42 protein-coding genes and 3 pseudogenes are annotated in these 41618 nt (G+C 61.3%); 10 read left to right on the top strand and 35 right to left on the bottom strand.

Translation table 11 applies throughout. The annotated features are described in order from the left end of the window. Positions 1-329: 329 nt before the first annotated feature. The 12 genes from rlxS to RFM68_RS32095 form a co-directional block, all read right to left on the bottom strand. Complete coding sequence (rlxS, locus tag RFM68_RS32150) at positions 330-2297, bottom strand: relaxase/mobilization nuclease RlxS (protein WP_320236968.1); 1968 nt, start codon at positions 2295-2297, stop codon at positions 330-332. Between the two features lie 136 nt (positions 2298-2433). Next, the gene (locus RFM68_RS32145) at positions 2434-2577 is read right to left on the bottom strand and encodes a hypothetical protein (protein WP_320236967.1); all 144 of its coding nucleotides are present in this window, start codon (positions 2575-2577) and stop codon (positions 2434-2436) included. 122 nt (positions 2578-2699) lie between these two features. Beyond that, positions 2700-3029, bottom strand: a complete 330-nt coding sequence (locus tag RFM68_RS32140; protein ID WP_320236966.1) for a hypothetical protein — start codon at positions 3027-3029, stop codon at positions 2700-2702. Between the two features lie 415 nt (positions 3030-3444). Next, entirely contained in the window at positions 3445-4101 is a 657-nt protein-coding gene (locus RFM68_RS32135; RefSeq protein ID WP_430694996.1) for a lytic transglycosylase domain-containing protein, read from the bottom strand. A 17-nt stretch (positions 4102-4118) separates the two neighbouring features. Continuing rightward, the gene (locus tag RFM68_RS32130; RefSeq protein ID WP_320236965.1) at positions 4119-4667 is read right to left on the bottom strand and encodes a S26 family signal peptidase; all 549 of its coding nucleotides are present in this window, start codon (positions 4665-4667) and stop codon (positions 4119-4121) included. Continuing rightward, positions 4664-4909 carry a helix-turn-helix transcriptional regulator gene (locus tag RFM68_RS32125; RefSeq protein WP_320222788.1) on the bottom strand — a complete coding sequence of 82 codons (246 nt, stop codon included), beginning with the start codon at positions 4907-4909 and terminating at the stop codon, positions 4664-4666. Before RFM68_RS32125 ends, RFM68_RS32130 begins: the two co-directional genes overlap by 4 nt. A 160-nt stretch (positions 4910-5069) precedes the next feature. Next, positions 5070-5393, bottom strand: coding sequence for a DUF736 domain-containing protein (locus tag RFM68_RS32120; protein WP_320236964.1), 324 nt, complete (start codon positions 5391-5393; stop codon positions 5070-5072). Between the two features lie 535 nt (positions 5394-5928). After that, complete coding sequence (locus RFM68_RS32115) at positions 5929-7659, bottom strand: ParB/RepB/Spo0J family partition protein (protein ID WP_320236963.1); 1731 nt, start codon at positions 7657-7659, stop codon at positions 5929-5931. An 86-nt stretch (positions 7660-7745) separates the two neighbouring features. Continuing rightward, positions 7746-8153, bottom strand: a complete 408-nt coding sequence (locus tag RFM68_RS32110; RefSeq protein WP_320236962.1) for a DUF2958 domain-containing protein — start codon at positions 8151-8153, stop codon at positions 7746-7748. A gap of 66 nt (positions 8154-8219) precedes the next feature. Further along, positions 8220-8435 carry a hypothetical protein gene (locus tag RFM68_RS32105; RefSeq protein WP_320236961.1) on the bottom strand — a complete coding sequence of 72 codons (216 nt, stop codon included), beginning with the start codon at positions 8433-8435 and terminating at the stop codon, positions 8220-8222. After that, positions 8432-9394 carry an ArdC family protein gene (locus tag RFM68_RS32100; RefSeq protein ID WP_320236960.1) on the bottom strand — a complete coding sequence of 321 codons (963 nt, stop codon included), beginning with the start codon at positions 9392-9394 and terminating at the stop codon, positions 8432-8434. The genes RFM68_RS32105 and RFM68_RS32100 overlap by 4 nt, the downstream gene beginning before the upstream one ends. A 396-nt stretch (positions 9395-9790) precedes the next feature. Beyond that, positions 9791-10003 carry a helix-turn-helix transcriptional regulator gene (locus tag RFM68_RS32095; RefSeq protein WP_320222794.1) on the bottom strand — a complete coding sequence of 71 codons (213 nt, stop codon included), beginning with the start codon at positions 10001-10003 and terminating at the stop codon, positions 9791-9793. A 122-nt stretch (positions 10004-10125) separates the two neighbouring features. Between RFM68_RS32095 and RFM68_RS32090 the strand changes: the two genes are divergently transcribed. Continuing rightward, positions 10126-10392: a DNA -binding domain-containing protein gene (locus RFM68_RS32090; RefSeq protein ID WP_071073338.1), complete on the top strand. Its 267-nt coding sequence runs from the start codon at positions 10126-10128 to the stop codon at positions 10390-10392. Positions 10393-10416: 24 nt separating this feature from the next. Here the strand turns inward: RFM68_RS32090 and RFM68_RS32085 are convergent, their stop codons facing one another. The 7 genes and pseudogenes from RFM68_RS32085 to RFM68_RS32055 all read right to left on the bottom strand — a co-directional run bounded on the left by RFM68_RS32085 (position 10417) and on the right by RFM68_RS32055 (position 15563). Next, positions 10417-10929 carry a DNA -binding domain-containing protein gene (locus tag RFM68_RS32085; protein WP_320236959.1) on the bottom strand — a complete coding sequence of 171 codons (513 nt, stop codon included), beginning with the start codon at positions 10927-10929 and terminating at the stop codon, positions 10417-10419. Between the two features lie 40 nt (positions 10930-10969). Next, positions 10970-11221: a transcriptional regulator domain-containing protein gene (locus RFM68_RS32080; RefSeq protein ID WP_320236958.1), complete on the bottom strand. Its 252-nt coding sequence runs from the start codon at positions 11219-11221 to the stop codon at positions 10970-10972. Beyond that, a pseudogene (locus RFM68_RS32075) lies at positions 11221-11884 on the bottom strand (acyl-homoserine-lactone synthase). Before RFM68_RS32075 ends, RFM68_RS32080 begins: the two are co-directional and overlap by 1 nt. Before the next feature lie 87 nt (positions 11885-11971). Beyond that, entirely contained in the window at positions 11972-12697 is a 726-nt protein-coding gene (locus RFM68_RS32070; protein ID WP_320236957.1) for a LuxR family transcriptional regulator, read from the bottom strand. Positions 12698-13008: 311 nt separating this feature from the next. Continuing rightward, positions 13009-13257 (bottom strand): hypothetical protein, encoded by a 249-nt coding sequence (locus RFM68_RS32065; RefSeq protein WP_320216573.1) that lies wholly within the window; start codon positions 13255-13257, stop codon positions 13009-13011. Between the two features lie 359 nt (positions 13258-13616). Next, positions 13617-14537: a phosphonopyruvate hydrolase gene (locus RFM68_RS32060; RefSeq protein WP_320236956.1), complete on the bottom strand. Its 921-nt coding sequence runs from the start codon at positions 14535-14537 to the stop codon at positions 13617-13619. 117 nt (positions 14538-14654) lie between these two features. Then, positions 14655-15563 (bottom strand): LysR family transcriptional regulator, encoded by a 909-nt coding sequence (locus tag RFM68_RS32055; protein WP_320236955.1) that lies wholly within the window; start codon positions 15561-15563, stop codon positions 14655-14657. Between the two features lie 394 nt (positions 15564-15957). Here RFM68_RS32055 and RFM68_RS32050 point away from each other — a divergent pair, with 394 nt between their 5' ends. The 5 genes from RFM68_RS32050 to RFM68_RS32030 all read left to right on the top strand — a co-directional run bounded on the left by RFM68_RS32050 (position 15958) and on the right by RFM68_RS32030 (position 21043). Then, positions 15958-17133 carry an ABC transporter ATP-binding protein gene (locus RFM68_RS32050; RefSeq protein ID WP_320236954.1) on the top strand — a complete coding sequence of 392 codons (1176 nt, stop codon included), beginning with the start codon at positions 15958-15960 and terminating at the stop codon, positions 17131-17133. A 110-nt stretch (positions 17134-17243) separates the two neighbouring features. Beyond that, complete coding sequence (locus tag RFM68_RS32045) at positions 17244-18101, top strand: carbohydrate ABC transporter permease (protein ID WP_320236969.1); 858 nt, start codon at positions 17244-17246, stop codon at positions 18099-18101. After that, on the top strand, positions 18098-18934 hold the full coding sequence (locus tag RFM68_RS32040; RefSeq protein ID WP_320236953.1) for a carbohydrate ABC transporter permease: 837 nt from the start codon (positions 18098-18100) through the stop codon (positions 18932-18934). Before RFM68_RS32045 ends, RFM68_RS32040 begins: the two co-directional genes overlap by 4 nt. A 32-nt stretch (positions 18935-18966) precedes the next feature. Further along, a complete protein-coding gene (locus RFM68_RS32035; protein WP_320236952.1) occupies positions 18967-20235 on the top strand; it encodes an extracellular solute-binding protein in 1269 nt (422 codons plus the stop codon). Between the two features lie 43 nt (positions 20236-20278). Continuing rightward, a complete protein-coding gene (locus RFM68_RS32030) occupies positions 20279-21043 on the top strand; it encodes an HpcH/HpaI aldolase family protein (RefSeq protein WP_320236951.1) in 765 nt (254 codons plus the stop codon). A gap of 93 nt (positions 21044-21136) precedes the next feature. Here the strand turns inward: RFM68_RS32030 and RFM68_RS32025 are convergent, their stop codons facing one another. The 6 genes and pseudogenes from RFM68_RS32025 to aepX form a co-directional block, all read right to left on the bottom strand. Beyond that, positions 21137-21958, bottom strand: a complete 822-nt coding sequence (locus RFM68_RS32025) for a class I SAM-dependent methyltransferase (protein ID WP_320236950.1) — start codon at positions 21956-21958, stop codon at positions 21137-21139. Positions 21959-22000: 42 nt separating this feature from the next. Beyond that, positions 22001-23125 (bottom strand): aminotransferase-like domain-containing protein, encoded by a 1125-nt coding sequence (locus RFM68_RS32020; RefSeq protein WP_320236949.1) that lies wholly within the window; start codon positions 23123-23125, stop codon positions 22001-22003. 283 nt (positions 23126-23408) lie between these two features. Beyond that, positions 23409-24017 (bottom strand): CDP-alcohol phosphatidyltransferase family protein, encoded by a 609-nt coding sequence (locus RFM68_RS32015; RefSeq protein ID WP_320236948.1) that lies wholly within the window; start codon positions 24015-24017, stop codon positions 23409-23411. A 30-nt stretch (positions 24018-24047) separates the two neighbouring features. Continuing rightward, the gene (locus tag RFM68_RS32010; RefSeq protein WP_320236947.1) at positions 24048-24839 is read right to left on the bottom strand and encodes a phosphocholine cytidylyltransferase family protein; all 792 of its coding nucleotides are present in this window, start codon (positions 24837-24839) and stop codon (positions 24048-24050) included. 24 nt (positions 24840-24863) lie between these two features. After that, a pseudogene (locus tag RFM68_RS32005) lies at positions 24864-26047 on the bottom strand (aminotransferase class I/II-fold pyridoxal phosphate-dependent enzyme). 38 nt (positions 26048-26085) lie between these two features. Further along, positions 26086-27024, bottom strand: coding sequence for a phosphoenolpyruvate mutase (gene aepX, locus RFM68_RS32000; RefSeq protein WP_320236946.1), 939 nt, complete (start codon positions 27022-27024; stop codon positions 26086-26088). Positions 27025-27507: 483 nt separating this feature from the next. Here aepX and RFM68_RS31995 point away from each other — a divergent pair, with 483 nt between their 5' ends. Beyond that, entirely contained in the window at positions 27508-28464 is a 957-nt protein-coding gene (locus RFM68_RS31995; protein ID WP_320236945.1) for an IS481 family transposase, read from the top strand. A gap of 139 nt (positions 28465-28603) precedes the next feature. On the opposite strand, the gene RFM68_RS31990 is transcribed toward RFM68_RS31995, so the two are convergent. Then, positions 28604-28816, bottom strand: a complete 213-nt coding sequence (locus RFM68_RS31990) for a helix-turn-helix domain-containing protein (protein ID WP_320217193.1) — start codon at positions 28814-28816, stop codon at positions 28604-28606. Positions 28817-28956: 140 nt separating this feature from the next. Between RFM68_RS31990 and RFM68_RS31985 the strand changes: the two genes are divergently transcribed. After that, positions 28957-29196 carry a DNA -binding domain-containing protein gene (locus RFM68_RS31985; protein ID WP_040972983.1) on the top strand — a complete coding sequence of 80 codons (240 nt, stop codon included), beginning with the start codon at positions 28957-28959 and terminating at the stop codon, positions 29194-29196. Between the two features lie 342 nt (positions 29197-29538). Here RFM68_RS31985 and ubiM read toward each other — a convergent pair whose 3' ends face one another. The 9 genes from ubiM to ccoN form a co-directional block, all read right to left on the bottom strand. Then, entirely contained in the window at positions 29539-30720 is a 1182-nt protein-coding gene (gene ubiM / locus RFM68_RS31980; RefSeq protein WP_320236944.1) for a 5-demethoxyubiquinol-8 5-hydroxylase UbiM, read from the bottom strand. A 724-nt stretch (positions 30721-31444) separates the two neighbouring features. After that, entirely contained in the window at positions 31445-31600 is a 156-nt protein-coding gene (ccoS, locus tag RFM68_RS31975) for a cbb3-type cytochrome oxidase assembly protein CcoS (RefSeq protein WP_320217189.1), read from the bottom strand. After that, complete coding sequence (locus RFM68_RS31970; protein ID WP_320236943.1) at positions 31597-33870, bottom strand: cation-translocating P-type ATPase; 2274 nt, start codon at positions 33868-33870, stop codon at positions 31597-31599. Before RFM68_RS31970 ends, ccoS begins: the two co-directional genes overlap by 4 nt. Continuing rightward, a complete protein-coding gene (locus RFM68_RS31965; protein ID WP_407046158.1) occupies positions 33867-34319 on the bottom strand; it encodes a FixH family protein in 453 nt (150 codons plus the stop codon). The genes RFM68_RS31970 and RFM68_RS31965 overlap by 4 nt, the downstream gene beginning before the upstream one ends. 41 nt (positions 34320-34360) lie before the next feature. Next, positions 34361-35920, bottom strand: a complete 1560-nt coding sequence (gene ccoG, locus RFM68_RS31960) for a cytochrome c oxidase accessory protein CcoG (protein ID WP_320236942.1) — start codon at positions 35918-35920, stop codon at positions 34361-34363. Positions 35921-36120: 200 nt separating this feature from the next. Continuing rightward, complete coding sequence (gene ccoP, locus RFM68_RS31955) at positions 36121-36984, bottom strand: cytochrome-c oxidase, cbb3-type subunit III (protein ID WP_320236941.1); 864 nt, start codon at positions 36982-36984, stop codon at positions 36121-36123. Between the two features lie 2 nt (positions 36985-36986). Continuing rightward, positions 36987-37136, bottom strand: coding sequence for a cbb3-type cytochrome oxidase subunit 3 (locus RFM68_RS31950; protein WP_320236940.1), 150 nt, complete (start codon positions 37134-37136; stop codon positions 36987-36989). A 13-nt stretch (positions 37137-37149) separates the two neighbouring features. Then, a complete protein-coding gene (gene ccoO, locus RFM68_RS31945) occupies positions 37150-37881 on the bottom strand; it encodes a cytochrome-c oxidase, cbb3-type subunit II (protein WP_320236939.1) in 732 nt (243 codons plus the stop codon). Then, positions 37872-39503: a cytochrome-c oxidase, cbb3-type subunit I gene (gene ccoN, locus RFM68_RS31940; protein ID WP_320236938.1), complete on the bottom strand. Its 1632-nt coding sequence runs from the start codon at positions 39501-39503 to the stop codon at positions 37872-37874. The genes ccoO and ccoN overlap by 10 nt, the downstream gene beginning before the upstream one ends. Before the next feature lie 1055 nt (positions 39504-40558). Between ccoN and RFM68_RS33735 the strand changes: the two genes are divergently transcribed. Further along, positions 40559-40825, top strand: a complete 267-nt coding sequence (locus RFM68_RS33735; protein ID WP_430678082.1) for an Lrp/AsnC ligand binding domain-containing protein — start codon at positions 40559-40561, stop codon at positions 40823-40825. Positions 40826-41177: 352 nt separating this feature from the next. Beyond that, positions 41178-41491 (top strand): annotated as a pseudogene (locus tag RFM68_RS31935) (MFS transporter); the annotation flags it as partial. Positions 41492-41618: the final 127 nt, after the last annotated feature.

The raw sequence follows: 41618 nt of genomic DNA, 5'->3' as shown, positions 1-41618 counted from the left end.
GAAGCCAGCGCGGCGCCGGCCTGGAAGGCGGCGTCACAGTCGCTGGGCGCGCCGGCGTTGGCGAGCGCCCAGGCCGGCACGGCGGGCGGCGCAGCGGGGCTGGCGGTCGCGGGGTCGAGGCGAATCATGCTTTGGAGGGTAAGCGGCCGTGCGCTTTTGGCGATAATTTTCGGCCTAAAACGCGCAGCTTGTCGGCGCGACAAAACGAATGATAATTGCCTTATCAGTCATTTACCTCATCATATGGTCTATTAGATTGGTCGGCTAACTTGTAGCCATTAACTGCAACCTCTTAGACCAAACGCCGACGGCGGCTCCGTGCAACCAGGTCACGAAACACTCGGTCCGCTCCTTTGCCGACCGATGATCCATGAAATCCCCTCCCCACCCACGACTCCGGAGACCTCCTTCCCAATGTGGCGATCCAGCACCGGTCGCCATGGCGCAAGCGTGAACTCACGCGATTTCTCGATGACTGCATATTTCCCGCTGGCGAACTCGACCGATCGGACCATCTTGCCTTCCAGTCGATCTCCAGGCTTCGCTTCGAAATAGGAGAGCCCGAGCTCACTCGAAAGCTGACCAGCAACACGGTTTAGTTCACGCTGCCGCAGGATCGAAATCATGTTGGTGCGATACACGATCCGGTCCTGCTGTTCCTGCGCGAGGCCTTGAGCAATCAGCCACTGCCGCCGCCGGACCTGCGCCTCCCGTACCTCAGAGCCGAAGCCGGAGTTGCGTAAGCCTTCCGGCCGATCGGAAACCAGTTCCCGGTCGATCCAAGTGGCACCGTCGAAGCTGACTTGCTTCTCCAGCGGCAGCGATGAGAGTTTGTCGACCAGGACTGGCTCCGCTCTCGCGCGATGGCGCTCGTATTCCGCAATACGGTCGAGATGATCCGACGCAATGATCCAAGTGCCGTCCGGCTTGCGCTCGACGCCCGCGGCAGCTCGGCGGATCGCCTCCAGCCGCCGCACATGCGTTTCCGCAAATCGCTCTGTGGCCGACGGATCGTGCTTTAAGTGAATGTCGACGCTGTATCGTCCGTCATGGGCGGCAGCGATCCCGGCAATGGTCCGGTCAACTTGCCTGGGCTCCGTGCTTCGCGGCGTGACCCGCACGATGCAGCCCTCCGGTGTAGGCTCCGTCGCCTCGCCTTTGCCGATATCGATGTAATGGCTTTTGCCGTCCAAGCCATCGACGATAAGGTAATGGCGGTCGTTAATCTCGTCTGCCAGCCCACGAGCAACAACGCGGCCGACGACAGGCTCGGCATTCTGTCCCGCATCGTAGACAACATAATCGGCGGCACTGCGCGCGATTCCCTTGCTGTTTAGTTCGAGATGCATGGTCTTGATGATATCGCCGCGCTCGCCCAACCGACGCAGCGTTGCTTCGAGCCCATCATCAAGGCGCCAGCGGGCTGTGCCGACCTCCGCTGCAAGATCCATCCGCTCGAGCTTGCACAGGCGACCCTGATGCAATGTCTGGCGGAACGCGTCGCGGCCGAGCGGAGAAACAATTCCGTACTCGTCGCGCATTCGTAGCAGCTGGCGGTCGATGCTGGTGAAGCGTTCTTGCTCCATCTCCTGGCGCAGGCGCTGCTCGATCTCGCGGTCGGTGCGCGGGCCGAGGTCGAGGCTGACCAACTCGGCGGCCCGCTCGCGCAGCCCAGAGGAGATGTACTCCCGCGCGATGACGAGATTCTCGCCCCGATCATCCTTGCCACGGACGATGATATGCGTATGCGGGTGGCCGGTGTTGAAATGATCGACGGCAATCCAGTCGAGTTTCGTGCCGAGGTCTTCTTCCATCTGCACCATGAGGCGCCGTGTTAGCGGCTTGAGGTCCTCGTACTCGATGCCGTCTTCGGCTGCGACGATGAAGCGGAACTGATGCCGGTCGCCGTCCGCCCGATCGATGAAGGCCTTGCCGTCGACCTGATCGCTATCAGCTCCGTAGAGCTCGCCAGGCTCGTTTTCCCGGGTGACGCCGCCGCGATGAAGATAGCGGAGGTGCACACGCGCACCGTCAACGCCCTTGCCGGCCAGCCTGACGACGCGGGCTTTAACAATGACCCGCCGCTGTCGGAAAGCGGCGTAGCGATCGCGTGATTTCAGCAGCGCGGCGGCCGCTCCGCCGCGTCCTGACCGGCTTCCGGTGAAGCGGCCGCCGCGATGGGGTTTGCCGCCGGCCCTGTTGATCGCCGCCCGGACCTGGCCTGCGAAGCGTTTGCCTGCCTTCGAGCCGCGCGACCCAATCTTGCCGAGCTTCGGCCTGAATTCGTCATCCTGCATGGCAGCCTCCGGCTAACTTCGAGCAAAATCAGAGACTTGCGGATACCTGCCTCCTGGCGCCGCAGGCAGCCTCCTGGGAAAACGATGTGCAGACAAAGACTTGACCGCCTCGTGGAGGCGGTACCTTTATCTTGCCTTACACATTAGACACCCCATCAACCTGCAATAATTCATCAACATCAATTGCTAATTCCAGCTCCATCGCGGTGAAGACGGCATGATTCATTTCAATCGTACATAAGCCAAGCTCACGGGCGGATTGTTGCCTCCGGCGGTCCATGCGCTACTTCGAGCTCGGCGCCTAACGGCGGGCAACGCGCCGCCGAGATGCGGCCGCGCGATCGGAATTCCGCGGTGGCGACATAGGACGAGAGGCGGCGGATGCCGCCTCTCGTCTCGACTTTAGTCGCGGTCCCGATCCTTAAGCTCCCGGATCACCGCCTTGACCTCATAGTCGCCGATCTTGGTGCGGCGTTGCGCGACCAGGATGCTGACGGCCGTCTCGTTCGCCTCGATCGCCCGGATCGCGTCCTCCATGTCGGCATATGGCCGGAGGTTTTCGATGGGGATGACGTCGCCGTTCTCGTCATAGCCGCCGTGGAGATACATCGGCGCCCGATTCAGGCGCGAAAGCGCCCACTCGGCCTCATGGATGAGCAGGAAGCCCAGCTTGCGCTGCCGCCAATATTCTGCACTGCCGCCGTCGATGCTGACGATTTTGCGATGTGTCATGGAAATCTCCTTTCGTTCTCTGACGGAAGGAGCCCGCACCGGCGCATCGAGGGGTCAAGGATCGCTTTAGCGACCGCAACGCGGCGTGCGGGGGAGCCGATTTTGTCGGCGGGCGCTTCAGCGTCCGGCGGCAAAATTGGGGGGACCGCTCGTCCTTGACGCCGCAGAGGCGGTGCCACAATGGGCAGTCAGAGAAAGATAACCCACGGCCCCGACCGGGGCCGTGTCCGTATCCGGCGACCAGCCGGTCCTGCGCCCTCCCACCACGTCAACGGCTGCGATCCCGCACTGGCGGCGCAGCGCCGCAGACGATCGTCACGCGGATGCACCCAAACCGTGCAACGGCTGGTGCCCATCTGGCGCTAGCTCAAGGGAGGGCAATAGCGTGCCCCCGCCCCGCCGCAGCACCTTGCGCTCATCTGCCGTCCGGCCGCGCTGACCCACCTGGCTGAGGCCCGAGCGGCACGAGAATTCCGCCACTCGAACCGCCCGCCGAAACGCCATCCCTCAGGAAAAACAATTCGCGCCCCAAGGAGATTTTCGGCGCTTTTGGCGGTCGAGATTTGCCCTTGAACCGATCCATGTCGGCCGCCGAAACACCCGCCGCCTTAAGCTGTTCGAGATACAAGACTGTCTCTCTCGGCAGCGGCTTGCCGCGTTCCAGATGCGCCTCATATCGATCGGGCCCGGCGTTGTAGGCTGCGAACAGCCCAGGGAAGCCGAAGCGATCATACATGGCGCGCAGATAGGCTGTACCGGCCAGAATATTGTCGCGCGGATCGTGCGGATCGGCTCCGAGATCATGCTCGACGTGCAGTTCCTCATAGGTGTCGGGCATCACCTGCATCAGCCCAATCGCACCGGCTCGTGAAGTGATCGGCCGACCGTTGAGCATGGTCTGCCCACGGCTTTCGGCATCCATGACGGCATAAATCCAGGACTGTGGAACACTGAAGCGCTGGCTTGCCTCGGCAACGAACTCTTGCCATCTTGCCAGCTGCGGACCTTGGGAGATGACGGCCGGCTGTGCGCCGGTCGCGGCGGAACAGGCGCATGGTGCAATCGAGACCATGCCCAAAATCAGGAGGGTCACTCGGTCCATAGCGGCACGAGCCTCCCAACGATATTGGCGGCCGGCACCGGCCCGAAATACCGGCTGTCGAAGGAGCCGGGAGCCTCGCCATTGATCAGGAAAACTTCGTCGCCGGTCAGTGCCCGGCATTCGTTCCACCAAGGCAAGGTTCGGCCTTGCGTGTCGACCGGAACGCGGCGTGCCACGATCTCGCCGCCGATGATGATGGCGTCATTGAAGGCGCAGACATGCTCGTGCGGCAGTGCGGCGATACGCTTCACCAGCGGCACGTTGCGAGGCAGATAGCCGCGTTGGTCGGCGAGGTGAGCGGCCATTTTGGGCAAGCGGACAAGCACGAAATCGCCGGCGCGAGCGGCACCAAGGCCAAGGCCATAGAGCCCGATTGGCGCGCTGGCCGAGGCATTCCAGACCAGTACGGGCGTCGGCTTGACGAAAGCGGTGAAGCCCATCAGGCCAAGGCCGATGCATGCCGCGGCAAGCATCTTGCGCGCGCGAACGCGCCGCAACCGGCTGCCGATCAGATGAAGAGAAGGCCGCGCGATCATGGCTGGCCTGCGCGATTGTCATCGGCGTCAAAGCCCTTCGGCTGGCCTTTCGACCAGGCGTCGAGCTCGTCGATGTGGTAGCGGACGAAGCGGCCGTGCTTGCGAAATTGCGGGCCGCCGCCCTTGAGCCGCATCTTTTCCAAAGTCCGCTGAGAGAGCCCGACATAGAAAGCGGCCTGCGCGGTGTTGAGGAACGGACTGCCCTTCTTGGCGCGGGCGGCGCGTTCGTTTTCGTCGTCCATGATGATCCTCGTTTCGTCGGCTGAAGACGGTGGGGAGGATCGGCAAGGAAAAGCGCTTGCGGGACGGGCGAAGAGTCAACGGCGAGTTTTCGCCGCCCCTGCGGGCTGGCTAAGTTCGGCTCAAAGAGCCCCCGCGCCGGTGGCGCGGGGGCCTGTTGCGTCAGTCGGCCGGGTTCCAGATGATGGCGAAGGTGTCGTCGTCATCCTGGCCGGCGGCGCGGCCGAGATTGGCGTAGAGTTTTCTCGGGCCGAACTCCGGCGCTGCGATCGACAGGCTCACATAGTCCTTGCCGGATGCCTCGCCGATCCTGGTCCAGCCGGCACCGACCTCCACGCCTTGCGTGAGCACCCTAAAGTCGGGATGGGTGTCGGCGCTCTTTGACTGGTTGGGCACGATGGCGATGTCGGCGCGGACGCTGAGCGTCTTGAGCTGGCCTTTGTAGCCGCCATTGTCCTGCTTGGTAACGTATCCGATCGCGGTCATTTGAAAGTCTCCTTTTGCTCTCGCCGGGGACCATTCCCCTGCGATGGCGGACCGTGATGGGCGCGTCCGGGCCGGCTGAACCCGGAGGGCCGCAGCGGCAGCGGAGGACCCGAGCGGCAGCTTTTTTGAAGCGAAGCGGGCGCGAGGAGCCGCCGCAGGCGGCGGGGAAAAAAGCTGCTGGCCGAGGGTTTCGGGCGGGCCGGATCCGCCCATAGGTCATCAAGCCAGCGGCAGGGGAATGGTGCTCGCACGAGCAAAAGGAGACGTCGCGAAGACGCGGTCGCGGTAGCCAGGCAGAACGTTGGCCGAGGACAGGTTTGCGGACGCTCCAGCGCCGTGCCAGCGCTATCGTGCCAGGCACAAAGCGCCAGATTGCCACCACCGGGCCGGGTGTTTTGGAAATCCGTCGGCCGGTGCGCGCGGCTGAAACCGGACCGGCGCTGCGGTCTACAGGAGACTTTGCCGAGCGATAAATGCTGCCCGGTTGGCGCACGAGCGGCGACGCCAGAAAACGTCGCCGCCCGCCATGCGAGGATCATCCTGACACGAACAGCGTCTGGACCTTCGCCCACTGATCGGCGGTGCGCAAACCGCCACGGTTCGTGTAGCTCGACACCGGGAATGCCATCCAGCGCGGCAGCCAGCCGTCGACTTTTTGCCTGCCGTTCTCGCCGCAAAGGAAGTCGCGAATGATCTTCTTTTGCGTCTTCAGCTTCTGCGAAGAATTGCCATCGGCGACGAGCCTGCCGCCGACATCGGCGAGGATTTCGGTGGCGACTTGCCTGTCGCGCAACAGCTCGAAGAAGGCATCGTCGGCCTGCCAATGGCCGCGCATGTCGAGGCCAAGATGATTGCCGAGCGCTTCGACAATCGCGCTGCCCGTGCAAAGCGTCTCGGCCATGACCAGCGCCAGAACGCGCAGGACATCGTCGTCTGTCAGTGCCAGCAGACGGGCAAAGACGCTGGCCAGCGCGAAGTCGTCGCCATTGCCACCGGTCACCGGACCATCCTCATCGACAGAACCGAGCAGGCTCAGAACCTCGCGCTGCTTGTCGGCAAACGCCGCTTGCGACTTGCAAGCGGCGATGCTGGCGGCCACCGTTTCGTTGGCCGCGCGCTGCGGCTCGGGACGTACCGTCCACAGGCTCGAGCCGACAACGGCATGCGCCACCATCAGGCGCAGTGCTGCGCCCGGATGATCGAGCAGACTGGCGCGCACGGCGGCGTGACGATGGAGATCGACATAGTTCTGCATCGGGCCACTCAGCTCGGGCCGCGACGGTTTTGCGGACTGTTCGACTTCCTCGCCAAACTCGCCTTCTGCGCGAGCGCGGCGGGCTTCCTTGCGCGACAGGTAGCCCTCATGACATTCCACCTCGCCGCGCTGCGAGACGGTGATGATCACCTTACCGCCCTTCTTCTTCGGCGTCTTTTCGTAGTCCCACGAATGGAAATACTGGCCAGATTCGAGCGCGACCACGTCGATCCAACCGGCTTCCAGATAGGCCTCGCGCCTGGCGGCAATGCCCTCGTTCTGCTTTTGCCAGAACAGGTCGGCATCGGCGAAATAGCTGTCCTCGCCGAACAGGTCGGAGACGATCAGGCCCCGATAGTCCTCGATTGGAAACAGCGCCACCTTGGTCGAAATCGACTGGCCGCCGAACAGCCATTGCTTCAATTGCCAGCCGCGCGGGGCTCGGCTGTCGGGATCGCAAAAGAGCGCCAGCCAGTCCTTCTGCTGCGCCTTGGAAGCCATGGTGAGATGCCGCACCGTTTCGGTGTCGATCTCCTCGCGGCGATAGGCTTCGCGTATCTTCGGCAACAGGTCGCCGAGCGCCAGAATGCGCTTCACCTGAGGCTCGGTGAGGCCGAAGGTGGCGGCAATGTCGGCGATGCCCCTCCCCTCCTTGATCAGGCGCGTAAAGGTCTCCCACTGCGAGACTTCATCAGGGTCGAGGCGGGCGATGTTCTCGATGAGCGAAGCCTCCAGCGCATCGGCGTCGTCGCCTTCTTCCATGATGGCGCAGGGCAGCGGTTCGGACTCGCCGCGCTCGTCGGCGACCGTTTTGGCTGCGAAATAGCGCCGCCGCCCGGCGACGATTTCGAAGCTGTCCGGCGCGCCATTGGGCCGGATCAGAAGCGGCACGAGCACGCCGCGCGCCCTGACCGACGGCAGGATGTCGGATATGTCTGGCGGGCGCTTTGAATGACGCATGTTGATGGCGGAAACGCTCAACTGGTCGATGGAAATATGGGCAAGTTGCATGGGTCTTTCTCCTTTGTCTGGGCTTTTAAAAGCCCCACCGCGAGGCCGCAGGCCGAGCGGCGGGATGTTTGCGCCTGGGGGCGCGGTCATTCCGCCCGGTCTGGCGGAAGCTCGGGAGTGGGGATTTCGAGAGCGGCGGCGGCCTGCCGCAAAAGCCGCTCGGCCTCGGTAATGTGGCCGGCAATCCGGGCGGCTTCTCCGTAGACCGAGAGCGGAAACCGCGCACGAAAACAGAGATCGCGCTCGATGCCGAGGCCAAGCGGTCCCTTGACGGCTTGCAGTTCAGCGAGGCTGACGCCGCCGAGTTCCGGGAAGCCGAAGCCGAGATCGCAAAGGCCGAACAGCGTGTCGCCGTCGGCGTCGAGTTCGCTCAGAAGCCAAGTCGCGGCGCCGACCGGATTGAACAGTTTGACGACCGGGACATGGTCGGTTTCGATTTCGGCGGCACCATTGGCGCAAAGGCGGGCGCGCAATTCGTCGGTGATCAGGATCATGGCAAAGCTTCCTTGTCAGAACAGGTCGAACTGGGTCAGGACAGGTCGAGCTGGTTTCGTTTGGCTTCATCGAAGAGGCCGAAATCGAGCGTATTCCTGCGCCGCGCGCGGGCGCATCGGCGCGTCCATCAAAAGGGCAAGCCGGTCGCGGGTGGTGACCCACCTTCGCGAAGCCCGCTTCGGCGGGCGAGGAAGGTCGGCCGGACGGACATCGGGAACGAGCATCTGCTCGCCTTGCGGCGTCGGCTCGCTCTGCAGCGCAACGGGATCGGGAGCGCTCATGCCGCGATCCCTCCCCGCATCTTGGTTTCGGCATCCGTCTGGAAGGCCAGCAGGAAATCGGCGGCTTTCGAGGCAAGGCTGGCAGCGCGGAAAATGGCGCGGTTGTCCTCGCGCAGCACCGCGAGCCATGAGGCGATATAGTCGGCGTGACGCACGGTCGGCTCGATGCCGAGGCTCGAGCAGGTAAAGGCAGCCGTGATCTCTGCGACCAGTTCCTCGCGGGCATAGGGCTTGGTGCCGAACGAGCCGGAGAGGTCACGGGCAAGCCGCGTTGGGTGCCCGGTCCAATGGCCAAGCTCGTGGAAGCAGGTTCGGTAATAGTTGATCTGCTCGAAGAACGCCGGTTGCGGCGGCAGTTGAACAAAATCGGCAGACGGCATGTAAAAGGCGCGGTCGCCGCCGATGCGGATATCGGCACCGGTTTTGCGAACAAGCGCCTCGGCATGCGGGACGATGTGGCGTTCGGGCAGCGGCTCGGGCTCGCTGTAAAGCGCGTCGGGCAGGCCCTCGCACTGCGCGACATTGAAGACGGTGAAGCGCTTGAGAAACGGCACCGCCTGCGGCTCGGTATCTTCCGCCTTGGCGCGTTCCTTCTCGTTTTTCGGGACGAAGCGGTCGGCATGCACGATGGTCGTGCCGTGCTCGCCTTTGCGGACATTGCCGCCGAGGGAAAGCGCCTGCCGGAAGGTGAGCCAGTTCTGGCCGGCATAGCCGTGTTCGATGACCGCGCCCCACAGGATCAGGATGTTGATGCCGGAATAGCCGCGCCCCGTGGCGGCATTCTTCGGCAGGCCAAGGCTGGCCTTGGCGCTGCCCCAAGGCTTCACCCAAGGCACGCAACCCCGCTCCAGATCGGCGATGATGCGGTCTGTGATCTCGGAATAAAGGCTGGCCTTAAGCGGCTCGCTCCTTTTGCCGCCAACTTCTCCGCTAGCGCTATGTTTGCCGGTCTTGCGCATAATTAAATCTCCGCTCGCCAATCTCTCCGCGCTCTTCCCCGCAAAGCGGGGTGGGCGGCGAAAACGACCGGAAAGGCCCGCCGTCAGAGGTGGCCTGCATCCGAAGGACCGGAACGCAAGTGGAGGACCCGGAGCGCGAGCGAAGGGTTGCGGGCCGCCGCGGCGGGCCTAGAAGGGAGAGCCGCCCACACCGCGCCGCCGGGAAGGCCAAATCAAAAAACAACGCCGCCCCTGGGGCGGCGACCGGCACAGCCCGCAAGGGCTGCCCGCGCCAGGGGGCGAAGCCGAATGGCCGAGACCGCCTGAGCGACGCGAAGACAAGCGGGCTCGGTTCACGAGCACCCGATGCGCGCCTTGAGGCGCGCAGGTGCCCAGCAATTTGCACGCCAAGATCGATTATTTGTCGGGACGAACCAGATCCATGTGGCTGACGCCAAGCGCCAATGCCAGTTCATAGATGGTGACGATCGTCGGATTGCGGCGGCCCTTCTCCAGACCGCTGATATACTGCTGGCTGAAGCCGGAAACTTCGGCGAGCTGTTCCTGCGTCAGACCTTTCTTCAGCCTGATCCTTATCACATTCCGACCGACCAACTGACGCATGTCCATGCGTGAGAAGTCAGCGGATCAGGCTCCTTGAGTTTATCAACTATAATATGTATTCCACACCAAGCGTCTCAATCCACTCGCGGACGGGTTTTGCGAGACCGCTCTTGGAGATGGAATCAGCGATGTTGCAGCCTCACTCGACCGTGCCGGTAGCGGATGAAGCGCCATGGTCGGACAGCCTCACGGCTTACGACAAGGAGCACTTCACCATCTATATGCGCTTGCTGGATGCCGCCGCCGATGACGCCAGCTACGAGGAGATGGCCGATCTGATCCTCGGCATCGATCCGGAGCGCGAACCAGAACGCGCCCGCAATGCGGCCCGCAGCCATCTCGACCGGGCGAACTGGATGGTGACGACGGGCTACAGGGAGCTGTTCACCAGCTGACGCATTTATGCGGCGCGAGACACGTCAGGAAAGAAAGTCGAGATAGCCGCCATTCATGAGCACGCGAGCCCGTGCCACGGCACGTCGGATGCGATCGCGCAGATGGTCGCCAGGATCCGTCCAGTCGGCCCGCACACGCGTCTGACCGATCAGCGCTTCGGCGATGTCTCGGTACGAGGCGCCCGCAACTGAGCCGTCAAGAGCCCGCAGGACAAAGCGCAGGCGACGACCGCGCGCTTCCGGCACAAACAGTCTTTTCGGCAAGCGTCCCCCTGCAACGAGACTATTGAGGCATTTGAGCGCCCAGAGGCGTTGCCGCCACTCACCGGCCGGCCAGACCGCATCGGCGCGCAGCCGAACGGGGCCGAGGATACTCGGCCCCGAAACGGCGAGCTGAAGCTGCCGGCCGGCGCTGTGCAGCAGGAGATGCTGGGTGCCGTCAACCAGCCTGAGCACACTCGCACGGCAGGGCAGACTCGCCGGTTCGAACGCCGGCATCGGCGGCGAGGAGGACACCTGTTCGGCGACGACCGGCAAGACCTGAGGGCATCGGCTCGGACACCAGAACGTGGCTGCGTCATGGTGCATCGAGGACGCGAAACAAAAGCCCCCAGCGCGACAGGTCGGCGGAGGAGAAAATGACGTCGAGCGACGGCCGCTGATCGACGGACCTCGCCCGTTCCAATGCGTGGGACAGATCATGCCGGAAGGCTGGATTGCGCCGCAGGAATTCCCAGGCCCAGCCGCGCCGCGTCAGCTCGAGGGTGTAGTCATAGGACCGCTCATCGCGCCAGTCCGGCCGATCGGCTTCAGGTTCTGGCAGGCTCATCAGGTATCTCCGCCCGAAGCATGAAGCGAAGCCAGCATGCGGCCTCGTGGATTGACGGGCGCCCACAGCACCGGACCGGCAAGACCGCCATTGCGGCGAACGGCATCGAGGCGCTCGCTTGAGACCTCGAGGTAGCCGGCCAGGGCTTTGGTGGGGCCGATCGCGCGCGGCTCGCCGAGCCGCTCGAGCGGCCGCCCGGCGCAGGATGCGCTCCATGCGCAGGTCGGTGACGGTGACGATGCGGCTCAGACCTCGCCACAGGCCGAACTCGATCATGCCTGCGAAGAGCGCGTAGGTGCCGCCAGCGATGCCGCCTGCCCCCTTGGCGGCCGACGGCGGCAGGTCGAGCGCGAAACGACTGCTTTCCCAGATCCTTGGATCCTGCGGCGCCGGCTGCCCGTCCAGTAGGGCCGGAAAGATATCGCCAAGCATGGTCGGCCCGGTCGAGGCAAGCAGCCGGACGCAGCCGTCGACGCTGCCAATTGAGCCGCGCAGCAGCAGATAGTGGGGTTTCAGCGCGTCGAAGCGATCGATCTCGTAGCCGCCGCTGGTGTCGACGTCCCAGTCCAGCCGCTGCTTGAAGACACGGTGGCGCAGACGGTGCATTTCGTGGAGCTCGTCGGCGAAGTCGCCGTACCATTCGGGAGCAATAAGCTGCAGCATGATTATCGGCCTCCTGGCGGGATTGACCCTGCCATTGGAGGCCAGGCGTCAGGCCGAAGCAGCCTGTACAGCGGTACAGGTGCCTGGTCAGCCGAGACCCGTTCTGGCGGCTGAGAATTGCGCCACGGCCTGCATGCGGGTGCGCAGCCCAAGCTTCTTTCTGGCGTTCTCCAGGTGAAAGGAGGCGGTGCGGCGCCTGATGCCAACAATCGAGGCGATGTCGCGTGCGGATTTGCCCTGCGCGGCCCATTCCAGGCATTCATATTCGCGCGGCGTCAGCTGCACGCCGTTGACCACCCGATCGGCCGAGAGCTTGCGGCGGACGCAGATATGAAAGCAGGTTGCCATGAAGCGAAATGCCTCTTGGTAGCGCTCGCTCACCCGCAGGAGGGCCGGACTGAGCCCGTCGGCGGCAAAGCTCATGGCGGCGACGTTGCCCCGCTTGTCGAGGATCGGGATGGTCAAACCGCAGCGGATGCCGAATGCGGCCGCCTCGTCGAAGAGCTTCTGCTCGAAATCCGACAGGCCGGTTCGGCTGTAGTGGAGCCCCCACAGAAACGGGCATTGGCCGCCCTGCGCCCGCGCGATCACCGGATCGATGGCATGATAATGGTTGCTCAGGTAATGAGCGGTCCAGCGTGGCGGATAGTTCGAAATCAGCCTTGGCTTTCCCGGCGCCCGTGGCGGCAGGCACAGATAGGCGAATTTGACGAGATCGAATGCCGCGGCAGCACGCGCCATTGCGTCGCGGAAATCCGTCTCATCGACGCTTTCCGAAAGCTGCTCCAGGAAGGTCTCGAAGACAAATTGCATGCCTACTCGTCCCCAGACCCTTCAGCCGCGTCATTCGGAGTCGCGGAAGCCGGCGGGCAGCTTGCCAAGGTGACATGGCCAAGTTCGCCGGCACGGAGCGTTACGCGATCGCCGGTTCGTCACCTTCCGCTGGCATTCCAACGATGGCAGAATGCCGATTCGAACCTCTTCAGCATCCAATTCGAACCGACGAGCGGCGACACCGGATCCGCGGCACGCGCCATTCAACGTGCAGCCGCGACAGATTTTCAGCCGTTTCGCCATCCGGCTGATAGTGCTTGCGCCACGCGACAGGCTTGCTTGGCCGATGCTCACGCCGAGGCTTCGCCAAGCATCTTGAGCATTGCCAGCCGAACCTTGACGAGCTTGCGCACCGGCGCGTGATAATTTTGAGGAGCAGCGTCCACCACAAACACCAAGGTCATCAGATCCAGCAAGAATTGGTGGATCGCGTCGGCAGTCACGACCGCCTCGAACTGACGCAGCATCGAGCGTGCCTCATTGACCGTTTCCGCGCCCGGGGCATCGATCAACGCTTCAAGCCTTTCGAAAATTTCCAATTCGGCGAAACCTCCATTGCATCATTTGCCGTAGGGCACCATGCGAGGCATACCTCGCGCGAAAAGTAGCTGGCCAAGCGGCGCCTGCTCGCACGATGGTGGCGTCGAACCATGCAGCAGCCTGAGCTCCGTGGATGGAAAAACAACAAAACTCGGCCGCACGCCATAGCATCGAAAAAACCTTGCCACGAGAGACACGCGAGCGCCTGAGGCCCAGTGCCCGCATTGCGAACTGAAAACCGAAATGAGCTCGGCCCCTCGAACCCGACACCGAAGAAACGGACGAACTTGGCTGCATCAGGAGGTCATCCTCAGACCTATTTTCGATGGTCCGGGTTTTGAAAGTAGCCCTGGTGACGTCACCACAGAAACCGATTCTCGTTCGCTTTGACGGCGTCCATTTTCTGCAGTCGGAAGATTTCCTCCACGGGCACGATTTCGGGGTCGATGCGGTGAATACCGCCGTCGGCGCGGATGCGGGCAAAGACGTCCTTCATGGCGGTGACCGCTGCCCGAATGGCATGATTGCCATAGATCACCATCGCAATCTTGCCGAGCGCGCGGATGCGCGACTCGTTCATTTCCGGGTAGGCCGTCGGCACGATGACTATCGGAACTTCGCCGCGCCATGCTCGTACAAAACTTTCCACCTCGTCGGGCGTCTTCCGCTTGGAGTGGATCAAGATCATGTCCGCGCCAGCTTCTTCATACGCCCTGGCCCGCTTCAGGGCCTCGGCTTCACCCAGTCCGGCGATCAGCGCTTCGGTGCGCGCAATGACGAGGAAGTCCGCGTCTGCGCGCGTGGCAACGGCCGCCCGAATTTTTCCCGCGAATTCCTCGGTCCGGATGAGTTCCTGGCGACCATCTGCCAGGAGGCTCGTCACCTTTGGAAAAGCCTTGTCTTCAATGACGACCGCGGCGGCGCCCGCACGCTCGTATTGCTCGATGGCGTAGATCACGTTGATGGCGTTGCCGAAGCCGGTGTCGATATCAGCTATGATCGGCAGCGATGATTGCTCGGCCATCGAACGGACCATGTCGAGGTGCCGCGTCATGGAGACAAGGCTTACATCGGGCAGTCCATAAAGAGCGGAAAGTTCGAAACCGGAGGCCCAGATGCCATCGAAGCCTGCCTCCTCGGCCAGGATTGCCGACAAGGGACTGTGCGCCGCCATGACGTGGGCCAGACGGCCGGCGCAGATATGGGCTCGCAGCGATGCCCTGCTCGTCAGCGTGGAGGCTCCGGAGATGTGCTTGGGGCTTTGACCAGTTTGCAGCATCTTGCGCGCCTCTGGAATCGACGAATGATCGAATTACTGCCACCTGTATTCAGCGACGTCGTTGGCAATCAAACGGATTGATCGATTTTTGAGACCTTTCCATAGCCGAATGCGATATTAACGAGCCTCCGAAATCGCCGCCTTCTTACACAGTCGAGCCAACCACCGGCAAAAGGCGCGAGCGAGTTCGGGATTGTCAGAGCGATCGACCGCATAGGCCCGGTATTGCATCCCGCTTGGCGTAAGCGATCCCGGCACCACATTCAAAGCGCCAGTACGCACCAGGTCACTGACGATGATCTCGGGCGCTACAAGAAGGCTTTTTCCTGTCATGACGGCAGGCAGCGCAAGGTAATTGTGATCGTATCGCGCGCCCGACTTGATATCCCTTGATGTCAGATTCATCCCTCTCAGCCAGGTGGGAAGTATGTCGGGACGAGATGTGACGTTGATTATCGGCATCGAGCGAACGACCGAAAGACTTTTGCCCGCTATGTGATTTGGAGAGCCCACACACACGAGCTGCTCGTTGTAGATTTCCCAATGATCGGCAGGTTCGACGACCGAAAGGTCGCGTGTAATCAAAATGTCGAAATCGTCGGTGGATGCCGGCAGCGAAAGCGAACTGATCACGTCAACCATCACGCCGCCCATTTCGGTGGAGAATGCCTGAAGATTTGGGATCAAGAATGAATAGGCAAAAGTCGAAAGTGATGTGCGCACGACAATCCGGTTGGCGTTCGGCCGCGTCCGCCGCCGCATCCTTTGAGCGGTGAAGCACACTGTATCGAGCGGCTCCGAGACAGTGTTGGCGAATAATCTTCCAAACTCGGTCAGTTCGCTTCGCCTGCCCCGCCGTTCCATCAGGTCTGTCCCGAGATATCGTTCCAGAACGGCTAGGTAGCGGCTGACTGAGCTCTGCGTCGTCCCTAATGCGTTGGCTGCCCGCGTCAGGCTTCCCTCGCGCACGATCGTTACGAAAGCCCGGATTGCGTTCAAAGGCACTGCTTCGTCTTCGCTCGTCATCGGTAGCTCCAGAAAAATAGTTGGAGGGCTGATCCCTTACGGCAATTCATCTCCAAACTGGGACCATCCATCACATTATTCGATATTTGTCACCGGACTGTCGTGTCCCGGCGGTACCGCGTAGCCATCAGTTCCGGCCCCAGGATGGGTGCATGACATTTCCACTCAATAGCGTTGGGTTCCTTACTTATTGCTTTGTGCAACATGAGCCGACAGCTCGCATTGCATGTCGCCGTCAAATCTGGCGCAGGTTACCCGATCGTCTTGCGTTGGGCACGTCTGACAGCTGGTCTGTCAGACCGCTGGAGCGCTGCGTCCTTTGCCATCAGCGGTGCGCGTCGACGAGGTCAGTTGGGCGTGTCGTCGCTTGCGTGAGGAATGAGGAGGCCGCCGCGTGAGTGGGATTACCATAACAAATATCCGCAAGTCGTTCGGGGCCACAAGGGTGCTGCATGACGTTTCGCTCTCGATTGCGGATGGCGAGTTCCTGACCCTGCTCGGCCCGTCGGGATGCGGAAAATCGACATTGTTGCGCATACTGGCCGGGCTCGAGGTCCAGGACACAGGCAGCATCGAGATTGGCGGTCGTGTGGTGGATGGAGTACGCCCGAAGCGTCGCGACGTGGCGATGGTGTTCCAATCCTATGCGCTTTACCCGCATATGAGTGTCGCCGCAAACATCGCCCTGCCGTTGCGAATGCGACGATTGAGCCGCGCGCAGCGCCTGCCGCTCATCGGCCGATGGCTACCAGGCTCCGGGCCGGTGACAAGCGGGATCGAGATGGAGGTTTCTCGCACCGCCGAGGCGCTGGGAATTGCGCATCTGCTCAATCGCAAACCGGGACAGCTGTCCGGCGGACAACGTCAGCGGGTGGCGGTCGGTCGTGCCATGGTGCGCCATCCTGCCGTGTTTTTGATGGACGAGCCGCTCAGCAATCTCGACGCCAAGCTGAGGGTCCAAATGCGTGCCGAGATCAAGGACCTGCACAGGCGCCTTGGGGTGACATTTGTCTATGTGACGCACGACCAGGCGGAAGCGATGACGCTGTCCGATCGTGTCGTTGTGATGCGCGATGGCGAGATGTTGCAAGTTGCCCCGCCCCAGGAGATCTATGCCGACCCGAACGACATACGCGTGGCTGAGTTCCTCGGATCGCCAAAGATCAACATGGTGGACGCAACAATGCGCGAACCTGGCTTGGTCGATTTTGCAGGCTCCACCCTTTCGGTTGATTGCGAGATAGCGCCGGGGTCCAGATTCACTGTCGGCATCCGCCCAGAGGCTTTCCAGTTTGCTGAACATTCCGGCCCAGGCGTGATCACCGGTTCGGTACGCATGGTCGAGCATATGGGCTCCGATTTGTTCGTTTATTTCGATCCGTGCGGCCTCCAGCAACCGTTGATAGCCAGGCTTTCCGCCGAGCGCGCACCCCATATTGTCGCCGGACAGACGCTGCATGTCTCGGTCAGATCGGACCAGCTGCTGGTCTTCAATCGCGACGGTCGTCGGGTTCGTGCGCGAGACGTCTCGAGCGCCCACCCGTCCACGCCAGTCAGGGAATGGGCCTGATGAGCGCAAGCCTAAATGCTGTCAGTCGGCTTGCCCAGCCTGCGGAAGGGGTCGCGGGGAAGCTATCGTCGCGCGTCTCGCTGCCACGAAGACACTGGTTGCATGAGGCAATGTGGGGTTGGGCACTGATTGCGCCCGCTCTCATCTTTCTCGTCGTTCTGTTCTTCCTGCCGGTTATCGGCGTCTTTGTCATAGCGTTCACCGACTGGCAGTTCGGCGCCAGCTCGCTTTCCTTCGTCGGCCTGGCAAACTTCCGCGAAGTCATCTTTGACGAGGGTTTTCGAGCGTCGCTGATCAATACTGTCGTCTATGTAGTGATGGTTGTTCCGGGAACCGTCCTTGCGGGACTTTTGATCGCGCTGCTCATAGAGAGCAGCCATTCGTGCCGCGCTCTTTATCGAGCAGTTCATTTCTTGCCCTTCATGGCCACGGCAACTGCAATGGCGATCTCGTGGGAGGCCTTGCTCCATCCCACCATCGGCCTGGTCAACCACAGCTTCGCGGCCCTCGGTTTACCTGTCGCCAACTGGCTGCGCGACGAAACGACGGCCCTGCCTGTTCTCGCCGTTATCGGCATCTGGCAGAATCTCGGTTACGCCATGGTGCTCTTCATGGCGGGGCTGAAGTCGATCCCACTCGATTTATACGACGCCGCTGATGTTGACGGGGCCGATCACTGGCTCGATCGCCTGCGAACCGTCACCATTCCAATGCTTGGACCGGTGTCCATGTTCGTCGTCATCGTTGTGGCGCTTAGAGCTTTCGAAACCTTCGACACGATCCAGATCCTGACCCAAGGCGGCCCGGGCCACTCCTCGGAAATGCTGCTTTTCACGATCTACCGGGAAAGTTTTGAATATTTGCGCGCGGGCTATGGCGCCGCGGTCACCATCGTCTTTCTCGCAATCGTCGTGGCGCTGACCCTGCTCCAGGCGCGTAGCATGGACAAACGGGTACACTATCAATGAGCGCGATCCGCCTTTCTCCTGCGGCAGCCATCCTGCGCCATGGCGTGCTGGTCCTCACGTCCGCATTCATTCTCGTACCCTTCGTTTGGATGGTCAGTCTGTCGCTCAAATCGCCTGGTGAGATTTTTCGGGCGACCTTCTCGGTCCTTCCGGCACAATTTTATGGTGTCGACAATTACGCCAAAGCGATCACTTCGGTGCCTCTGCCGCGGTACATGGGCAACGGCCTCCTTGTCTGCGCTCTGATCCTGGCAGCACAAATTCTCGTGTGCGCGCCGGCGGCTTACGCTCTGGCCAAGCTCAAGTTCTGGGGTCGCGATTTCATTTTCGCCATGGTTCTCGTCGGGCTGCTTCTGCCGCACCAGGTGCTGTCCCTTCCCTTGTTCATCCTCTGCTACAAGCTCGACATCCTGAACACGTACTTGGCCCTGGTTATTCCATACGTCGTCTCACCGTTCGGTATTTTTCTCTTCCGCCAATTCTTCAAGACGATCCCGAACGACATTGTCCACGCGGCTCGGCTTGATGGCCTGTGCGAACTTGCCATCGTGTGGAAAATCATGGTGCCGATGGCGCTGCCTGCCGTCATCGCGTTTTCCATCTTCTCGGTTGTCGCCCACTGGAACGATCTTTTCTGGCCGCTGATTGCGGTGCGCGACGGCAACCTGATGCCTGCGCCGCTCGGGATCATGGCTTTCAAGAACGAAGAGGCCGGGAATGACTACGGCCCATTGATGGCCGCATCGACACTGGTCGTCGCCCCTTTGCTCATCGCATTCCTGGCCGCGCAGAAGTGGTTCGTGGAGGGAATGACTGGTGGGTCGGTGAAATGAACGCAGCTCACAAATACAATGAGGATCAACCAATGTTCGAAATCACGCGGCGCCATTTTCTCGCCGGTTCATCATCCATCTTCCTTACCACGGGGTCTGTCGCGCGCGCGGCGCCCCCGGATGCGCTGCGCGTAGTCGCGCTCCCCTCCATATTCGCCGACATGTATTCCGCGCTGGGAGCTGCCTATCAGGCGGGACATAACGTTGCGTTGAACATAGACACCTCGATTCGAGAGGATGAGACCGCCATCACCACCGTGCTGCGCTCGGCAATGGTTGGGGAACTGCCGGACGTCCTGTTCATCAGCCCGAACTGTCTTCGTGTATTCGCCGACAGAAAGCTTGCGCAAAGCCTGGATGATTACCAGCGCAACGAAGCCGGTTGGGGACAAAGTTTCTCACCGGCCGTGACACGAATCGGCCGCTTTGGAGCAAGCATGCATGGCCTTGGCTTTGCGGTCTCGATGCCGGTGATCCTCTATAACCTCGACCTCTTGAAGCGAATTGGCGTCAGCGAGCCGCCGGACTCCTGGGAAGCAATCACGGCGCTGGGCCGCAAACTCGATGCCATGGGCAAAGGCCAGGTCGTGGGCGCGTTTATGGAGTACGATAACGGAGGCAACTGGACGTTCCATAGCCTCTTGAATGGGTTTGGCGGCCGCATCTTGGCCGATGACGAACGCAACGTCGGATTTGTCGGGCCGGAAGGGCTCGCCGCTCTTGGAATTTTGCGGGATTTCGGCGCATGCGGACAAGCGCGAGCGGACATGTCACGCGATCAGGCGCGACAGGCATTTTCCGCGGGTCAGATCGGCATCCTGTGCACTTCAAGCAGCAGTTACGCGGCTATCGCCAAACGCGCCGAAGGACAGTTTCAAATTGCGATGCGGCCGTTCCCGGTTGCCAATGAAGCCGGTCACCTGCCCGCCGCCGGGCCCATCAGCATCATGTTCTCCAAGGATCCGGAGCAGCGACAAAAGGCATGGGAGTTCATGAAGTTCGCTTCAGGTGTCGCGGGGCAGACAATCGTGGCGACGCGCACGGCTTATCTCCCGGCCAACGATCTCGCGCTCGGCACCGAAGCGCTCCGGGAATATTATGGATCGCGTCCCAACCTCCAGGCGCTGATCCCGGCGTTGTCGGTGATGGGACCATGGGAAGCGTTCCCGGGCGAGAACTCAGTCAAGATCACCACCGTGATAAAGAACCACTTGGCGTCGGTGGTTTTGCTGAAAGTCGCACCCAAGGAGGCACTGGAGCAGATGGGACGTGACGTCTCCGATCTGCTGCCGTTGCATTGACCGACCCTGACCCCAACCCCTCCTCAATCAAAGGTGTTATCAAATGGCATCATTCCTAAAGCGTGACTTGTCGGCCTCTCGCGCGCTAAAAGAAAAACTCCGCTCCGGGGGCATCGGCACCCTGGTACACTCCAGTCATCCCTCGCCCAGCCTAGTGGAAAAATTGGCTGAATGCGGGTTCGATGCCGTCCTCATCGACTGTGAACACGGTTCGGCCGGTCCGGAACGGGTGGAAGAGATGGCGCGCGCTTCGAGTCTGTCGGGAATCGTTTCGATCCTGCGGCCGGAAGATCCCTCGCCATGGATGGTGACCAAGTATCTCGAATGCGGCGTCGATGGTCTGATGATCCCGCTGGTGTCGGACGCGAAAGTAGCGCAGAGCATTGTGGACCGGTTCAGGTTCTCCGCGCCATTCGATCACCAGGACCGGTTGCTTATCCTGATGATCGAGACCATCGAGGCAGTCAACAACTTGCCGCAAATCATGGCCGTCGAAGGCGTCGACGCCTATCTGGTTGCCCCTGGGGACCTGGCCCTCACGATCGGCGCTCAGCCCATCACCTACGAATGGCAGCAAGGCAACAAGCCGCAAGCCGTTGCCGAAGTCGTCGATCGTGCGATTAAAACGATAGTGGACGCAGGCAAGATCTGCGGCACGCTCGTCAACCACAGCGACGTGGGGTCCTTCGTCGATAAGGGCGTTCGGCTCGTTTATGATCATGCGAACCATATGTTGAGCTATGGTGCTCGTGAGTTCCATGGTCGTTTGAAGCAGCCACCATATAAACTGGAAGCGGTTTGTGCATAATGTCAGCCGTTCAGCATGTCGCGCCAAGCCGCGGCGCGACATGCTGAACGAGGCTGAGATGATCCGCGCCCCATACGGGCGAGACACTGCTCGTTATGGCCGCGCTGCCAAGAGCAAAGAAGCGACGCCGCGCTCGATGAACGTCCCGGTGGGCGACATCGCCGAGAGTCGGGACCGCAAGCCATCCTCGAATACCGGCCGTCGGTCGCCGAGCACCCCGGGGCAAGCCTTGGATGTGGACAAGATATAGCCGACGAGCGAATCCAGATCCCAATGATGTTCGTAAGGAAAGCTTTTGTCCTGAATGTCGCTGAAGGCGGAACGGGCAAGGATGACATCATTCGCGACCTTCAAGGCAGGTCGGATACCTTCGCTGCCCGCCGGAAAGAAACCGCCCCAGAAAGCCTCGGTATAGGCGAGTTGTTCCAACCACCAATCATCGGGTGAACAGTTCGAACGGTGCCTGGAAATGACAGCGATAGCACAGTCGTGCGCCGCCACCTTCTCAAGGTACTTCACGACCCGCTCCCGATCCATCCAATGGAACGCGCCCGCTATCGTGACCAGTGAAAACGGGCCGATGTCCAAGCCAAGCTCCTCGGATTTTCCGGTCACGAAGGAGACGTTGCGAGCGCCGGACCTGGCGGCGTATTGGCGTGCCTCATCGATCATACCTTGATCGGGGTCCACGGCGATGACTTCATCGGCAAATCGAGCAAGCGGAACACTGATCTGGCCCGTTCCACAGCCAAGATCGAGCAAGACGGCCGGCTCCCGGCCAGAAAGGTAATTTTGTGTCAAGAAATCGAACATCGCGGCCGGATAGTCTGCTTGGTAGCGCGCAAAATAGTAAGCGGCTCCTGCAAACAGATCCGCAGGCGCGGTGGTCATTATTCGACGGTCTGTTGTGCTCATTTCCCGTATTCCTTGTCTTGATGGATGCACTGTTTAACGTCTTCATGGTGGGTCGTGTGAGAGATGGGCGGAAAGGATTTCCGCAACGATCGACAAACCGGCATGAAGCTGCGCGTGATCCTGGGGACCCGTAATTGCCACGCGGATCGCGTTGGGAGGTGGCTGATCGTCCACCGAGAAAACCCTGGCAGATCTAATCTGGACGCCAGCCGCCAGAGCGGCTTCGACGACTGCGTCACAGCTCGCATTGGGAGGCAGTTCTATCCACAAGTGCAAAGCCCCCGGCACGGTTTTGGCGCCGAATCGGCCAAGATGCTGCAGGGCCAATTGTTGCCTTGCCGTGACTTCGACACGCGCGGTGTCGACGATTTGCCCAGCGTTGCCCCCTTCGACCCAGTGCGCAACGAGCTCGCAGGACAAAGAGTTGGCAAACATCGACGACGACCTTAGATGCGGCCTGAAGACATCTGCCGCCGCGAGGCCCTCGGGTATCGCCAGATAGGCCAATCTAAGGCCCATCGCGAAGCACTTGGAAACGCTCATGATGTACCAGGTGGTATCCGGGGCGTGGGCGTACAGTGATGGTGGTGCTTCCGGATGGAGACGGCCGAGCACATCGTCTTCTATGATCGCAACGTTGTGCGCCCGTGCCACGCGGACAATTTCGGCTCGCCGACTTGCTGACATGACTGCCGTGGTGGGATTCTGGACCGTCGGGGTGCAGTAGAGAAGTTTGGGACTGGCTTGCCGACATACAGCCTCGAGCGCGGCCGGCTCGACCCCTTCCGCGTCCATTTCGACACCGATTACGATAAGGCCGAGCGACAAGGCTATCGGACGTATCAGGAGATAAGCCAGCTTTTCGGCCACAATGACGTCACCCGGTTTGCACAAGTGCCGCATTATGACGACGAGCGCGTTTTGGGTGCCGTTGGTCACCAGGATGCGATCCGCGGGGACGATCTCACCGACGCGCGGCTTTATCCATATGGAGCCGATCTCGCGATCCCGTTCCTCTCCACCGGGCCGATTTTTGCGGATCCGCCAGTGGAGCTGCGATTGCGAGGCCAGTTCGACGAGGGATCGAGACAAAGCCTCTCCCATAAAAGATGGGCACGGCGGCAGCGCGGTCGAAAGATCGATTGCGCTGGTTCGCGGACGGCTCATGAGGCGCTCCTGGTTTTCGTGGGTGCCGACAAGGGGCAAGAAGCTTGAAGTCGTGGCTGTCGTCGTTTGCGAACGTAGCGGCGAGCGACCTCGGGAACGACAGAGCCAAACGCGAAGCTGCATGATGCAACATTGGCGATGGACGAATGAGGAGATAAAGCGCGATGTGACATGCCTTATCGATTGTTCAGCCCTGCGCCGGCCTTCCGCAATGGCTGAGCACGGTCGCCCGGACACAAAGGGTACGTCGGCCTGCCGTGCTCGCGGCACTTTCCCGCCGGCCTCAAGACGCGCCCCGAAATGCGAGCGCCGCGGATGCAACGACGCAAAACGCCGTCACGACCAAATACATGAAGCCCGCGGTTTTAGGCACACGGACCGGCGAGACGTGGAGAATGGCGAGCAGGATGAGGATGAATGCGAACAGCTTCGCGAAAATACTTTCGGGGAGAGTGGGACGAAGCAAGAACACAATCGCCGTCACCGGCATGACCCAGCTGGTCGGCACTCCGACGAACCGCCCTGTCGGAGACCCGACCACGTTGAAGAAACTCAGCCGCAAGGCGCTGGCGACGACGAGAACGGCTCCAGAAACAACGCACAGTGGCGATCCGTGCCCGACGACGATCAGGGTCACGGCTGGAAAAATTCCAGCGCTGACGAGATCGGCGAGTGAGTCCAAATTCTTGCCGACCTCTCCCGTTTGCGCCGAACGGCTGCCTCGCATTCGCCGCGCGACGACACCGTCGAAATGATCAGCCAAGAGCGCCCACAAAACGATTGCCACGCCGATCTCCGGAAATCCGGCGATCGAGAAATCGATGCCGATCGAGGAGAGTGCGAGGCCCATGGCGGTCATTGCATTTGCCGGATCGACAAGCAGGCGGATCATCGGGACCTCCCTGGCTGATTATCGCAGGCGCTACGCCCGGGCGGGGTGGATCGGCTTCGCACCATCAGCAAAGATGCTGTGCGCGCTTTGCAGATCCTCGGCACTGTCGATCTCGCACCACTTCACGCCATCGCAACGGGCCGCGGCTAGTTGGAGCCCGCGCCTTTCCACCAGATAGGCAAGAAGTTCCTCTATGTGAGCCTGAGTAGCACCTGAGCCGATGACCTCGTCGAGCGCGGGAACGATGAGGCCTCTAAGGGTAGACGCGGCCAAACGCAGTAGATTCATTGTCTTGAAGAGCTTGGGCCCGCTTTCGGCAAGATCTGCCGCGGTCTGCTTTGTGCGGAAAGTCGAGATCAATCCGCTCGCCGAAATGACCGCCGCCGACCCTTGCATCGTAGCGTCGAACGTTACAACGGCGGCAACGTCGGCGGCATCGGCAATGTTAAGACAGTGGAGTGCTTCCTGTTCAAAGAAGACGTCGCCTTCGAGAAGATAGCAATCCCCCGAAAGCAGCATATCGCGGGCTAGCCAAAGCGAATAGGCGCTGCCGGTGCGCTCGAAAACCGTTGACTCCACATACGTGATCTCGATGCCGTGGAAGCGGTTGCCGCATGCGTATTGAATAGCGTCTTTGCGGTAGCCGACGACGACTATGACCTCTTCCACGCCGATTGCTGCGAGGTTTCGCAGCGCATTGTGCAGGATCGATGTGCCGTTGACTTCGATCAGGGGCTTCGGCCGCAGATCGGTCAGCGGGCGCAGACGTGAGCCCATTCCGGCGGCGAGAATGACGGCTTTCTTGGGCGCGGCGACAGGCATGTCGATCCCCTTTTCTTCGTGGTGTCATTTCCAGCTGTTGAGGACATCAACCAGCCGGGTTAGCCCGGTTTGGAGTTGTTCGGGAGGAATTCCATAGGACAGGCGGAGACCGAGGGGGTCGCCGAAGGCGGTGCCCGATACAGCTGCGACGCCGGCGTCGGCAAGGAGCGCGGTCACAACGTCATCGGCGCTCGCCTGACCATTCTTGAATGCGGGTCGCAACTTGGAAAGATCTAGATAGAAATAAATGCCGCCCTGCGCCCGAGGCGCGGGGATCCGCCTCAATGAGAAGAGGATGCCGAGACCGATCTGTCTGGAACTTGCCAGCTGCAAGCCCAGCTTGCTCTCATGGCGGCCGTCTCCCCGCTCAAGGTGAGCCAGCACCGCATGTTGGGCGATCACATTGGGATTTGAGGTGGTATGGGACTGCAAGGCCCTGACGGCATCAACAACTTCCTTTGGAGCCGCCAGATAGCCGATCCGCCAGCCCGTCAGGGCCAGCGACTTGCTGAATCCGTTGACGATAATTGTTCGAGACCTGACTTCGGGCACAACCGAGACGATCGGGTGATGGGCATGATGGCCGTAGACGAAGTTGGCATAGCATTCATCGAAAATGACCCACAGGTCGCGGTTGATCGCCAGATGGGCGATCGCCGTCAGCGTATCAAAATCGTAGACCGCACCCGACGGGTTGGCGGGCGTATTGACGACGATCGCACGGGTCTTTTCGGTCAAGGCCGCAGCGATGTCCTGGATCCGAGGGCGTAGGCGTTGGAACGCGTATCGACGAAAACCGGCTTGGCACCTGCAATTACGACCTGGGCCGAGAACGTCGTCCAGTAGGGACAAGGGATAATCACCTCATCGCCTGGATTCAGCAGCACCATGGTCGCATTGAAGAGCGCTTGCTTGGCGCCTGTCGTTGCCGCGATCTCGTCGGCTCTCCAGGTCTGGCCCGTATCGAAGGAGACCTTCCGCGCCAGCGCCTCGCGCAATTCCATCATGCCGAGCGTATCGGTGTAACGATTGACGCCGTTGTTGATAGCATTGATCGCGCCTTCGCGAATGGTCGGAGCGAGCTCGCTCCAGATCTCGCCAGCGGTCAGGTCGATCACCTCTTGGCGGCTGTGGGCTGCCTGTCTTGCGGCGGCCCGCGCCGCGGCGGTTCCAGATGAACCGAACGAGCTTGTGCGTCGAGCAAGCATCGGCGCCTCCTTGCCTTGATTTGGGAAGTCAGGCCCGTTTATCGGGCACCGCTCGCTATTTGCGGCAGATATTTTTGTTCGGCCGCGGAGAGCTCTTGATATTTCAGCAGATCAAAGAGGTCTTCGAGCGTCGCAACGTCGCGCTCGATCCCGGCGGTGCTCTCTTCGCGGATGATGCGGTCGCAAACCTGGCGCATGGCCGAGATCGCAGCACGCATATTATGGTTCGCCCAAATCACGGTTGAGATTTGTGCGGCTCTGTATTGCGCGACCGGCGCGCTGTAATATTTGGTCGGGACGATCACTACCGGAAGACGGTTCCTCCAGGCGCGGCTAAAGGCGAGAATTTCCGCTGCATCTGGTTTGCGCGAATGGATCAAGATCGCGTCGGCACCGGCGTCAGCATAAGCATGTGCCCGCGTCAGCGCCTCATCCTGACCATGCCCCGCGATGAGTGCCTCGATCCGCGCGACCACAACAAATTCCGGATCCGGCACGTGGTCCCGAATAGCCTGCAGACGTCCGCAGAACTCACCGATCTCAGCGAGTGAGTGCCGGTCTGCGACAAACGAGTTCTTTTTTGGGAAGCTCTTATCCTCGACGCAGACACCGGCCGCCCCGCGTTGGTGCAGCTTGCGGGCGAACAGACGCGCGTTGTTGAAATTCCCGAATCCGCTGTCGCCGTCGACAAGAACAGGTATTTGCGTGGCCTCGACGATTCTGTGCACAGCATCGACGATCTCAGTCCACGACGCTTCGTTCGCATCGCGATAGCCCAGGCAGGACGAGATCGACAGTCCTGAGGCCCACAGACCTCGAAAGCCGGCGGCCTCCGCGACCGACGCCGACAGGGCGTCGTGGGCTTCCATAAGGAAAGCGATTTCATTCGAACATACCAGAGTCCGCAACGCCGATGCGGTGGATGCTTGGCGAGTTGCATTGTTAGAGTTCGCGGTTATGGTCACATCTCCTATCATAGTTATGAATCCGGTTGCCGACCTGAGATCAATAACGTAGCCGACCCAATATGTCTTACAATCTTCCCCCAGATCACCAAAGCATCACCGAAACCAAATCGAAGCATATCTATAACACTTTACACAATAGAACTAACAATAAAAGCTAGTTTTGTGAAACTTTCGTTACAACATTGTTTAACGATTGCGGAACTTCGAAGCGACTATTAAACAATCGGCCACAATCATTCCTGGCTGTCGACCTCTCAACGATAGCTCTTTTGCTGTCACGCCGGAAAACGGCTGACGCAGCCATCGGGCCGAGCGCATCGCCGAGCAGGTTCGATTTCCCGAGCGTCCGGTGAGCGCCGTCTGCGCGCAGCCGCCGCTCAGTTCAAGGGGTTGGACGCCGCCATCTAGATGTGAGCTTTCAGGAGGTTGTCCATTCGGCCCGGGCCGGGAAAGCTGAGGTTGTCGAAGCTTCAGTGATTTCCGGAGGGCCGAATGAACATCCACAAGAATGCCCGTTTGACGCCGTTGCGTCGAGAGGAGATGGCGCTCGCCGTTGTTGAAGGCGGCCTTTCCAAAGCCGCTGCGGCGCGGATCTATGGTGTGACGGCGAAGGTCGTGGCGCGCTGGGTCGAGCGTTTCCGATGCGAAGGACGCGCCGGTATGGCGGATCGTTCGTCGCGACCGAAAAGCAGCCCGGCACAGACCCCGGCAACGGTTGCCGACGAGATCGCGGCGCTGCGCCGCCGGCGGCTGACGGGCCAGCACATCGCCAGGCAGACGGGGGTGTCGACGGCGACGGTAAGCCGCGTGCTCAAGCGGGCCGGTCTTTCGCGGCTGAAGGATATCGAACCGGCCCAGCCGGTGCGCCGCTACGAGCGCGAGAAGCCCGGCGAGATGATCCACATCGACATCAAGAAACTCGGGCGCTTCGAGCGCGTCGGCCACCGCATCACCGGTGATCGCGTCGGCCAGTCCAACAGCCGCGGTGTCGGCTGGGAGTTCGTTCATGTCTGCATCGACGACGCCTCGCGCGTCGCCTTCTCGCAGGTCTTGCCGGACGAGAGGAAGGAGAGCGCTATCGCCTTCCTGAAGGCGGCAGTCGCCTACTACGCCAGCTTGGGTATCGTGATCGAGCGCGTCATGACCGACAACGGGTCCTGCTACAGGTCGAAAGCCTTCGCCAAGGCTTGCCGCAAGCTTGGCCTCAAGCACATCCGCACCAAACCCTACACGCCCAAGACCAACGGCAAGGCCGAGCGCTTCATCCAGACGGCGCTCAGGGAATGGGCCTATGCCGTCGCATATCCGACTTCCGACCATCGCGCCGCCGAGCTGCCTGTCTGGCTTCATCGCTACAATTGGCACAGGCCGCACGGCAGCCTAAAGTCGCAAACACCAATCAGCAGACTCGGCCTGTCCGGGGACAACCTGTTGAGGCTCCACATCTAGAGCGCGTCGCGCTGAAACGGATTCAGGCGACGCGCTTTTGGGTCTTTATTTTGATGCATGTCGTTGTCCCAGAACCGCTGCACACTTCTGGGCGACATGCATTAACGAGTCATGCCGACGGGGAATATGGATTGCTTGATCACCGGGGCGGCTTGATCAATTCGCAAGGATCAACATTAAGAGCTTTTGCGAGCCGACCCAGGACACTTACGCTCGCGGAGACGCGGCCGCGCTCGATTGAGCCCACATAACGCATGCTGAGCTGCGCGAGAGCCGCCAAGTCCTCCTGCGTCAGGTCCTGATGATGGCGCACGCGACGCATGTTGATCGCCATCACCTCTTTGAGGTCCATGGCGATATACGGACCAGAACCGGAACTATCGTTCTAGGAACGATCGTTCCTATTCGTTATAGTGAGCCGCTCAAAACACATCTGGGATCGTGGAAGACGCACCCGGAAGCCGAACTCGCACAAAGCACTTGGACATCGAAATGCAAGACGAAGTTCCCTGGTCGGATAGCCTCACGGCCTACGACAAAGAGCATTTTACGACCTATATGCGGTTCCTGGACGCCGCCGCCGACAGTGCCAGTTACGAGGAAATGGCGCAGCTGATCCTCGGCATCGATCCCGAACGCGAACCCGAACGGGCCCGCAATGCGGCCCGCAGCCATCTCGATCGGGCGAACTGGATGGTGACGACAGGCTACAGGGAATTGTTCGCCGGCTGACTGGCGTTCCGACAAGAAGAAAGACGGCAGCCCGACACCGGGGGGGCAGTGCCAGTGGCGAGATATGGACCGGGGCGCTTCGCCTCATCCTGCGGGCGGGAGCATTTGTGCCAGCATACGGCGATGCGGGCTGAGGCAAGATCCGGCGGAGGCTCCGTTTCCTCAGCCAACGCGACCCCGGGGCCGACGAAAATGTCACCCGGGAACTCGGGGACGAAGGACCTCCAGCCGGAAGTCCCTGCCGAATTGCGCGCCAGGGACAGCAACTTGCTCAGGGGGAATTTCGCAGCGCACCTGGCAATCCATCCGCCGCAATAGCCCGAAAATCTACTGGCAGCTTTTTCATCGCCCAAGCATGTTCGCAATGCCGTGCCGGACGAACGGAAGATATTGACCCAAGCGAAGCCCAACATGTCTTGCAAATCGGGCCACCCGGTGCTCGTTTGAGTAGATCCCGACCAGTATATTGGTAGCGTGATACAGAGGTGCCGCCCTCAAGCGCAGGCGGCTCTCGTATCTGCGCAACATGTCGGGGTCGGCAATGTCGTGACCATTGCGAATAGCCGTCAGTATTCCGTGGGCGAGTTGCTGTTGGCCGCCGAGGCCGATGTTGAAGCCATGGGCGGTCACCGGGTGCATGCCGACAGCAGCGTCGCCGACGAGTGCGGCGCTTGGAGCCCAGAAGCTGTGCGCCCAGGTCGTGACCAACGGATAGATATGGCGTTTGCTTGCAAGGGTCATTTTTCCGAGGCGCCCTCGACACCGGTCCGTCAATTCGATCAGGAACAGATCGTCGTCTAAAGCAAGAAGTCTATTGGCCTCGTTTGCACGCAATGTGAGAAGCAATGACGACTCGCCTTCCATCAGCGGCAAGATCGCTATGGTCTGATGGTGATCGAACCATTCGATTGCGAGCTGATGGTGGGCGCGCTCGTGCCTGACCCGGCAAATCACCATCGAGCTGCCAAGCCGATTGATGTCGGCGGCGATGCCGAGCAGGTCACGCGTGCGCGACAGACGCGAATCTGCTGCAACGAAAAGCCGAGCGGTCAACCGCCTGCCGTCGGAAAGCTTTACGACCGCCTCTTTGCGGCTGTTGGTTACACCAACGACCGAGTGGCCGCATAGCAGCTGGACACGGTGGTGCGAGCGGATGATCTTGAACAGGGCATCGCGGATCCGACAATTTGGGACCAGAAATCCGAGTGGTTCTGCAGATCCTCTTGGAGGATCGAAACACAGAGCGAAAGGGCTCGATCCGTTGAGCACGCGCGCGCCTTGCACTGGTGACTTGTGACCAGCGGGGATGGCGTCCCAGGCGCCGAGCTCGCGAAGGATGCTGATCGAGGCGAAGGTCAGCGCGATCTCGCGACCATCGAAAGGCGGCTTCGCCAGGCTTTCGAGGGCTTGCTGCTCGACCACCGCCACTTTGAGATCGCTCTTTGCAAGCGATGCGGCGAAGGAAAGTCCGACCGGCCCGGCTCCGGCGACGATGATGTCGAAACTGTCGTCGCAGCTGGCCATCAGCGCGCTGCCATCGCGTCGGCTATCTGGGTGAGGTGCTGGTTGCGTTGAGCCGCAATCCGTGGACCGGTTGCCCTGGCTGCCAGTGTGCGCCGCATTGCCTCAAGCCACTGGACACAAGAATGCGCATAAATCCGCAACGAAGGATGTAGCCAGCAACGCAGCCGATAGGACCGGGGGCCGAGCCAGGCAGATTGCCACCCAGCAAGGGGGATTCTCACCACGGCGGTTCGCTGAAGGTAACGACCACACTGTCCGTTAGACATGCATTCTCCCTTGAAGGATTGGTCGACGTAACCACGCCGCTCAGAAGATAACCTTGATCTGGATCAGCCAGACGCGGCAAAGCCGACAGCGGCGGGGTTTATGCTCGACTGGTCAACGGCCCTAGAAAATGTCGGCCATGTGGTCACGTCATCCTGGAATGACGGGCGCCCCTCCGGCGTACGTTCGGCAAACTTAATCTTGGCTGATCCGTTTTTCGCGCCCGTCGCATCGGCTCGGCAGCATTTTTAGGCAAACATCGGACGCTCCCGTCTGCCATGCGAGGTATTTTGTCACGTCAGCCGCCTGCACGGAGAAACGGGCGACAAGTCCTTCGAGCGGTAGGGGCTAATTGAACGTCGCTTGGCGAGCTCGCTGTGGGAGCCTTGGTAGTCTGGCCCCGACCAAGTCGACCCGGCTGACCACCGCCATCCGTACAATTGCCGGCACAGCGATCGGGTCAGCGTTCCAGCTTGTCGTCCCAGTCGATGAGGATGCGCTCAGCGGCCCCGTTGAGATCCTCGTATTGACCACTCCTTAACGCCCATAGAAAGCCGGATAGGCCAAGCGCGCCAAGGAACAGCGCTGCTGGTAATAGGTAGACGAGCGTCGTCATGAGGGCTGCACCCATGCGCGGATGCCAGCGCGCGTTGCCGAAGGAGCCGTCGTGGTAGGTGCAAAGCCTTGCAGGCGCAGCGCGTTTCCAATGACAAGCAGCGACGAGGCGGACATGGCGATGGCGGCGATCAGCGGAGTGACGTGTCCAAGAATAGCGATCGGCACGGCAATCGCATTATAGACGATCGCGATGGCGATGTTCTGGCGGACCAATCGTCCCGCCCTCCGCGAGACGTCCAAGGCAAGGGGTACCGCCCATAGGCTCTCGCGAAGGAATACGAAATCCGCAGCGTTGCGGCTAATGTCGGCGGCGGTGGCCGGAGCGATCGAGACATGCGCCGCGCCCAGCGCCGGCGTGTCGTTCAGGCCATCGCCGACCATCAAGACCCGGTGACCATCATTGGTCAGCTGCCTGATCCGCTGGACCTTTCCCGAGGGCACGAGAGCGGGGGTAAAACGGTCGAGCTTTAGCGCGTCGGCGACTACGGCGCATGCGGCGGCCGTATCGCCGGACAACATTTCCACTGTAAGTCCGGCATGTTTCAACTGCGCAATGGCCGTGTCCGCATCCGCCCGCAAGGCGTCCTCGAATTCGAAGGATACGACGAGCCTTCCGTTTCGAGTAAGCACCGTCTCACCGGTTTTTCCTTCGGCACCGATCCGACCCTTGCTGCCGGCCCATCCCCGCCTGCCCAAGCGCCAGGTGCCGCCCGCGGCAGTCGCTTCGATGCCAAAACCCGGATGCTCTCTCACTTCATTGAACGTCGGCTGCCCGGCCGGGCTCGCGAGGCCGGCGAGCGCCTGCGAAAGCGGATGGCGGGAATGCGCGCCCATCGCGGCGGCGATGGCCAGCATGGCCGGATCGATAGACGACCTGTTGACGAGCCGGGGTTTTCCCAGCGTCAGAGTGCCCGTCTTGTCGAAGACCGCCGTGTCGATCGCCGCCAGGCGTTCCAGGGCCGACCCGTCCTTGACCATGATGCCGTTATCGAACAGTCGTCGCGCGGCGACAACCTGGACGATAGGCACGGCAAGGCCGAGTGCGCAGGGGCAGGTTATGATCAGGACGGCGATGGCGATCGTCATCGCCCTGTGCCAGTCTCCACTGGCGGCCATCCAGCCAAGAAACGTCGCGAACGCCGTCAGGTGTACCACCGGCGCATAAAGCACGGCAACGCGGTCTGCGATCCGGCGATAGTGGGCGCGGCCGCCCTCGGCGGCCTCCAGCAGACGGACCGTTTCCGCCAGGAAGGAATCCTTGGCGGCTGCGATCGCCTCGACAGTCAGCGGGCCGGTCAGGTTGAGCATGCCGGCCTGGACCAGGTCTCCCGCGTCGGCGTCTAGCGGCGTGCTCTCGCCCGAGACCAGTGAGCAATCAATGTCCGACGCGCCTTGAACGATCCTGCCGTCGACGGGTACCCGTTCGCCAGCGGCGATCAACACACGCATGCCCGGTTCGATCTCGCCGACCGGCAGATAGTCGCGTGCGCCGTTATCGCGCAAAACCATGGCACCGCGGGCAGCCAGCCGGGACAGGCCCTTGACTGCGGTTCGGGCCCGTTCGCGCAGCAGGTGGTCGAGCGTGCGGCCGATCAGCAGAAAGAACAGCAGCGATACCGACGCGTCGAAATAGGCGTGCTCGCCATGAATGACTGTCTCGTAGAGGCTCATCGCATAGCCGAGCGAAACTCCGACAGCGATCGGGACGTCCATGTTCATGCGGCCATGTCGCAGCGCATTCCAGGCCGACCGGAAGAAGATGCCGCCGCCGAATGCAAGCGCGGGAATGGCGATCAGCGCCGAGACCCAGTGGAACAGATCGCGGGTCGGCCCTTCAGCGCCCGACCAGACAGAGACTGACAGCAGCATGATATTGCCCGCAGCGAAGCCTGCGACCGCGACTGCCCGGACCAATCCCGAAAGCATCCCGTCCTTCTCGTCGCCGTCGGTTTCGAAGAGGTGCGCCGGATGACCCAGTCCTTCGAGCGTGGCCATGATCGGCGGCACCTCACCTTCGCGCCATTGCACCGACACCCGTTTCGTCGATAGGTTGACGCGCGCGCCCTCGACGCGGTCGAGTTTTGCGAGTGCTGCCTCGATCGCCTGGATGCAGGCTCCGCAGTGGACCGTCGGGACCGACAAGTCCGACTGAATGATGCCGTCGCCAAGACGGCGGCTTGCCAGCCTGATTTCCTGGTTTGAGGGCAGGTCCGGCGTCACCCTGCCTGGATCCGGAACCATCTCGGCGCCAGGTGCACAGCAACTCATTGCAACGCCCCATTGGAAACGATGACTCGGCGGACTTCCCGATAGGGCTTCGCAAGACCTGCGTCCGCGTCCACCTCAGCGATCCAGACGCCATTGCGGGGCGTATGCCGGGCCGCGTATTCCTGACCGGAGGCAAGGGCTAAAGTGATGGAGTAGTCCTCGGCTTCGTAGGCGGGATGACGAAAGAGCACCTTGACGCCATGCAATGCGACAGGCTTGCCAGCCGCATCCGCGAGGCTGTAGCGAACCTCGCCACCGACAATGGTCAACTGGCTCTTCCAGCCAAGTGCCGCTTGAGCGCGGCCTTCATCCGCGTTCTTGTTGAATTGCTGGCTCGCCACATAGGCGTTTTCGACGATGAGCCCGGTCCAGCTTGTAGTGGCAAGCGTCGCCATCAATGCATTGACGCTGACGACCACGCTGAAAAAGGCCGAGATGATGAGAAGCATGTGCCGGCCGGTGAATTCGCGAGGTTGCTCTGTTTTAGTGCTCACCTGGTCGTCTCCGGCGCGTTGAAGGTGGCGATGTATCGGTCCGACTCCAAACCGGCCTGGTCGTTTGCGACAAACGTGAAGGTCTGTGTCTGGCCCCGGAGCTGATTGGCGGGCTGGCGCACGAAGATTTTCAACGTTTTGAGGCGGTCGGGTTCGACGGGGATAGCGAAGGAACGGCCTGCGGGCAGGTCAGAGCCAACGAGGTTCATTTGCGCGCCCTCCAGTCCCTGCATCGTGACGACTATGGTTCGCGGCTCAGGGGTCATGTTTAGCAGCTTCACAGTGTAGCCGTTGCGAATGGATCCATCGGACAGCGTCACGAATTGCGGGTTGCGGTCGTGAAGCACGTTCACCTGGAGCCGGTTGCGGGTCATCAGTGAAAAGAGCAGCCCGATGCCGACCAGCGACCACAAGGCCATGTAGACAAAGGTGCGCGGACGAGAGATCTTGCGAACGTGGAAATGCGTCAGTTTGTCGGAGAAAGCGCCGCCGGCGGTCCGAACGAGAGTGGGATCGATGGGGCGGGTGCCGCCTGCCGTCGCTATGGCCATGTTGGTGTTGTAGTCGGAAAGCGTCGCGTAGGAGATCAGCCCGCGTTCGCGGCCGAGCTTGTCCATGATGTTGTCGCAGGCGTCTATGCACAGCGCGCAGGTGATGCATTCGAGCTGCTGGCCGTCGCGAATGTCGACCCCCATCGGGCAGACCGCCACACAGGCCTTGCAGTCGACGCAGTCGCCGACCGGCTGGCCGGCCGCCAATGCCTTCTTGGCATGGCGTGACCGCGGCTCGCCACGCCAGTCGTTGTAAGTCACAGTCAACGAATTTTCGTCGAGCATGGCGGCCTGGATGCGCGGCCACGGGCACATGTAGGTGCAGACCTGCTCGCGCATCAGCCCGCCGAACAGATAGGTGGTTCCGGTCAGAACGCCGATGGTGACATAAGCGACGGGCGCGGTGGTTCCGGTGGCGACTTCGCCGAGCAACCTAGGCGCGTCGGCGAAGTAAAAGATCCAGGCGCCGCCGGTGGCCACCGCTATGACCAGCCAGATCGCGTGCTTCGATGCTCGCAGGACCAGCTTGCGTGCGGTCCATGGTGCGGCGTCCAGTTTCATGCGGGCATTGCGATCGCCTTCGACGGCGCGCTCGACGACAAGGAACAGGTCGACCCAGACCGTCTGCGGGCAGGTATAGCCGCACCAGGCCCGCCCGATCGTCGATGTAAGGAGGAACAGGCCGACGCCGGCCATGACCAGCAGGCCGGCGACGTAGTAGAATTCCTGCGGCCAGATCTCGATGAAGAAGAAGTAGAAACGACGGTTCGCCAGATCGATGAGAACGGCCTGGTCGGGGGCGAAGGCGCCACGATCCCAGCGCAGCCAGGGCGTGAGATAATAGATGCCGAGCGTGATCGCCATGACCAGCCATTTGAACTGGCGGAAACGGCCGGAGGCGCGCTTGGGGAAGACCTTCTTGCGCGCGGCATAGAGCGGCTGGCGTGTCGTGGCGGAGTTGACCGCTTCGGCTTCGAGCCATTTTATCTGCTTGTTATCAAGCACGAGAAGCTCCGGTGACCAGCGACGATGTTCGCGCCCGACACTCGGCCACGGGTTCTGGCCGATGGTCGGGCGACCCTTGCCGCATGGCGGGCAGCGTCGCGTTGAGGAAGTTCAATCGCGGACTGCCGCAACGCGGTCGAGGCCCGGCTCGCGCCGGGCCTCGTCGCTTGGCGGGGGGAGGGCCGAGAATAGGCCGCCGCCTACTCTCCGCCGCCAAGCGAATGGACATAGACTGCAAGTTCCTTGACCTTGATCTCGCCGAGGCGCTCGATCCACGCTGGCATCACGCCTTGTTTCGGGGTGCGCACCTGGGCGGCTATCGCCGTCTCGCCTGGTCCATAGAGCCAGATCGCATCGGTCAGATCGGGTGCGCCGAATTCCCTATTGCCCTTTGCGTTCTCACCATGGCAGACAGCGCAGTTTTCCGCGAAGACCTTGGCGCCGGGCTCAATCAGGCTCTTGTCCTTGATGGTCCCCGAGAGGCTGGCAACGAAAGCGCTGACCTGGGCGATCTGTTCGGGCTTGAGCACATCGACGAAGGCAGGCATCTCCGACTGGCGGGTGTCACCATCCGCGGTGAAACGAATGCCGTGCGTGATCGTTTGCTGGATCTGCTCCGTCTTGCCTCCCCACAGCCAATCGTCATCGTTAAGGTTCGGAAATCCTTTCGAACCTTGCGCGCCGGATCCGTGGCATTGCACGCAGTTGACCTTGAATGCCGCGCCGCCGGCCGAGACGGCAAACTCGCGCAGCGCGTCGTCGGCAGCGATCTCCGAGACGGTTTTCGATCCCACGGCCGCGACATATTTGGCCTTGGCGGCTTCGGCCGCAGCCATCTTGTTCTTGACGTCATTGCGGCTTGAATAGCCGAGCGCACCTTTTGTTGCAAAGGTCAGCATCGGCCAAGCCGGATAAGCGATGGTGTAGCCGATCGCCCAGGCGATGGTGACGTAGAAGGTGACCACCCACCACCGCGGCAGGGGGTTGTTGAGTTCCCTGATGCCGTCCCACTCATGACCGGTGGTTGAGATGCCCGACATATCATCGATATACTGCGTGCTCATGATCAGTCGTCTTTGAAGGGAATGTGTGAGGCTTCATCAGCCTGACTGCGACCGCCCGGTCTGAGCGCGAAGGCAACGCATCCAGCAAAGAAGAGCACCATGGCAAGCAGGCCACAGCTGTCGGCAAACTCGCGCATCAGGTTGTATTCCATCGGTTTGTTCTCCTCAGCGGTAGCCAACGGCTTCGTCGTAGTTCTTGAAGTCGACGAGCGTGCCGAGCATCTGCAGATAGGCGACCAGGGCGTCCATCTCGGTGACCTGTTGCGGATTGCCGTCGAAGTCGCCGACCTTGGCTTTCGGATAGCGGCTTTCCAGTCCGGACGTGTCGGCGTTGGGATCGGCCTGCGCCATCAGGTCGGCGTTGGCTTGCACGACTAGGTCGTGGGTGTAGGGGACACCGACGCGCCGGTTGGCGACGAGGTGCATGGAGAAGTCCTTCACCTCGATCGGTGTATCCTTCAGGAAGCCATAGCTCGGCATGATGGATTCCGGCACCACGGAACGCGGATCGGTGAGGTGCTGAACGTGCCAGCTGTTGGAGTAGCGGTCGCCGACGCGTGCTAGGTCCGGCCCGGTGCGCTTGGATCCCCACTGGAACGGATGGTCGTACATCGACTCGGCCGCCAGGCTGTAATGGCCGTAGCGCTCCACTTCGTCGCGGAACGGCCTGATCATCTGGCTGTGGCAGAGGTAGCATCCCTCGCGCACATAGATGTTGCGGCCGGCGAGCTCGAGCGGGGTGTAGGGGCGCATGCCCTCCACCTTCTCGATCGTGTTGTCGAGGTAGAACAGCGGCGCGATCTCGACGATGCCGCCGACGGTCACGACCAGCAGGGATCCGACGAGAAGCAGCGTGGCGTTCTTCTCGATCAGCGCGTGCTTGTCCATCAAGCCCATTTTCTGGCTCCTGATCGCGCAGGCTGGAGGGCGGAGACAGAGCCCGGCATCGGATCCTCTTCACGTTGGTAGCCACGAATGGTCATTGTGATGTTCCAAGCCATGATCAGTGCACCGGAGAGGTACATGGCGCCCCCTGCGGCGCGCATGACGTAGTAGGGATGCATGGCGGCGACCGTTTCTGCGAAGGTGTAGACGAGGAACCCCTGCTCGTCGTACTCGCGCCACATCAGGCCCTGCATGATGCCGGAAACCCACATCACGGCCGCGTAGACCACGATGCCGAGGGTCGCCAGCCAGAAGTGCCAGGTGACGAGGCGCAGCGAGTAGAGACGCTCTCGATTCCAGAGTTTCGGCACCATGTAGTAGATCGCGCCGAACGAGATCATGCCCACCCAGCCAAGCGCGCCGGAGTGCACGTGGCCGATGGTCCAGTCCGTGTAGTGCGAGAGCGAGTTGACAGTCTTGATCGACATCATCGGGCCTTCAAAGGTCGACATGCCGTAGAAGGCGACAGCCGCGACCATCATGCGGATGATGGGATCGGTGCGCAGCTTGTCCCAGGCACCGGAAAGGGTCATGAGGCCGTTGATCATGCCGCCCCAGGACGGCATCCAAAGCATGATCGAGAACACCATGCCCAACGTCTGCGCCCAGTCTGGCAGGGCGGTGTAGTGGAGGTGATGCGGCCCGGCCCAGATATAGAGGAAGATCAGCGCCCAGAAGTGGATGATGGATAGACGGTATGAATAGACCGGGCGGTTCGCCTGCTTCGGCACGAAGTAATACATCATGCCGAGGAAGCCGGCCGTCAGGAAGAAGCCGACGGCATTGTGCCCGTACCACCACTGCGTCAGCGCATCCTGAACGCCCGAGAAGGCGGAGTAGCTCTTGGACCCCAGGAAAGAAGCCGGCATCGACAGGTTGTTGACCACGTGCAGCATCGCAATGGTGATGATGAAGGAGAGGTAGAACCAGTTGGCGACGTAGATATGCGGTTCCTTCCGCTTCAGGATGGTGCCAAGGAAAAGGACCAGATATGCGACCCACACGATTGTCAGCCAGATGTCGACGTACCACTCAGGCTCGGCGTATTCGCGGCCTTCGGTGATGCCCAGCAGATAGCCGGTCGCGGCCATGACGATGAAGAGCTGGTAACCCCAGAAGACGAACCAGGCGAGGTTGCCGCCGAAGAGGCGCGCGCGGCACGTACGCTGGACCACATACAACGACGTGCAAAGCAGCGCGTTGCCGCCGAAGGCGAAGATGACGCCGGAGGTATGAAGCGGCCGCAACCGGCCGAAATTGAACCAGGGCTCGATACTGAGGTGAGGGAATGCAAGCTGGAGCGCAATGACCACGCCGACCAGCATGCCGATGACACCCCAGAACACCGTTGCGATGGCCCCGTAGCGGATCGGTCCATCCATGTAGGCGGAAGGGTCGATCGGCGCCGCGGGCTTGAACTCGGTGTTGCGCATCAGCATCGCGTTGAAGCCAGCCACGGCGAAGAACAAAACCCACATGTGCTGGCGAAATGGTTCATCCACCCCGAAGCCGGCGGCTACGAGGGCGCCAAAAGCAAAAAGGCCTAGAAGGACGATCTCTGTGCCAAATTTCATCGCAAGTCCCGATCTGGAAATTCCGGCGGACGCCAATCCGCGTCGCATCAATTACGCAGTCGCGGCCTGTTTGCCCTGATCCATGTCAGAGCCGCACGATTTTACCTCTGGCAGCATCGAGTTCGGTGCGATGACAAGGTGGCGATTGAAGGAGGAGCGCGGCACGACGAAGCCCGCTTACTGCAACAAGGCCCCCTCCCCGGGCCGCTGCGGCGTGGTGGCAATCGCGGGCAATCTGATGACGCCAGTGGGGCTGCGAAGTATGGCCGATGGCTTGCCGACGTCGACAGGATTGGCGAAGCGCGACCGCCCCGAAGCCGGGCCAATGGCAAAACCAAGACACGCGGCAACATTGCTGGCCAAACCAAACATTTGGCAATCTGTGCCAAGGCCTTTGTCCCCGACGCTGCGAGCCGCTCGGATCGGACGGGACCGCTGGTCGCCTCTGGCGACGCCGGCGATCGGCTCGCTATCTACTTCAACCGCGGTACGCTGATGTCGAGGTGGTCAGAAGGTTATTTCATGACCACGTCACGCCTTCGGCGGAACGCCGCGGACGGAAAACCTTGCTCAACTTTCTTGGAGTTGCCCCTGGCTGGTCATCCATCGCTACGCTTTTGGCCCCTCCTTCTCAATAAAGCGATCGTATTCATGATCCGACGAGGTTGCAGCCAGGCGCGGGATGAAATCGCGCCCCCATGCCGCAATCCGGGCCGTCATCTGTGGCACCGTACTGCCCCGATGGCCAAAGAGGATATTCGCCCTCCCCCGGCGACAACGTCGTCATTCGACGTGAATTCATCGGATCGTGACTATGCCAGGTACGACATGTTTGCGCGGGCGATCGTCGGGCGACTTGCAAGCCAGGTGTAGGCCTGGCTATACGAGAGGTCTTCGCGCAACTTCAAAGGGAGACATACTGTCGTCGGCAGTTTGGGTTCGAATAGAAAGCGTGGGTCAACCCCGCACAGCGGTTTTCTCCCCGCGGCTCGATCCCGCTGAAACCGCGGCTGGCTCCATGAGGTGTTTAAGTTGGAAAAACCGGAGAGAGAAATTTGACAACCGGTAGCAAAATCCCGGTCCGGATCGAGTTGGAGGCCGTTAGCTCACACACGGTCGAGCGCTTCGAAAATTCTCTTCGAAAGCACCCTGAAATCGAAGAATGCTATGCGGTGAGCGGCAAGACGGATTACCTTCTATACGTCTGCGTAAAAGACATCCGGGGCTACGAAGAGATCCACCGGGAAGTCCTTTCCCGGCTACCTGGGGTAAGAAAAATTAGGGCGGATATTCCTCTACGTCGTGTCGTTCCGTTTGGATGAATGGCGCGGCCCGAGCGCATCCACGAAATCTTCATTTAGGCGGAGGTAAGGCCAAGCGCGTCTAAATTGCCGAGAGGCTGGCTCACGTTGCTGGCGATTGATACGAGAAGGAAGATACGTGCTGAGAATGACGCGGGCCGAGCTCACGATCTGGTCTGGTCGAAACCGATGACCGAAATCGCAAGGCAGTATGGCATCAGAGGCCAGCATGTGGCGCAGACATGCGATGCGTATGAGATCGCTCAGCCGCGTGCCGGCCATTGGCGCTCGCGGGCGCAGGCCTGTGAGGCCGTGGCCAACGGCTAGTGGCGAAAAAAACCGCCGAAGTTCTCGCCAACATTTCGTCAGCGCGATCGCCTCGCTGGCCTCGGCCAGCCTCTTCGCCGTCTTCACCTACATCAAGCCGTATCGGATCGACGTTTCCGGCCTGTCGACGGCGACCGTGACCTGGGTGCTGCTCTTGTTCGGCGCCGGCATGACCATCGGCAACATCATCGGCGGCAGACTGGAAGCTGATGCCGACGTGTGATCGCCACGCTCCTCGCCATGGCCCTGCTGTTTGTCGTCTTTACCAAGCCCGGTGCGATTGCCGCGGTAGCCGTGGCCATCGTCTTCCTGTGGGGCATGCTGATCTTCATCGTCGTGCCGCCGCTGCAGATCCGAGTCGCTTCATGGACCGGAGCCGATAAGCGGCCTGAGGCGGTCCATCAAGGCCTGGCGGTCGGCGACGAGGGTGTCGAGGTGGAGCGGCCGGCCGGTGGGCGGTTCGGCTTCAGCCAGGCGTGAAGTCAGC

It is taken from the genome of Mesorhizobium montanum (assembly GCF_033977145.1).
Lineage (GTDB): Bacteria > Pseudomonadota > Alphaproteobacteria > Rhizobiales > Rhizobiaceae > Mesorhizobium > Mesorhizobium montanum.
Note: the sequence above shows the minus strand (reverse complement) of the source record. Positions and strands in the feature narration are given on the sequence as shown.

What these genes read in the sequence shown, in the direction of transcription:
- RFM68_RS32055 (WP_320236955.1), bottom strand. Translation starts at nt 15,563, where the DNA reads ATGACGAGCGAAGACGAAGCAGTGCCTTTGAACGCAATCCGGGCTTTC.
- RFM68_RS32090 (WP_071073338.1), top strand. Translation starts at nt 10,126, where the DNA reads ATGTTGCAGCCTCACTCGACCGTGCCGGTAGCGGATGAAGCGCCATGG.
- RFM68_RS32125 (WP_320222788.1), bottom strand. Translation starts at nt 4,909, where the DNA reads ATGGACGACGAAAACGAACGCGCCGCCCGCGCCAAGAAGGGCAGTCCG.
- RFM68_RS32070 (WP_320236957.1), bottom strand. Translation starts at nt 12,697, where the DNA reads ATGCAATTTGTCTTCGAGACCTTCCTGGAGCAGCTTTCGGAAAGCGTC.
- RFM68_RS31985 (WP_040972983.1), top strand. Translation starts at nt 28,957, where the DNA reads ATGCAAGACGAAGTTCCCTGGTCGGATAGCCTCACGGCCTACGACAAA.
- RFM68_RS32040 (WP_320236953.1), top strand. Translation starts at nt 18,098, where the DNA reads ATGAGCGCGATCCGCCTTTCTCCTGCGGCAGCCATCCTGCGCCATGGC.
- RFM68_RS32120 (WP_320236964.1), bottom strand. Translation starts at nt 5,393, where the DNA reads ATGACCGCGATCGGATACGTTACCAAGCAGGACAATGGCGGCTACAAA.
- RFM68_RS32105 (WP_320236961.1), bottom strand. Translation starts at nt 8,435, where the DNA reads ATGAGCGCTCCCGATCCCGTTGCGCTGCAGAGCGAGCCGACGCCGCAA.
- RFM68_RS32015 (WP_320236948.1), bottom strand. Translation starts at nt 24,017, where the DNA reads ATGATCCGCCTGCTTGTCGATCCGGCAAATGCAATGACCGCCATGGGC.
- RFM68_RS31950 (WP_320236940.1), bottom strand. Translation starts at nt 37,136, where the DNA reads ATGGAATACAACCTGATGCGCGAGTTTGCCGACAGCTGTGGCCTGCTT.
- RFM68_RS32095 (WP_320222794.1), bottom strand. Translation starts at nt 10,003, where the DNA reads ATGGACATGCGTCAGTTGGTCGGTCGGAATGTGATAAGGATCAGGCTG.
- RFM68_RS32130 (WP_320236965.1), bottom strand. Translation starts at nt 4,667, where the DNA reads ATGATCGCGCGGCCTTCTCTTCATCTGATCGGCAGCCGGTTGCGGCGC.
- RFM68_RS32010 (WP_320236947.1), bottom strand. Translation starts at nt 24,839, where the DNA reads ATGCCTGTCGCCGCGCCCAAGAAAGCCGTCATTCTCGCCGCCGGAATG.
- ccoS (WP_320217189.1), bottom strand. Translation starts at nt 31,600, where the DNA reads ATGACGACGCTCGTCTACCTATTACCAGCAGCGCTGTTCCTTGGCGCG.
- RFM68_RS31965 (WP_407046158.1), bottom strand. Translation starts at nt 34,319, where the DNA reads ATGCTTCTCATCATCTCGGCCTTTTTCAGCGTGGTCGTCAGCGTCAAT.
- RFM68_RS32110 (WP_320236962.1), bottom strand. Translation starts at nt 8,153, where the DNA reads ATGATCCTGATCACCGACGAATTGCGCGCCCGCCTTTGCGCCAATGGT.
- RFM68_RS32035 (WP_320236952.1), top strand. Translation starts at nt 18,967, where the DNA reads ATGTTCGAAATCACGCGGCGCCATTTTCTCGCCGGTTCATCATCCATC.
- RFM68_RS32080 (WP_320236958.1), bottom strand. Translation starts at nt 11,221, where the DNA reads ATGAGCCTGCCAGAACCTGAAGCCGATCGGCCGGACTGGCGCGATGAG.
- RFM68_RS32145 (WP_320236967.1), bottom strand. Translation starts at nt 2,577, where the DNA reads ATGGACCGCCGGAGGCAACAATCCGCCCGTGAGCTTGGCTTATGTACG.
- RFM68_RS32060 (WP_320236956.1), bottom strand. Translation starts at nt 14,537, where the DNA reads ATGCTGCAAACTGGTCAAAGCCCCAAGCACATCTCCGGAGCCTCCACG.
- RFM68_RS32030 (WP_320236951.1), top strand. Translation starts at nt 20,279, where the DNA reads ATGGCATCATTCCTAAAGCGTGACTTGTCGGCCTCTCGCGCGCTAAAA.
- ccoN (WP_320236938.1), bottom strand. Translation starts at nt 39,503, where the DNA reads ATGAAATTTGGCACAGAGATCGTCCTTCTAGGCCTTTTTGCTTTTGGC.
- ubiM (WP_320236944.1), bottom strand. Translation starts at nt 30,720, where the DNA reads ATGGCCAGCTGCGACGACAGTTTCGACATCATCGTCGCCGGAGCCGGG.
- RFM68_RS31970 (WP_320236943.1), bottom strand. Translation starts at nt 33,870, where the DNA reads ATGAGTTGCTGTGCACCTGGCGCCGAGATGGTTCCGGATCCAGGCAGG.
- RFM68_RS32135 (WP_430694996.1), bottom strand. Translation starts at nt 4,101, where the DNA reads ATGGTCTCGATTGCACCATGCGCCTGTTCCGCCGCGACCGGCGCACAG.
- aepX (WP_320236946.1), bottom strand. Translation starts at nt 27,024, where the DNA reads ATGATAGGAGATGTGACCATAACCGCGAACTCTAACAATGCAACTCGC.
- RFM68_RS32115 (WP_320236963.1), bottom strand. Translation starts at nt 7,659, where the DNA reads ATGCAACTTGCCCATATTTCCATCGACCAGTTGAGCGTTTCCGCCATC.
- RFM68_RS32020 (WP_320236949.1), bottom strand. Translation starts at nt 23,125, where the DNA reads ATGAGCCGTCCGCGAACCAGCGCAATCGATCTTTCGACCGCGCTGCCG.
- RFM68_RS32100 (WP_320236960.1), bottom strand. Translation starts at nt 9,394, where the DNA reads ATGCGCAAGACCGGCAAACATAGCGCTAGCGGAGAAGTTGGCGGCAAA.
- RFM68_RS32025 (WP_320236950.1), bottom strand. Translation starts at nt 21,958, where the DNA reads ATGAGCACAACAGACCGTCGAATAATGACCACCGCGCCTGCGGATCTG.
- ccoO (WP_320236939.1), bottom strand. Translation starts at nt 37,881, where the DNA reads ATGGGCTTGATGGACAAGCACGCGCTGATCGAGAAGAACGCCACGCTG.
- RFM68_RS32140 (WP_320236966.1), bottom strand. Translation starts at nt 3,029, where the DNA reads ATGACACATCGCAAAATCGTCAGCATCGACGGCGGCAGTGCAGAATAT.
- rlxS (WP_320236968.1), bottom strand. Translation starts at nt 2,297, where the DNA reads ATGCAGGATGACGAATTCAGGCCGAAGCTCGGCAAGATTGGGTCGCGC.
- RFM68_RS32045 (WP_320236969.1), top strand. Translation starts at nt 17,244, where the DNA reads ATGTGGGGTTGGGCACTGATTGCGCCCGCTCTCATCTTTCTCGTCGTT.
- RFM68_RS31995 (WP_320236945.1), top strand. Translation starts at nt 27,508, where the DNA reads ATGAACATCCACAAGAATGCCCGTTTGACGCCGTTGCGTCGAGAGGAG.
- RFM68_RS31990 (WP_320217193.1), bottom strand. Translation starts at nt 28,816, where the DNA reads ATGGACCTCAAAGAGGTGATGGCGATCAACATGCGTCGCGTGCGCCAT.
- ccoP (WP_320236941.1), bottom strand. Translation starts at nt 36,984, where the DNA reads ATGAGCACGCAGTATATCGATGATATGTCGGGCATCTCAACCACCGGT.